Annotated in this window: 49 protein-coding genes and 1 tRNA gene (1 of these 50 only partly in view); 11 read left to right on the top strand and 39 right to left on the bottom strand. The window is 69.3% G+C overall.

Annotated elements, in window-relative coordinates:
• Positions 1 to 35: 35 nt before the first annotated feature.
• Entirely contained in the window at positions 36 to 1,226 is a 1,191-nt protein-coding gene (locus ACWEKS_RS06450) for a lipase family protein (protein ID WP_452339242.1), read from the bottom strand.
• A gap of 131 nt (positions 1,227 to 1,357) precedes the next feature.
• On the opposite strand from ACWEKS_RS06450, the gene crcB (ACWEKS_RS06455) reads away from it, so the two are divergent.
• From crcB (ACWEKS_RS06455) to ACWEKS_RS06480, 6 genes are all read left to right on the top strand, one after another.
• Positions 1,358 to 1,789, top strand: coding sequence for a fluoride efflux transporter CrcB (gene crcB, locus ACWEKS_RS06455; protein ID WP_452339127.1), 432 nt, complete (start codon positions 1,358 to 1,360; stop codon positions 1,787 to 1,789).
• Positions 1,782 to 2,126, top strand: a complete 345-nt coding sequence (locus ACWEKS_RS06460; protein ID WP_452339128.1) for a DUF190 domain-containing protein — start codon at positions 1,782 to 1,784, stop codon at positions 2,124 to 2,126. Before crcB (ACWEKS_RS06455) ends, ACWEKS_RS06460 begins: the two co-directional genes overlap by 8 nt.
• On the top strand, positions 2,123 to 2,485 hold the full coding sequence (crcB, locus tag ACWEKS_RS06465; protein ID WP_452339129.1) for a fluoride efflux transporter CrcB: 363 nt from the start codon (positions 2,123 to 2,125) through the stop codon (positions 2,483 to 2,485). The genes ACWEKS_RS06460 and crcB (ACWEKS_RS06465) overlap by 4 nt, the downstream gene beginning before the upstream one ends.
• 47 nt (positions 2,486 to 2,532) lie before the next feature.
• On the top strand, positions 2,533 to 4,173 hold the full coding sequence (gene pgm, locus ACWEKS_RS06470; RefSeq protein ID WP_452339130.1) for a phosphoglucomutase (alpha-D-glucose-1,6-bisphosphate-dependent): 1,641 nt from the start codon (positions 2,533 to 2,535) through the stop codon (positions 4,171 to 4,173).
• 77 nt (positions 4,174 to 4,250) lie between these two features.
• Positions 4,251 to 5,477, top strand: coding sequence for an MFS transporter (locus ACWEKS_RS06475; RefSeq protein WP_452339131.1), 1,227 nt, complete (start codon positions 4,251 to 4,253; stop codon positions 5,475 to 5,477).
• Positions 5,478 to 5,549: 72 nt separating this feature from the next.
• The gene (locus ACWEKS_RS06480) at positions 5,550 to 6,287 is read left to right on the top strand and encodes a DsbA family protein (RefSeq protein WP_452339132.1); all 738 of its coding nucleotides are present in this window, start codon (positions 5,550 to 5,552) and stop codon (positions 6,285 to 6,287) included.
• A 16-nt stretch (positions 6,288 to 6,303) separates the two neighbouring features.
• On the opposite strand, the gene ACWEKS_RS06485 is transcribed toward ACWEKS_RS06480, so the two are convergent.
• Together ACWEKS_RS06485 and ACWEKS_RS06490 are read right to left on the bottom strand one after the other, a co-directional pair.
• A complete protein-coding gene (locus ACWEKS_RS06485; protein ID WP_452339133.1) occupies positions 6,304 to 6,624 on the bottom strand; it encodes a hypothetical protein in 321 nt (106 codons plus the stop codon).
• A 189-nt stretch (positions 6,625 to 6,813) separates the two neighbouring features.
• Positions 6,814 to 8,406 carry a DUF222 domain-containing protein gene (locus ACWEKS_RS06490; RefSeq protein WP_452339134.1) on the bottom strand — a complete coding sequence of 531 codons (1,593 nt, stop codon included), beginning with the start codon at positions 8,404 to 8,406 and terminating at the stop codon, positions 6,814 to 6,816.
• Positions 8,407 to 8,535: 129 nt separating this feature from the next.
• Between ACWEKS_RS06490 and ACWEKS_RS06495 the strand changes: the two genes are divergently transcribed.
• Positions 8,536 to 8,611: transfer RNA gene (locus ACWEKS_RS06495), tRNA-Ala, on the top strand.
• Positions 8,612 to 9,064: 453 nt separating this feature from the next.
• Entirely contained in the window at positions 9,065 to 10,207 is a 1,143-nt protein-coding gene (locus tag ACWEKS_RS06500; protein WP_452339135.1) for a helix-turn-helix domain-containing protein, read from the top strand.
• A gap of 444 nt (positions 10,208 to 10,651) precedes the next feature.
• Here ACWEKS_RS06500 and ACWEKS_RS06505 read toward each other — a convergent pair whose 3' ends face one another.
• The 35 genes from ACWEKS_RS06505 to ACWEKS_RS06675 all read right to left on the bottom strand — a co-directional run bounded on the left by ACWEKS_RS06505 (position 10,652) and on the right by ACWEKS_RS06675 (position 54,245).
• The gene (locus ACWEKS_RS06505; RefSeq protein WP_452339136.1) at positions 10,652 to 11,464 is read right to left on the bottom strand and encodes a class I SAM-dependent methyltransferase; all 813 of its coding nucleotides are present in this window, start codon (positions 11,462 to 11,464) and stop codon (positions 10,652 to 10,654) included.
• A complete protein-coding gene (locus ACWEKS_RS06510) occupies positions 11,461 to 11,931 on the bottom strand; it encodes a nitroreductase/quinone reductase family protein (protein ID WP_452339137.1) in 471 nt (156 codons plus the stop codon). Before ACWEKS_RS06510 ends, ACWEKS_RS06505 begins: the two co-directional genes overlap by 4 nt.
• A complete protein-coding gene (locus tag ACWEKS_RS06515; RefSeq protein ID WP_452339138.1) occupies positions 11,928 to 13,136 on the bottom strand; it encodes a cytochrome P450 in 1,209 nt (402 codons plus the stop codon). The genes ACWEKS_RS06510 and ACWEKS_RS06515 overlap by 4 nt, the downstream gene beginning before the upstream one ends.
• A 139-nt stretch (positions 13,137 to 13,275) precedes the next feature.
• Positions 13,276 to 14,220: an alpha/beta hydrolase gene (locus ACWEKS_RS06520; protein ID WP_452339139.1), complete on the bottom strand. Its 945-nt coding sequence runs from the start codon at positions 14,218 to 14,220 to the stop codon at positions 13,276 to 13,278.
• 4 nt (positions 14,221 to 14,224) lie between these two features.
• A complete protein-coding gene (locus ACWEKS_RS06525) occupies positions 14,225 to 15,688 on the bottom strand; it encodes a flavin-containing monooxygenase (RefSeq protein WP_452339140.1) in 1,464 nt (487 codons plus the stop codon).
• Between the two features lie 14 nt (positions 15,689 to 15,702).
• Positions 15,703 to 16,515 (bottom strand): acyl-CoA thioesterase domain-containing protein, encoded by an 813-nt coding sequence (locus tag ACWEKS_RS06530; protein WP_452339141.1) that lies wholly within the window; start codon positions 16,513 to 16,515, stop codon positions 15,703 to 15,705.
• Between the two features lie 58 nt (positions 16,516 to 16,573).
• Positions 16,574 to 18,034: a beta-ketoacyl [acyl carrier protein] synthase domain-containing protein gene (locus ACWEKS_RS06535; RefSeq protein ID WP_452339142.1), complete on the bottom strand. Its 1,461-nt coding sequence runs from the start codon at positions 18,032 to 18,034 to the stop codon at positions 16,574 to 16,576.
• A gap of 22 nt (positions 18,035 to 18,056) precedes the next feature.
• A complete protein-coding gene (locus ACWEKS_RS06540; protein WP_452339143.1) occupies positions 18,057 to 24,260 on the bottom strand; it encodes a type I polyketide synthase in 6,204 nt (2,067 codons plus the stop codon).
• The gene (locus tag ACWEKS_RS06545; protein WP_452339144.1) at positions 24,257 to 28,234 is read right to left on the bottom strand and encodes an SDR family NAD(P)-dependent oxidoreductase; all 3,978 of its coding nucleotides are present in this window, start codon (positions 28,232 to 28,234) and stop codon (positions 24,257 to 24,259) included. The genes ACWEKS_RS06540 and ACWEKS_RS06545 overlap by 4 nt, the downstream gene beginning before the upstream one ends.
• 3 nt (positions 28,235 to 28,237) lie before the next feature.
• Positions 28,238 to 29,299 carry an acyltransferase domain-containing protein gene (locus tag ACWEKS_RS06550; protein WP_452339145.1) on the bottom strand — a complete coding sequence of 354 codons (1,062 nt, stop codon included), beginning with the start codon at positions 29,297 to 29,299 and terminating at the stop codon, positions 28,238 to 28,240.
• 296 nt (positions 29,300 to 29,595) lie between these two features.
• On the bottom strand, positions 29,596 to 29,925 hold the full coding sequence (locus tag ACWEKS_RS06555; protein ID WP_452339146.1) for a hypothetical protein: 330 nt from the start codon (positions 29,923 to 29,925) through the stop codon (positions 29,596 to 29,598).
• Positions 29,926 to 30,109: 184 nt separating this feature from the next.
• Positions 30,110 to 30,604 carry a hypothetical protein gene (locus ACWEKS_RS06560; protein WP_452339147.1) on the bottom strand — a complete coding sequence of 165 codons (495 nt, stop codon included), beginning with the start codon at positions 30,602 to 30,604 and terminating at the stop codon, positions 30,110 to 30,112.
• Positions 30,601 to 31,056: a nitroreductase family deazaflavin-dependent oxidoreductase gene (locus ACWEKS_RS06565; RefSeq protein ID WP_452339148.1), complete on the bottom strand. Its 456-nt coding sequence runs from the start codon at positions 31,054 to 31,056 to the stop codon at positions 30,601 to 30,603. The genes ACWEKS_RS06560 and ACWEKS_RS06565 overlap by 4 nt, the downstream gene beginning before the upstream one ends.
• Before the next feature lie 72 nt (positions 31,057 to 31,128).
• Positions 31,129 to 33,612, bottom strand: a complete 2,484-nt coding sequence (locus ACWEKS_RS06570) for an ATP-binding protein (RefSeq protein ID WP_452339243.1) — start codon at positions 33,610 to 33,612, stop codon at positions 31,129 to 31,131.
• 15 nt (positions 33,613 to 33,627) lie between these two features.
• A complete protein-coding gene (locus ACWEKS_RS06575) occupies positions 33,628 to 33,966 on the bottom strand; it encodes an AfsR/SARP family transcriptional regulator (protein ID WP_452339149.1) in 339 nt (112 codons plus the stop codon).
• A gap of 141 nt (positions 33,967 to 34,107) precedes the next feature.
• Positions 34,108 to 36,288 carry an MMPL family transporter gene (locus ACWEKS_RS06580; protein ID WP_452339150.1) on the bottom strand — a complete coding sequence of 727 codons (2,181 nt, stop codon included), beginning with the start codon at positions 36,286 to 36,288 and terminating at the stop codon, positions 34,108 to 34,110.
• Positions 36,289 to 36,293: 5 nt separating this feature from the next.
• Positions 36,294 to 37,226 carry an SDR family NAD(P)-dependent oxidoreductase gene (locus tag ACWEKS_RS06585; protein ID WP_452339151.1) on the bottom strand — a complete coding sequence of 311 codons (933 nt, stop codon included), beginning with the start codon at positions 37,224 to 37,226 and terminating at the stop codon, positions 36,294 to 36,296.
• Entirely contained in the window at positions 37,223 to 37,726 is a 504-nt protein-coding gene (locus tag ACWEKS_RS06590) for a DUF2505 domain-containing protein (RefSeq protein WP_452339152.1), read from the bottom strand. The genes ACWEKS_RS06585 and ACWEKS_RS06590 overlap by 4 nt, the downstream gene beginning before the upstream one ends.
• 2 nt (positions 37,727 to 37,728) lie before the next feature.
• Positions 37,729 to 39,537, bottom strand: a complete 1,809-nt coding sequence (locus ACWEKS_RS06595) for a BTAD domain-containing putative transcriptional regulator (RefSeq protein WP_452339153.1) — start codon at positions 39,535 to 39,537, stop codon at positions 37,729 to 37,731.
• 66 nt (positions 39,538 to 39,603) lie between these two features.
• Entirely contained in the window at positions 39,604 to 40,038 is a 435-nt protein-coding gene (locus ACWEKS_RS06600) for a DUF1772 domain-containing protein (RefSeq protein ID WP_452339154.1), read from the bottom strand.
• Between the two features lie 193 nt (positions 40,039 to 40,231).
• On the bottom strand, positions 40,232 to 40,639 hold the full coding sequence (locus ACWEKS_RS06605) for a hypothetical protein (RefSeq protein WP_452339155.1): 408 nt from the start codon (positions 40,637 to 40,639) through the stop codon (positions 40,232 to 40,234).
• Positions 40,629 to 41,594 carry an NADP-dependent oxidoreductase gene (locus ACWEKS_RS06610; protein ID WP_452339156.1) on the bottom strand — a complete coding sequence of 322 codons (966 nt, stop codon included), beginning with the start codon at positions 41,592 to 41,594 and terminating at the stop codon, positions 40,629 to 40,631. The genes ACWEKS_RS06605 and ACWEKS_RS06610 overlap by 11 nt, the downstream gene beginning before the upstream one ends.
• Positions 41,591 to 42,298: a bifunctional 2-polyprenyl-6-hydroxyphenol methylase/3-demethylubiquinol 3-O-methyltransferase UbiG gene (gene ubiG / locus ACWEKS_RS06615; RefSeq protein WP_452339157.1), complete on the bottom strand. Its 708-nt coding sequence runs from the start codon at positions 42,296 to 42,298 to the stop codon at positions 41,591 to 41,593. Before ubiG ends, ACWEKS_RS06610 begins: the two co-directional genes overlap by 4 nt.
• Before the next feature lies 1 nt (position 42,299).
• The gene (locus ACWEKS_RS06620) at positions 42,300 to 43,523 is read right to left on the bottom strand and encodes an FAD-dependent oxidoreductase (RefSeq protein ID WP_452339158.1); all 1,224 of its coding nucleotides are present in this window, start codon (positions 43,521 to 43,523) and stop codon (positions 42,300 to 42,302) included.
• On the bottom strand, positions 43,520 to 44,059 hold the full coding sequence (locus ACWEKS_RS06625; RefSeq protein ID WP_452339159.1) for an ester cyclase: 540 nt from the start codon (positions 44,057 to 44,059) through the stop codon (positions 43,520 to 43,522). The genes ACWEKS_RS06620 and ACWEKS_RS06625 overlap by 4 nt, the downstream gene beginning before the upstream one ends.
• Entirely contained in the window at positions 44,046 to 45,176 is a 1,131-nt protein-coding gene (locus ACWEKS_RS06630) for a 3-oxoacyl-ACP synthase III family protein (RefSeq protein WP_452339160.1), read from the bottom strand. Before ACWEKS_RS06630 ends, ACWEKS_RS06625 begins: the two co-directional genes overlap by 14 nt.
• A gap of 13 nt (positions 45,177 to 45,189) precedes the next feature.
• Positions 45,190 to 47,595, bottom strand: a complete 2,406-nt coding sequence (locus ACWEKS_RS06635) for a beta-ketoacyl synthase N-terminal-like domain-containing protein (RefSeq protein WP_452339161.1) — start codon at positions 47,593 to 47,595, stop codon at positions 45,190 to 45,192.
• Positions 47,596 to 47,613: 18 nt separating this feature from the next.
• A complete protein-coding gene (locus ACWEKS_RS06640) occupies positions 47,614 to 48,888 on the bottom strand; it encodes a beta-ketoacyl-[acyl-carrier-protein] synthase family protein (RefSeq protein WP_452339162.1) in 1,275 nt (424 codons plus the stop codon).
• Positions 48,885 to 49,397 (bottom strand): 3-hydroxyacyl-ACP dehydratase FabZ family protein, encoded by a 513-nt coding sequence (locus ACWEKS_RS06645; RefSeq protein WP_452339163.1) that lies wholly within the window; start codon positions 49,395 to 49,397, stop codon positions 48,885 to 48,887. Before ACWEKS_RS06645 ends, ACWEKS_RS06640 begins: the two co-directional genes overlap by 4 nt.
• Positions 49,394 to 50,698 carry a beta-ketoacyl-[acyl-carrier-protein] synthase family protein gene (locus tag ACWEKS_RS06650; protein WP_452339164.1) on the bottom strand — a complete coding sequence of 435 codons (1,305 nt, stop codon included), beginning with the start codon at positions 50,696 to 50,698 and terminating at the stop codon, positions 49,394 to 49,396. Before ACWEKS_RS06650 ends, ACWEKS_RS06645 begins: the two co-directional genes overlap by 4 nt.
• Positions 50,698 to 51,147: a 3-hydroxyacyl-ACP dehydratase FabZ family protein gene (locus ACWEKS_RS06655; RefSeq protein WP_452339165.1), complete on the bottom strand. Its 450-nt coding sequence runs from the start codon at positions 51,145 to 51,147 to the stop codon at positions 50,698 to 50,700. Before ACWEKS_RS06655 ends, ACWEKS_RS06650 begins: the two co-directional genes overlap by 1 nt.
• 21 nt (positions 51,148 to 51,168) lie before the next feature.
• A complete protein-coding gene (locus ACWEKS_RS06660; RefSeq protein WP_452339166.1) occupies positions 51,169 to 51,948 on the bottom strand; it encodes an SDR family NAD(P)-dependent oxidoreductase in 780 nt (259 codons plus the stop codon).
• Positions 51,948 to 52,373: an acyl carrier protein gene (locus tag ACWEKS_RS06665; RefSeq protein ID WP_354840754.1), complete on the bottom strand. Its 426-nt coding sequence runs from the start codon at positions 52,371 to 52,373 to the stop codon at positions 51,948 to 51,950. The genes ACWEKS_RS06660 and ACWEKS_RS06665 overlap by 1 nt, the downstream gene beginning before the upstream one ends.
• A 100-nt stretch (positions 52,374 to 52,473) precedes the next feature.
• Positions 52,474 to 53,406, bottom strand: a complete 933-nt coding sequence (gene fabD, locus ACWEKS_RS06670; RefSeq protein ID WP_452339167.1) for an ACP S-malonyltransferase — start codon at positions 53,404 to 53,406, stop codon at positions 52,474 to 52,476.
• A 242-nt stretch (positions 53,407 to 53,648) separates the two neighbouring features.
• Complete coding sequence (locus ACWEKS_RS06675) at positions 53,649 to 54,245, bottom strand: TetR/AcrR family transcriptional regulator (protein WP_452339168.1); 597 nt, start codon at positions 54,243 to 54,245, stop codon at positions 53,649 to 53,651.
• A 141-nt stretch (positions 54,246 to 54,386) separates the two neighbouring features.
• Between ACWEKS_RS06675 and ACWEKS_RS06680 the strand changes: the two genes are divergently transcribed.
• On the top strand, positions 54,387 to 55,370 hold the full coding sequence (locus tag ACWEKS_RS06680; protein ID WP_452339169.1) for an AfsR/SARP family transcriptional regulator: 984 nt from the start codon (positions 54,387 to 54,389) through the stop codon (positions 55,368 to 55,370).
• A gap of 7 nt (positions 55,371 to 55,377) precedes the next feature.
• Here the strand turns inward: ACWEKS_RS06680 and ACWEKS_RS06685 are convergent, their stop codons facing one another.
• Positions 55,378 to 56,178, bottom strand: a complete 801-nt coding sequence (locus ACWEKS_RS06685; protein WP_452339170.1) for an IclR family transcriptional regulator — start codon at positions 56,176 to 56,178, stop codon at positions 55,378 to 55,380.
• 142 nt (positions 56,179 to 56,320) lie between these two features.
• Here ACWEKS_RS06685 and ACWEKS_RS06690 point away from each other — a divergent pair, with 142 nt between their 5' ends.
• Entirely contained in the window at positions 56,321 to 57,142 is an 822-nt protein-coding gene (locus tag ACWEKS_RS06690) for a 2-keto-4-pentenoate hydratase (RefSeq protein ID WP_452339171.1), read from the top strand.
• A gap of 5 nt (positions 57,143 to 57,147) precedes the next feature.
• Positions 57,148 to 57,671: the 5' portion of an acetaldehyde dehydrogenase (acetylating) gene (locus ACWEKS_RS06695; RefSeq protein WP_452339172.1), read on the top strand. It continues 460 nt past the right edge of the window; the window shows 524 of its 984 coding nt (coding positions 1-524); it begins with the start codon at positions 57,148 to 57,150; its stop codon lies beyond the right edge, outside the window.

Raw genomic sequence — 57,671 nt, forward strand, 5'->3', positions numbered from 1 at the left:
GTGAGTGGGGCCGCTTCTTTTTCGGCTTACCGCGATCAGCGGCAGTTGGAGGGTGGGGCCAGGCCCGCGAACCGGTCGGACAGGTAGTCCACGGCGGTGGCGGCGCCGGCCATGGCGGTGCCGTGGTCGGCGCCGGGGATGATGTCGAACTGGACCGGGGTGCCGGCGGCACAGTAGCGGTCCGCGGTCTCGAGGGCGAGGTCCAGGGGGACCTGGTCGTTGCTGCCGTGCCATTCGTAGAGGGGTTGGCGGATGAGCTCCGGGACGACCTCGAGGGCATTGGCGTGCATGGTGTGGATCAGGTCCGGGTCGTTCTCCTTGCCGGGGTGGAAGACGTCGCCGATGCTGTGGTTCGCGCCGACCGTAATGATGTCGTCCACACAGGAATTGGCGATGCGGTCGCGCATCCAGAAGCCGAAGGGGGTGAGCGAGCTGTCCAGCTGGATCTGGGCGGGGTACTCGCGCTCCATGCCTACTGCCACCGCGAAGCCCAGGCCGAACAGCGGCTGGGGCGTATCGCCCACCTGGATGGCCAGTTTGCCCGGATTGACCGGCACGCCGCCCTCCGCGACGCCGACGATCGGCAGCTCGGGCGCGTAGTCGGGGGCGATGGCGGCCGCGAAACCGGTGGCCATCGCACCGCCGGAGTAACCGGCCAGGCCGACCGGCGAATCACCCAGTCCCGCCGGGGCGAAACGCTCGACGGCGCGAATGCCGTCGAGGGTGATCTGCCCGCCCATGCGGGCCGCGCCGTAGGCGCTGTCGGGGCCGAGGTGATCGGGCACGGCGATCGCCCAGCCGCGCGCCAGCAGCAGCGGGAAGGCGGCAGCCTCCCGCACGCCGCCGTTGAACAGGGCGTGCGACGGCGCGCATTGCATGCCCAGGGAATTCACGAACGGCTGATACGACACCAGCGGTCGCGGGCCGGGACCCGGGGTGATGAGGGTGGTCACCGCGGCGATGGGCACGCCGGTGGAGTTCGTGGAACGGAACTTCAGCTGCCACACCGTCGCTCCGGGCCAGGGATGGTTGGGCACCAGGCGGGAATCGAGGACGTCACCGTTATGGGCGGCGGCGAGATTCCCTGACGCGTAGTAGAACCCGTCCGGGTCGGAAACCGGATAAATCGCCCCGGCCTGGGCCGCGGGGGTGGCAGCCATGGCGGCCACCAGTACCGTGGCGATTCCGAACCCTTGGACCAGCAACTTTCTGATCGACTGCCGCACCGCCAACTTGACTCCTCGAGGCCGATGGGACAACTCCGGGCAAGCGGCACTATCCTCGCAGTTCCGGGCTGCTGTTCGGGTTCATCAACACGCCGAACAGCAACGATTTAGCTAATTGGAGAGGAGGGGCGGTGGCAGCGAGAGTCGCGGACGTGGACGCCGCCCTGCTCGGCGTCATCGCCCTCGGTGGCGCGATCGGCGCGGAAGCGCGCTACGCCATGAGCCTGTGGGTGCCGCACCACGGCTCGATTCCGTGGCAGACCTTGGCGGTCAACGTGATCGGTTGCTTCCTCATCGGGGTACTGATGGTGTGTATCACCGAGATCTGGGTGGCGCACCGGCTGTTGCGGCCCTTTCTCGGGGTCGGGATTCTCGGCGGATTCACCACCATGTCCACCTACGCGGTGGAAGTTCGTACACTGCTCGAATCGGGCCGGGTCGGCGCCGGACTGGCCTACCTCGGGGGAACGGTGGCGACAGGACTGATTTCGGTCGTGCTGGGCGTGAGTGCGACACGATGGGTATCGGAGACGGCACGACGATTGGGGGCAGGCGATGAGTGACATGGTTCGGCAGTGGGTACCCGCGTCTCGGCTGACGGTGCTGCTCGGCGAGGACGACACCTATCGACACCGGCCCCGCTATCACGAGATCGTGCGGCGTGCCCGGGATGCCGGACTGGCCGGGGCCAGTGTGTGGCGCGGCGTCGAGGGTTATGGGGTGTCCTCCCATATCCACACCGCCCGGCTGCTCGATCTGGCCGAGCGGTTGCCGGTGATGGTGATGATCATCGACGACACCGCACGGCTGCGGGCGTTCGTGGAAAGCAATGCGGACCTGCTGGATTCGGTGACGGTGGCGCTTTCGCCGGTCGAAGTGCTCGCCGGAGTGCGGCGGTGACAGGGCTGCTGGTGATCCTCGGCGCGCTCTTCGGGGCGCCCGTCCGGTATCTGGTGGATCGCGCGGTGGCCTATCGATTCGATAGTGTTCTCCCCCTGGGCACACTGGCGGTGAACATGGGCGGTTCGGCCGTGCTGGGCGCGTTGATCGGTGCGGGAGCAAATCATTGGCTCCTGGCTGCCGTGGGAACGGGGTTCTGCGGCGCGCTGACCACGTTCAGTACGTTCGGGTACGAAACGGTTCGATTGGCCGAGGAGGGCGCTTACAGCTATGCGGTGGCGAACGTCGTGATCGGCGTCGGCGCAAGTCTGGCCGCGGCCTACCTCGGTGCCTTACTCGGGCAGTGGGTGTGGCCGTGATGCTCATGACCAGCCGGGCGCAGGCGATACGGAAGGGGGGTGCGAGCATGGCCCACGATCGAGCCGGACGACCGGCCCGGGCCACGGACCTCGAGGACATCGCGCACTTGGTGACGGCCTACTACAGCCGGATTCCGGATCCGTCGGATCCCGCGCAGCTGGTGTCCTTCGGCACCTCCGGGCATCGCGGGTCGAGCCTGGACTGTGCCTTCAACGAGGCGCACATTCTGGCCATCACCCAGGCGATCGTGGAATACCGTGCCTCGCGCGGCATCACCGGGCCGGTGTATCTGGCACGGGATACGCACGCGCTGTCCGAGCCCGCCTGGACCACTGCGCTGGAGGTGCTCGCCGCCAATGACGTCACCGCCGTCATCGACTCGCGCGACAGGTACACGCCCACACCGGCTTTGAGTCACGCCGTGCTGCGGCACAATCGGGGCGGGACCCGGCACCAGGCCGACGGCATCGTGGTGACGCCCTCGCACAATCCGCCGCGCGACGGCGGGTTCAAATACAACCCGCCGCACGGCGGTCCCGCCGACACCATCGCCACCGATGCCATCGCCGCGCGCGCCAACGAGCTGCTGCGCACCGGGCTGGCCGACGTCAAGCGCACCTCGCTGGCGCAGGCGCTGGCCACCAAGGTGGAGCGCTACGACTACCTGGACCGCTACATCTCGGACCTACCCAATGTGCTGAACCTGGACGCCATTCGGGGCGCCGGGATTCGGCTGGGCGCGGACCCCATGGGCGGGGCCTCGGTGGACTACTGGGAGGAGATCGGGCAGCGGTACGACCTCGAACTCGAGGTGGTGAATCCGTTCGTCGATCCGACCTGGCGGTTCATGACGCTGGACTCCGACGGGCGGATCCGGATGGATCCCTCGTCGCGGTACGCCATGGCGTCGCTGGTAGCGATTCGCGACGATTACGACATTTCCACCGGCAACGACGCGGACGCGGACCGGCACGGGATCGTGACTCCCGATGCGGGACTGATGAATCCGAACCACTACCTGGCGGTGGCGATCGAGTACATGATCGCCAATCGGATGGGGTGGGACGCGCTCACCAAGATCGGCAAGACGGTGGTGACGTCTTCCATGATCGATCGGGTGGTCGGCGTGTTCGGCCGCGACGTCTACGAGGTGCCGGTCGGGTTCAAGTGGTTCGTGCCCGGATTGTTCAGCGGCAGCCTGGCTTTCGGCGGCGAGGAATCCGCGGGCGCGTCGTTCCTGCGCATGGACGGCACCGTGTGGACCACCGACAAGGACGGCATCCTGCTCGCGCTGCTGGCCGCGGAGATCACCGCCGTCACCGGGCAGAGTCCGTCCACCCGCTACACCGAACTCGAAAAACGCTACGGCTCACCCGCCTATGCCCGCGTGGACGCCACCGCCACCCCGGAACAGAAGACCCGCCTGGCGGCGTTGACGCCCGATATGATCACCGCGACCGAAATCGCCGGCGAACCCATCACCGGCATCCAGACCCGCGCCCGTGGCAATGGCGCGGCCCTCGGCGGCGTCAAGGTCACCACCGAGAACGCCTGGTTCGCCGCCCGCCCGTCGGGCACCGAGGGCAAGTACAAGATCTACGCCGAATCCTTCCAGGGGCCCGAGCACCTCGCGCAGGTCCAGGCCGCGGCCGAGGAGATCGTCGGACACGCCCTCACGGGTGAATAGCGCGGCCTTCGGTCAGGTGTGGCGAATGGATGAATTGGTGTGTGCGCCGTGCGGATCCGGGTGGGCGGTGCGTTGTGGTGAGTGAGGTCGAGGGGCCGGTGGGCGGGCGGCATCGGCTGCCGGTGGAGATCTGGGTGCTGGTGGGGTCGGCGTTCACGATCGCCATCGGGTTCGGGTTGGTGGCGCCGGCGTTGCCGCAGTTCGCGCGGAGTTTCGAGGTGGGGGTGGCCGCTGCCTCGTTCATCGTGAGCGCGTTCGCGTTGATGCGGTTGATCTTCGCGCCGATGGCGGGTCGGTTGTTGCAGAAGCTGGGGGAGCGGCCGGTCTATCTGACCGGGCTGTTGATCGTGGCGGTGTCCACCGGTGCGTGTGCGCTGGCCCAGAGTTATTGGCAGCTGCTGGTATTGCGGTCACTGGGTGGGATCGGGTCCACCATGTTCACGGTGTCCTCGCTGGGGCTGGTCATCCGGATGTCGCCGCCCGCCGAACGAGGGCGGGTCTCGGGGGTGTACTCGACGAGCTTCCTGATCGGCTCGATCAGCGGGCCGCTGGTCGGCGGTGCGCTGTCCTTCCTGGGCCTGCGGGCGCCGTTCCTCATCTACTGCGTGGCGCTGCTGATCGCCAGCCTCATCGTCTATGTGGCGCTGCGGGATTCCCCGCTGGCCCTGCCGGAGAAATCGAACGGCGTGCCCGTGATGACCTTTCGTGAAGGGCTGGCCCGGCCCGCGTACCGGGCCTCGCTGTGGGCCAACTTCGGCAATGGCGCAGCCGTTTTCGGTGTGCGCATGGCACTGGTGCCGCTCATCGTGGTGGAGGTCCTGAAGCAGGACGCCGCCCTTGCGGGCGTGGCCCTGACCGCCTTCGCCCTCGGCAATGCCTCGGTCCTTTTCCTGTCCGGGCGCTGGTCGGACACGGTGGGCCGTAAGCCCTTCCTCATCGCAGGAACCCTGGTCTGCGCCGTCGGCACCGCGGGCATCGGCCTTGCCCCGACCCTCGCCTGGCTGCTGGTCGCCTCCTGCGTGGCAGGCATCGGCTCCGGCATGTTCACCCCCGCCCTGCAAGCGGCGGTCGCGGACATCATCGGCCCCGGCACCCGAGGTGGCCCGGTCCTCGCGGGCTACCAGATGTCCGCCGACCTGGGCACCTTCCTCGGCCCCTACGCCATCGGCATGCTCGCCGACCGCGTCTCCTACGGCGTGGCCCTGGGTGTGACCGGCGCACTGCTGGCCTCGGCATCGGCGGTCTGGCTGCTGGCACCGGAAACCCTCCGCCGAAGAGAACCCGCCGCAGCCACCGCCGCCTAGCGGGTCGGCCGCAGATTTTGGTGGGGCGGGGTGGGTGTTGCTCGGGCAGGGGCGTCGGGCAGAGTGTTGCGGGTGAGCAAACCGACTTCGAATCACACACCGCGGCCGGTCTCGAGCAAGACCACCTACGCGCTGGCCGGGCTGGCCGTTGTCGTGGTCGCGGTGATCGTGGCGGCCCTCTATCTGTGGAATCGCGGCGGCGGGGACGAGGTGCGCAACGACGGGTACGGTCCGGTGCACGATCCTGCGGTGTCGGTGGCCCTGGATTCCGACGGAGCCATTGTGCTGGGCAAGCCCAATGCGAAAACCATTGACATCTATGAGGATCCGCTGTGCCCGGCGTGTGGTCAGCTGGAGAAGAGCTACGGGCAGGAGATCGCCCAGCAGGTCGACCTCGGCAAGATCGCGGTGCGGTACCGCCTGGTGAACTTCCTCGACCCGCGGTCGGCCAGCAAGGACTACTCCACCCGCGCGGTGGCCGCCAACGAGTGCGTCGCCCAGGCGGGTGACGGTCCGGTCTACTCGAAGTTCCACTCGCTGCTGTTCACCACCAAGCAGCCCGCCGAGGGCGGTTCCGACCACGACAACAAGGAACTGGCCGCCATCGCCAAGGAGGCGGGCGCCGGTGACGACGTCGCCAAGTGCATCACCTCCGGCGACCGCGCCGACACCGGCCGCGCCCACGCCGAAGCCGCGCTGAAGGCACTCAACGATGCCCTCAACAATCGCGCCGCCACCCCGTCGGCGTTCATCGACGGCAAGAAGGTCGACGTGAACAACAAGAACTGGGTCTTGGACGCCGCGAAATAGGCTGGGCGGTAAGGCTTCAGGCGTCGAGGACGGGCCTGCGCAGACGACCCGTGTAGGTGGCTGCCCGGCCCAGCGCGTCCTCGGCGGCATCGAGTTCGATGAGGGCCTCGTCGAACACCTCGGCGGCGCCGGCGACGCAGTAGGCCGGGGTGGTGAGTGCTCCGGCGCCCGGTGTATCGAGCAGCAAGCCGGAGTCGGGAAGATCGCGGTAGGCGGCGGTCAGGTCTGCCAGGTCCGCGCGGAGGGTCTGCAGCCGACCTTGCAATAGCTGTCGCCGCTGTTCCAGCAGCAGTGGGTCCCGCAGGTCGGCTTCCGCGCTCGGTTCGTGGTCGCTCATGCGACCAGCATGCCGCGGTGGGCCGGGACATGCGGTGGTGCACAGGAATTCGGATGTTCTTGTGCACCACCGCATGCCGGGCGGAATGGGTGGGGTGCGGCCCTCGGGGGAACGGAGAAGTGAGCCGCACCCCGGGGAGGGAGCCGGGCTGGGGGCTCGGCTCCGTGGTCGGGGAGGGGATCTTGCGGGTCAGCGCGATGCGGCTCGGCTGGGGGTTTCGGGGATGTCGTTGTCCGGGGTGGCGCGGGACAGCTGGGGGTGGATGAGGATGTGGGATTCCATCGGGTAGGCCAGGTCCTCGGTGAAAGGTGCTCCAGCCGTGGCGGTTTCGATGGGGTCCGGAACGACGCGCAGGGGGTGTGGCCTGGTGGGTGCGTCGATGTCGGTGTGCGGGAACAGGTAGCGGGCACCCTCGCGGACGGTTTCGTGCGACTCGCCACTGGGGTCGATCCAGCGCATGCGATCGGTATCCGAGAGATAGACGCGCCAGGGGTGTTTTCCCTTGTCGGCCAGTAACTTCAGCCGATGGTGATGGGTGCACAGGACGGCGCGGTAGGCCGGATTCGGGCCCGTGGCGCCTCGGGAGGGATGCGGCTCGAACTGGACCAGAGTGGTTTCCGCCGCGGGCATGGTGCAGCCGGGGAAGCGGCACAGGCCATCGACGGCGCGGACCTCACGGGGTGGGGCGCTCGAAAAAGCTCGTACCGCCACGGGTTTCGAATCCAGAGCGGTCATGGCGCGTTCCCAGGGAGCCTGCCGGACCGTATCGGTCCGTGCCTCCGGCCTGCGCGAGGTGCGGGGGCCCGGCGCATCGGCCGGTTCGGCGCGCTGGGGAGCCACTCCGTCCGTCGCGTTCGTCTCCTGGGCGGCCTCGTTCGGGAAGTACTCCGGAATCACCTGGAAACGTGCATGTTCGGCAAGGGTGCGAGCGAGGGCGCCGTCGATGGGGCCGTAGCCGGAGAGGAAGGCCGGATCGTCGCGCAGACCCAGCAGGGTTTCGGCGGAGACCCCGACCTGGATGAGCGGGCGGCGGGGCGTTGCAGGGGCGTCGGCCTTGGGGCAGTCGAGTCCCCGGCCGCAGCCGCAGCGCAGGCGGCCGGAGCCGTCGGCGAGCGCGATCAGCGCGTCGGTGCGGCGCTGGGACATGGTACGGGGATCGTCCTCACAGACCTGGAGGCTCATTTCGCGTAGCCGCATGGCGAGCGCCTGGGCGCCGGCGGCGGGCAGCAGGCCGTCGAATACGGCCATGCCGTCCTGTACCGCGCGAATGCGGACATCGCGGTCCTGCTCGCGCTTCTCGCGGCGGCGGGTCTCGCCCTCGGGGTCCAGCCGGGTGACCCAGCGCTGGGCGGTCTGGCGTAATCGGGCCGGATCCGAGCGCAGCGCCGCCTCGATCAGCTTGGGCTCCAGCACTTCTCGCACCTCGTGCGGCAGGCCGCGCAGACTGTCCGCGATCACCTGCACCCGCGACAGGTCGATCCGCCCGGCCGCGAAGGCGTGCTTGGTCTGCGGTAGGGAATCCAGCGCCAACCCGATATCGATGAGGGCCGCCGCCACCGCCTCCGATACGTGCACCGCCACGGCGATCTCCGCCGCGGCGAACTCCCCGGCACGCACCCCGCCCGCCCCCGGCGCGGCATTCCCGGCCCGATGCCGGCGATACACCTCCCGCACCGCTGTGATTTCCGCCGCCTGTGCGAACGCCGCCGCCCCGTGTGCCCGCCGCAGCGCGTCGATCAGCTCTTCGTCGCCCATCGCCTCCACCTCTCGGCTATCGAACATGCGTTCGAGAGTACATCGAGAAGATCGCCGCCGCCAGCCTCTGTACAGGCGATTTGGTTTGTTCGACACCAGTCGTGTAACTTCGTTCAAGCAGGCAGGGCAACGCCCCGCTGGCAGAGAAGTGAACACGGGGCTATGGCGCAGCTGGTAGCGCACCACACTGGCAGTGTGGGGGTCAGGGGTTCGAGTCCCCTTAGCTCCACCAAAGGGGTCATTGCACGAACCGATCCCATCGGGGCCGGTACCGCGTCTGCGGTACCGGTCCCGTTCTCGTTTCCGGGTTGGGGGATGCGGAAGGTGGGGATGAGCCGGTCGGGTCCGGCGATCTTGACGTGGGCGACCAGGGTTTCGATCAGCGCCTTGGATTGGGTGTGGTTGCCGCTGGTGACGATCTCGACGATGTGGTCGGCGATCCGGTCCAGGGTGGCGGGCGCGGGTGAGCTGGGAACGTTGGCGAGCGATTCGGTGAGTTGATCGCGGCGGGCGAGGAGTTGCGTTGTCTTGGAGCGTAGTTCGGTCAATCGGCCGCCGACGAGTTCGGGTTCGAGGGTGCCGTTCTCGAACGCGGCCAGGTAGCGGTCGACGGATTGCTGGGTTTTGGCGAGTTGGGCTGTGACGGTGGCCAGTTCGGCGCGGGTGTCGCTGCTGGTGTCGCCCCGTGCTCGGCGAACTCGCCGGCCGCTCGGTCAGCTGGGTCAAATCCCTCGAGACCGGCCGTCTGAAGCTGCCGCGCCTGCCCATGCTCATCCGCCTGGCCGAGATCCTCGATGTCAACGACCTGACCCAGCTGACCGGCGAGCAACCCCTGGCCCGCTCGGTCTACGCGAAAGCGACACACCCAGCCCTGCCCAAGGTCACCGAAGCACTCGCCTCCTATCCGGTCACCCCCAGCACCGAGAACGCCGATCTGTCGCCCGAGGCGCTGTCCGCGCGTGTGCAGCAGGCGTGGGTGTTGTGGCATGGTGCGGCCCACCAGCGCTCGGCGGTGGCGACCTTGTTGCCGAATCTGTTGTGCGATACGCGTGTTGCGGTGCGACAGCTCGACGGCAAGGACCGTCGCAGGGTTCAGGCGCTGCTCGCGCAGGTCTACCACCTCACCCAGCTGTATCTGTCGTTCCAACCGCCCGCGGCGCTGGTGCTGATGTCGGGCGACCGTGCCATGACAGCTGCGCAGGATGCCGACGACCCGCACGCGATGGCCGCCGCGGCTTGGTATGTCAACCACGTGTACCGCGACGCGGGCGAGGAACACGAGGCGCGCGTCGCGTTGGCCCACCAGATGTGCGCGCTACTGAGCCCTGACAAGGCAGGCCCGGACCTTGCGCTGTGGGGATTGCTGCACCTAGCGATGGCGCTGTCGTACACCAAGATCGGTCGCGAGGGTGACGCCCTACGTCATTGGGATGAGGCAGACCGTGCCGCGCGGGCGCTCGGTGACGATTACGTGCACCCGTGGCTGATCTTCGCTCGCGCCATGGTTGACGCCTACATGATCACTATCCAGGCCGACTTGATGCACAGCGGCTACGCCATCCAACAGGCCGCTCGCGTCGAGCTGGACAAGATGCCCTCGGCCACTCGCCGCAGCTTCCACACCGCCGAAACCGCACGCGCACATCACATGCGCGATGAACCCCTCGCCACCGTGACGCTGTTGTCGAAGGCGAATCGGGAATCGCCGGACACCTTCGGGTTCTCACTGTTCGCCCGCTCCGCAGTGCCCGATCTGGTCGAGGGCGGCGGCGCGACAGTCCGAGCGGACGCCGAACGACTCGCATCGGTGCTCGGACTCGAAGTCTGACACCGCCGACACTCACCGAACCTACGGGTTGAGCGTGCCCGCGTTGTTGATCAGCAGGTCGATGTGCTCGAAGTCGTCGTGCAGCCGCTGCGCGGCCTTGCGCACCGACGCCTGCGAGGACAGCTCGATCTCCAGGATCGGCAGGTCCGCCCCCGCACCGTCTGGCGAATCAGTTCCGCTGCCGCACCGGCCTTTTCCACATTCCGGCAGGCCAGTACGACGCGCGCCCCCGCTCGGCGAGCCGCAGCGCCGTCTCCAGCCCCACTCCGGCGCTCGCTCCGGTCACCACGGCGGTTCGTCCCGCCGGATTCGGGATATCCGCGGCGGTCTACCACGTCATTGAGCTACCCACGGTCGACCCTGACTCCTCAGCTCCATCATTTCCGCCAGAGAGCCTAGATCGACTCGGGCAGGGGTACCGGTCGACTGGGCTCGCGCCAGCGGCTACCGGAAGGTCAACTGCGCGATCAGGTGCCGATGGTCGCGAATGAGCGGCAGCCGACGTTGGGCCCCGAGAGCCAGCGGACCGGACCAGCCGCGCCCCGGAATCATCCGAAGCTCTCGGTAGGACGCGACTCCCGGAATTCGTTGCGGCAGTGCGCGAGTTTGCGGCACGGTGAGGCCGAACGGCATGTGCGGAACCATGTAGTCCGATTTGCGCGATAGCCGCACGCCCTTCGCCGTGCGCTTGGTGAACCCGGGCGGCAGCACGTCGAAGATCAGGCTCGCACCCGGAAACCGTTGGGCCATATCGCCGATGAGAGAGAAGACCTCATCCGGCGACAGGTACATGAACAGCCCCTCGGCGGTGATCAGCACATCCGTGCCGTCGACCAGGTCGAACCAGGCGCGGTCCAGGGCCGACATGGCCACCGACCGCATCCGTGCTTCGGTCGGTAACAACTGCCGCCGCAGGTCGATCATCTCCGGCAGATCCACCGAGATCCAGTCCAGGTCCGGTGCGCCGAGTCGCCAGTAGGTCGTCTGGAGGCCCTCACCGAGCGCCACGACGGTGCCGCCGGGCGAATCCCGGTGAAAGCGCTGTATTTCCGCGTCGATGGTGCGTGCCCGCAGCACCTGGGTTCGGGCGGGGTGCCCGAAGGTCCGGAAGTCGAAATTGATTGCTTCGCACAGCTTTTCGGCGAGAGGGTCACGAAAATCCGTATAGGACGCCGCGGATTCGACCGCCCGGGTCCACAGCGTCCACAGGGCCGTGACCGGAACCCCCTGCAACGCCGCCACGGAAATCTCGCTCACAGTTCGCGCAATCGCACGAGGGGAATCCGGCGCTCGGTGCGGGATTGATACTCCTGGTAGAACGGCCGGTCTGTGGTCAAGGCCGCCCAAAGCCGTTCGTACTCGGGTTCTTCGATGATCTCCGGCTGCGCCTGGAAGGAGGCGGACCGCACCTTGACCCGCACCTCGGCATTGGCGCCGGTGTCGGTGAGGTTCCAGTACCAGGCCGGATGCTGGGGCGCTCCGATGAAGGACGCCACCACGATGCGGTGCCCCGCCCCGTCCACCCAGAAGGGCAGCGCCACCTTGTGGGTCTTCCCGCTTCTGCGGCCGACCGTCTGCAACAGCAGATGCTCCATCCCCGAGCTGATCCAGACCTCCTCCATATCGGTGAATTCCATGCCCATGACATGTTTGCGCCCGAGCTCGATGAGTTTGGCTCGCTCGGGTTCGGTGAACGGGTTGTTGCGCTGATTGGTCAGGCTCACATCACACCTCCATTGACTTCGAGAATCGCCCCATCGGCGTAGGAAGGCGCGCCCAGCGCGACCGGCAGTTCGGCCAGCTGCCATACCGCCGATCCGTCGTGCCAGCGCACCTGTTCGGGCTCGAGGGCCAACCGCGCGTCGGGATAATCGCGCAGTAGCATGCCGATCGCGACCTCGAGTTCCATACGCGCGATCTGGCTGCCCAGGCAGTAGCGCGCGCCGTAGCCGAAGGCCATGTGGGGCTTCGCGTTTCGGGTGGGGTCCACCCGCTCCGGATCGGCGTAGACGGTCGGATCCAAATTGGCCGCGCCGATGGACGGGACAACGAAGTCGCCGGGCATCATGTCCACGCCGCCCAGCGAGATGGGCTCACGAACCCGCCACGGCAGTCCCTCACCGCCGGCCAGGGCGATGGTGCGCAACAGCTCGTCGACCGCACCTGGGATCCGATCCGGATGTGCCCGCAGTTCGGCGCGGAGGTCGGGGCTGAGCAGCAGCCGCAGCACGATCTTGCTCAGCATGTGCGCGGACGATTCGTAGCCGCCGACGATGAGGGCGAAGACGACGGTGACCAGTTCCCACTTCTCCAGGTCGTCGCCGTGCAGCACGAGGTCGGAGACGAAATCGCCGGTGGGCGTGGTCCTCCGGGCCTTGATGAGCCCCAGTACGTACTTGCCGAGATCCTGCAGTGCGGTCTCGGCGCTGCGCGCGCCGGCGTCCGCCACCGAGGCATCGGCCAGCAGCGCGCTCACCCACTCCCCTACGTCCTGTTGATCGCCCTCGGCGATGCCGACCAGCTCCCCCAGCACATTCAGCGAGTAGGGTTTGGCGACAACGGATACGTAGTCGCCCTGTTCCGCCGCGGCCAGTTCCGCGAGCCGCCGGGTCATGATCACCGCGGCGGCGGCGCGCAACGCGGCCATCCGTGCCGGGGTCAGTTCCCGGCCGATGACCCGCCGCAGTTTGGTGTGGATGCTGTCGTCGAGGCTGCCGATACCGCCCTGGAGCAGCAGGCCGGCGGTGAGCCGCGGTGCGGACTCCTGCGACATGCCGGTGCGGCTGAATGCCTTCTGGGAGTAGACGGTTCGTACGTCTTCGTATCCGGTGACCAGCCATGCCGCGTCACCGTAGGGGTATTGCACCCGCGCGATGCCGCCCGATCCCCGGACCTCGTCCATGACCGGATCCAGGTGCAACGATCTCATCGTCTCCGAGGGATACCGATGTACGGGACATTGCGTTATGTCCATTGGGCCCTTCCCATCGACGCGTGCGTTCGAATACGCCACTGCGCCAACATTTCTCAATATTCACTGTGCTGAATTGCGCGAATTTAACGATGGCTCAATATTTTTCGAAGATCGCGGGTGCCCCCCTGGCCCGATCGAGCGCACCGGCGCGGCCGTAGATACATTCCGACAGGGCAGCGGCGAAATCCTCGACGGCTGCCTCGGCGACGCCGATGGGCATGCTGTGAAAGACGTGCCACAGCCCGCGGAATTCGCGATGCCGCAGGGGCACACCGAATTCCGCCGCGTGCGCGGCGAAGCGGCGGGCGTCCCCGCTCAGCAGGTCGTCACCGGCCGAATGCATGACGATCGGGGCAACCCCGGCGATATCGCGGTAGAGCGGCGAGCGGTCTCGCCGTTCGGACTCCGGGACACCCGGCAGATAAGCGTCGATCAGCCCGGCCAGCAACGACGGAGTCAATACCGCGTCTCTGTTCGTAATACCCTGAAAAGCAGAGGAATTCGAAGTCAGGTCCAGCATCGGGCAGATGAGTCCCAGAATGGCGGGCTGCGGCAAGGGATCGCCGCGCAGCTGCAGGGCGAGGTCCACCGCCAGTCCTCCTCCGGCCGAATCACCCACGACCGCAATGCGTTCAGCGGGTATTCCAGCATCGACGAGCGCCCGATACGCGGCCACGGTGTCCTCGATCGCCGCCGGATAGGGGTGTTCGGGAGCCAGGCGGTAATCCAGGACGTGCACTGTGGTGTCCATTGCGGCGGCCAGCGCACCGGCGAGGGTGCGGGCCATGCGCGGTGTGCCGAGAGCGTACCCGCCACCGTGCAGATAGAGTACGGCAGCGTCCGGAGGAGCCGCGCGGGGCTTCAGGACTTCGACCGGTAGGCCGCCGAGCCGACCGGTTCGCACGGCGACACCGCGCGGGGCACGAGCGTAGGTCGTGCCCGCGTCGATCCGGGCACGGACCGTGGGCCAGTCCGGGGCCGGGCCGAACCACCAGCGGCTCACCACGCAGGTGAGGAAGCGCCAGAGCAGCGTGTCCACAGTGTCATTTCCGTTCCGCCGGGCACGGCGTCAGGTGGTAGTCGAGCGGGTTCGGGGCGCTGCGGATCAGCTTCTCGTAGCGGTGCGGGCTCCATGGCCACACTTCCGGCACGCCGTCCGCGCCCAGATACCAGCTGCGGCAGCCGGTAGCGAATGCCGTATTCGGCGCGGCCTCGCGCATGCGGGCGTTATAGCGGTCGGTGGCCTCCCGGGTCGGCGCGACGGTCTCGAATTCGCCCGCGCGCCAGCGTCGCAACCAGCCGACAATGCGGACCGACTGCGCCTCGGCGATCGCGGTCAGCGGATGGTTGGCGACCGGGCTGTGCGGGCCAATGAGCATGAACAGGTTGGGGAACTCCGGGATCATGACGCTTTCGTGGGCGCGCGGGCCGCTCGCCCACGCCTGATCCAGGGTGTGGCCGCCGAGGCCGGTGATCGCCATCGGGCGCATGTACGCGTGCGAGTCGAACCCGGTGGCCAGCACGAGGACATCGAGTTCACGCAGCCGCCCGTCGACCGTGACCACGCCGCGCTTCTCGACGCGGTCGATGCCGTCGGTCACCACGGTGACGTCGGGACGCTGAACGGCCCGGTAGAAGCTGTCCGACACCACCATGCGCTTGCACATGGCCTGGTAGTCCGGTGTCAGCTTGCGGCGTAGCTCGGGATCCCGGACCGACCGCAGATGTTGTTCCACCACCCACTGGATGAACCGGCGCATCCGACCCGGATGCACGAGACCCTGCGAGGCGGCGGCGAAGGCGGCGCGAAAGAACCAGTAGGACGCCACGCCGAGCACCGGCGCCCGCCGATACAGCGCCTTCGACAGCGGCGTGTATTTCCGATTGACGGTCGGCAGAATCCACTGCGGAGTTCGCTGGAACACAACGACTTCGGCTGCGTTGCCCGCCAGCGCACCGACCAGCTGCGTGCCGGTGGATCCGGTGCCGATCACGCCGACCCGCGCGCCGGTCAGCTCGATATCGTGCCGCCAGCGCGCCGAATGCATGACGTCGCCGCCGAATTCGTCCAGGCCGGCGATATCGGGCCAACTCGGGTGATGCAGAAAGCCCGTCGCGCACAGCACGAAGTCGAAATCCTCGGCCGTCTCGTCCGAGGCGCTGACCTGCCAGCGCGCGCCGTCGAACGTCGCGCCGGTCACCTCCACACCGAAACGCGTCCATTGGTGCAGCCCCTGCGCGCGGGCCACCCCGAGGAGATACCGCTGGATGTCCGGGCCCGACGAATACATGTGCCGCCATTGCGCATTCGGGGCGAAGGTTAACTGGTAATACCGCGACGGCACATCGCAGACCAGCCCGGGATATGTGTTGTCCCGCCAGGTGCCGCCGAAATCATCAGCCTTCTCATAAATGACGAAGTCGGTGAATCCGGCCCGCTGCAGCGCAACTCCCATGCAGATGCCGGAGATTCCGGCGCCGATGATGGCGATCCGTGGAGTTCTCATCCGATGGCCATCGCTCACTGGGCCTGCGCTGTCGCGGAGACCTCGGCGGCGAAGGCGGCCGGGTCCACGGCCCGGCGCGTGTTCGAGATGCCGGACGCGACGGAGACGCCCAGCGGGCCGCTCCGGTCGTACAGGGTGGCCGCGGCGATCGCGATGCCACCCGCGGTGATCCGTTCCTGGGCCTGCAAGCCCACCTCGGAGCTCTCGGGCAGGCGTGAAAGCGTAAGTGTCACATCACAATTGATGTACCCGATGCCCGCGCTTCCCCAATTGCAGAGCATGCTGGTGGTATCGGCGGCATAGGCGGCCATCTGGAGTGGCGAGTTGGACTCACCCTCGACCATCGGGGCTACGTCGTGCCATACGGACTTGCGATCGCCGTTCAGACCCGCCGCGAAATCACCGGTCCAGTCCTGCTCGCCGAATTTGAACTGGATCGGATTCCATTCGGCGCTCGGCGGCGGCGCCGCGAACTGCCGGTCCGGCTGCCAGACCTGTCCCGGCGATTGCTCCCCTGCGGCCAGGTACATCAGGGTCGCACGCACCCGGACCTCACCGGCCTGCTCGAGCGCGACATCGACGACACGCACCCGCCTGCCGTCGCGAACCACCTCGCTGCGAAACCGGATCGGTTCGTAGACCACCGGTCGGAACAGATCGACCGTGAACCGCGCCGGCACGAACAGCGTTCCGGGATTGTGTGTTTCGGCTTCCCGCGCCAGGAGCCCGCAGACCGCCGTCCCGGCCACCTGCGACGGCGCCCATGGGCTGACCGCCCATTCGGTCGCGACATACTGTCCGCCGACACTTTCGAAGAAGGCAGCCACTACGCCATACCCCTGTCGATCTCGAATTGCACTGAGTTGGACATGTTTCAGCCGGTCGCTACCGCGGAACTCTCGGCGCCGTACCGAGAAATGCGGGGGCGCAAGGGATCCGATTCCATCCGGGTCGCTGGATGTCGCCGCCCGGCGGCAGCGCCGGGGTGCCCTCCGGCGCGGGGCCGACGATGACATGCGCATTGGTGCCGATGGCGCCGAACGAACTCACCCCGGCGAGCGGGCCCGCCTCTTCGAGCGACCACGGGACTTCGTGCCCGGAGAACCGAATATCGCTGCCCTCCAGATCGATTCGCGGGTTCAGCGTCTGGAAGTGCGCCAGCGGCGGCACCGTCCGTTCGCGAACACACAGCAGCGCCTTGATCAGCCCGGCCACTCCGGCGGCGGCCTCGAGATGGCCGAGGTTGGCCTTCACCGCGCCCACATGCAATGGCTTGCCGCCGTTTCGGGTACCCAGCGCGGCGACAATGGCGCTCGCCTCGATGGGGTCGCCGAGGGAAGTGCCGGTGCCGTGCGCTTCCAGCAGTCCGATCTCCTCGGGCTTGCATCCGGCGTCGGCCAGCGCCGCCTCGATCACCCGGCGCTGAGCCTCGGCGTTCGGCGCGGTGAAACCCGAGGAGCGCGCGTCCTGGTTGACCGCGGTGCCGTGAATGACACCCAGCACCCGATCGTTGTCGCGGACGGCGTCGGCCAGCCGCTTCAGCACGAGCAAGGCGCCGCCCTCGCCCCGGACATAGCCGTTGGCCCGCGCGTCGAAGGCCTTGCACAAGCCGTCGGGGGCCATGGCGCCGGTCTGCTGGATGACCGCGGTGGAGCGCGGCGACAGCATCAGGCTCACACCGCCCGCGAGCGCGAGGTCGGATTCACCGCGCCGCAGCGCGGCCACCGCGTGGTGGACGGCCACCAGCGAGGAGGAGCACGCGGTGTCGAATCCGGCCGCGCCGCCGCTGAATCCGAAGTGATAGGCGATGCGGCCCGCGGCGAAACCACCGCCGATGGCCAGCGCCCAGTGCGGATCGACCTGTTCGGGTTCCCAGGCCGCGTAGTCCTGACGTCCGGCAATGCCCACGTAGGTGCCGACCGATTCCGGAAGCTCCCCGTTCGGGTCCATCCCGGCGTGCGCCAGCGCCTCCCAGGCCACCTCCAGCATCAGTCGATGCTGGGGGTCCATGGCCTGGGCCGCCTTGGGGGCGAAGCCGAAGAAACCGGGGTCGAAGGAGAGCGGGTCGGTGACGAAACTGCCCCGCGTCGGCAGGTAGTCCCATTCGTCCTCGAAGGGCCAGCGCCGGTGCCTGGGCATATCGGTGATCAGGCTGCGCCCTGCGCGCAGTGCCGCCCAGTAGGCATCCAGATCCTCGATGCCATCGGCGAAGCGCAGGCCCGCCCCGATGACCGCGATGGGCCCGCCGACCGGGGTCGACGGCGACTGCTCGCGTAGCTCCTTGATCGTCGCGGTGGCGCGGCGCAGCGCCGCGCGCAGGGCCGCCGTCGAATCCGGATCGTCCATGGAAGTGTCTCCTGATGTCATGTCAGCCGACGGTCACAGGGACCGTGGGCAGTGTGTCGGTGAGTCGTTCGCCGATCGCGCCCGCCAGCGTCTCGGCGGTGCCGTAGGTCCACAGCAGGGTGGGCGAAAGCCGCAGTCCGAACGCGGATTCCAGGCGGTTGCGCAATTCCAGACTCATGAGGGAATCGAGCCCGAGCGCTTTGAACGGCGTGCGGGAATCGAGCTCGGCCGCGTGCATGCGCAGTACGCGCGCGGCCACTTCGGTGATCTTGTCCCGGACCAGGACGTGCCGACCGGCGGCGGTGGAATCCGCCAGCGCCGCGTGGAATTCGACCGCCCCCGCCACCGCCGACACGAGCGCGCTCCGCTGCCGCAGCAGCTGCCAGCTCGGTTGGGCGGCGGCGTCGGGATACGCATCGAACCACAGTCGTGGGTCGAAGGCCATATACCCGGCCACGGCTCGGTCCTGGGCGAGGAAGCCGGCCATGGCGTGCCACGCCTCGCCGGTGGTGTAGCTGGTGATTCCGCGTTCGATGAGCCGAGCACGCCGATCATCCTGTGCCGCGGCCAGACCCACGTCAGCGAAGTATCCCCATTGGATGCTCAACCCGGGCCGCCCCGCGTGCCGACGCGCCAACGCGAGCGCGTCGAGATAGGCGTTGGCCGCTACGTACGCGGCCTGTCCGGAGCTGCCGATCAATGCGGCGGCCGAGGAGAACAGGACGAACAGGTCCAGGGGATCGTCGGCGGTGAGCGTGTCCAGGTGCCGGGCGCCATCGATCTTGGGCCGAAGCACGCGCTCCAACCGGTCCGCCTCGAGCCCCAGGATGGTGGCGTCGTCGAGGATGCCAGCGGCGTGGAAAACCCCGCGCAGCGGCGGAAGTTGCGCGCGGATCGCGTCCAGTGCCGAGGCGAGCTCGGCCGCGTCCGCCACATCGGCCCGATAGCTGTGCAGCCCGGCCGCTTCCACCGAGTCCGGTGCGTTCATGCCGATCAACGCCACCGCGCCCGCACCATTGGCGAGCAGGTGGTCGGCCAGACTGCGGCCCAGCGCGCCGTGACCGCCGGTGATGACATAGGTGCCGTGTGCGCGGAAACGCCCCTCCGGCAGGGGATCCGGAGCGATGTCGGTGACCCGGCTCGGTCCAGTGAGCACGAGCGCGCCCCGGCTCTCCTGCTCGATCCCGGCGAAAGCCGCCAGCAGGGCCGCTGCCCCAGTGAATTCACCGACGGTGATGGCTCCCGGGGCTGCGGCCCGCACACCGACCCGCTGCCACGCCTCCCGCAGTGCGGCGGCGAACCTTTCGGGACGACGAACCATCAATCCGGGGACATCGACTGCCGCGAGGGTGATCCCGTTCGCGAACTGCCGCAACCCGATCCGACGATCGATCCGGATATCCGATGCGCCGACCGCGAGAAAGCGCCCGTCCTCGGCCAGCACCCGCAGGCCGAGCTCGTCGGTCGACCCGGTCAGCGGATCGAGCACCACGTCGACCCCACGGCCGCCGGTCACCGCCCGCACCGCGTCCGCCCAATCCGGCGTCCGGGAATCGAAGACATCCTCGAGGCCGTGGTCGCGACGCAGCTCGTCCCGCTCCGCCGCGGTGGCGGTGGTGGCGATGATCCGCGCCCCGAGTTCGCGGGCGACGCGGAGTGCGGCTCGTCCCGATACCGTTGCGGCGGAGTGGATCAGCACCGTCTCTCCCGGCTCCAATCGAGCGAGGGCGGTGAACGCGTACCAGGCGGTGGTGATCGCCATGGGCAAGGCCGCGGCGAGCTCGGCCGACATGGCGTCCGGAATCGGTTGCGTGTGATCGGCCCGCACGGTCAGATGCGTTGCCAGGGAACCGAACCCACAGGCCACCACCCGGTCGCCGACGGCGCGATCGGTGACCCCGGGACCGACCGCGCGGATGACACCCGCGCACGCGAGGCCCAGTGGATTCCGGTCCTCTGCGTCGCCGGGAGACGTCCCCACCGCCCGTAGCGCGTCGAGGTAATCCACCGCCGCCGCTTCGATGTCGATCACCACCTCGCCCGACTCGGGTGAACGCACCTCGAACGGCCGCAGGTGCGGCTGGGCTCCGATCCGTCCGGCAGCGCCGACGAGCTGGAACGTACGCGTCGTGCCATGCCAAGGACGCACAGCCGCAGTGTTTTCCGGCTGCTCTCCCTGTTCCAGACGGCCCACGTACCGCCCGGCTCCGGTGCGCAGCACGATCTGGTCCTCGCCGGTTCGCGCCAGGAGTTCGGCGGCGCACTCATCGAACCGCCGGTGCGGTGCGCCGAGATCGGGTGCGGCGAGATCGATGATCTCGGTGGACAATTCGGGGTGCTCGCGGCGCGCGACCCGAGCGAATCCCCAGTACAACGCGCCACCTGGGTCGGGGCACTCGGCGGGGTCGATCGCCTGGGCCGCCGTGGTCACCACCACCAGCCGTGGTGTCGCAGCGCATGATCGGACGCATGCGGTGACAAGGTCCCGGAGTTCGAGCAGCCCTCGGCGCTGGAGGTCCAAGCCCGCGTCGGCCGGGGGCGCGAGGTGCACTATCGTGTCGGCCTGCTCGGCGCCGACGGTGGCCCCACCGCGGCGCAGCGCCGCGGTCAGCTCGGCGACGGCGTCTCCGAACCCGGTGACGGCGAAAGTTCCTGCAGGCCCGCCCGTTTCCACGCGGGTGGCCGCCTGCCAGAGGAAGGACAGTTCACGGTCGTGCGTCCCGGTCTCGGCGCGCACGTCCTCGATCGCGAGCAGTTCGAGGCCCAGGATGCGGGCCAGCGGCGCACGCTCGTCGTCGAAGACGTGAATATCGGCCGTGGCATCGGAGCGTCGGACGGCATAGGCCCAGGCGGTGTCGAGGTGTCCGGCCGGTCGGCCGTCCAGCAGCAGTTCATCGATGCCGCCGGGCAGAATGGTGTGCTCACCCTCGAACAGCGCCAGCGCCGTCTGCATGGCGCAGTCCACGAGCGTGGCGTGCAACTCGCCCGGATGCGACGTGGCGCGAGCGCTCTCGCTGAGCACGATCCTGCTCAGCGCGAACTCACCCGCTTCGTCGCGCCCGCGCCGGAGCTCGCACAGCCCTTGGAAATTCGGCCCCAGGTCCACCCCGCGCCGGGCGCAGGTGGCGTAGAACTCGGCCACCGGCAGCTCGTCGCCGGGCAAGGGTTCGCCGGGTAGGGACGGGAACGGTCGCGGCGGGGCGCCACTGTCGGGGGTCCGCAGCGCACGTCCGCGCGCATGCACCGTCCACGTCTCGGCGTCCGTGTCCAGCGCCGCGATCTCGAAGCTCGCCCCGGCCGCGAAGTCCTGCCGCAGCGTGATTTCGACCCGGGACGGCATCGCGCCCAGGGTGAGCATTTCCACGAACCGCAACCCTGACAACGACACCGTGTCCGCACCGAATCGGGTGCGCGCCACCGCGAGCGCCAGCACCGCCCAGAACGCGCCGGGAACCACCACCGCGTCGCCGACCACATGATCGGCCAGCCAGGGGATCCCCGCCGGGTCGACCGGCAGCGTCGCGTGCCAGGTCCCGGCTTCGATAGTGCTGGGGTACAAGGGGATTCGATGCGTTCCTACCGCCGGTTCGAGCCGCGCCGGACCGGCGTCGGGGAGCCAATGCGATTGCGGGAGCAGCGGATACCGCGGCAGCGCCTGCGTCGTCGAGCCGACCGCCGCGAAGGGTCGCAGCCCGGCGACGAAGGCGCGCGCCAGACTGCGCGGCCACTCGATGCCGGGATCACAGTCCCGATAGAAGGACGGCAGCACTCGCGGCGCGTCGGCGCGCTCGGCGGCCAGCTGTTCCACCGCTGGCAACAGCACCGGATGCGGGCCGATCTCGACCACATGGGTGACGCCGGTATCGAACAGCGCGTTCATCGCGTCGGCGAAAAGTACTGGTTTGCAAAGATTTTCCACCCAATAGTCGCCGATGAGGTCTTCCGGTCCGACGGTGCCCACCCGGACCGTCGAGAACATCTCCCGCTCGCCCGGCAGGGGCGCGACACCGGCCAGCTCGGCCTGCAAGGGAATCCGTACGGCCGCCATCCCGGGGCTGTGGGAGGCGTAGTCCACATTGACCATTCGGCAGAAGACGCCGTCGGCCCCGAGTATCTCGCTCAGCGCCTCGATGGCGTCGGCGTCACCGGAGAGCACGCACGAGGTCGGGCCGTTGTGCACGGCCAGCGCCACCAGATCCTCGAATCCCGCGATGGCGGCGGGAATCTCGGTGACCGGCAGCTCGACGGCCAGCATGCGTCCGGTCCCCGCGACCGACCGCAGCAGGGCACTGCGCCGAGCCACGATGAGCGCGGCGTCGTCCACGCTGAGCAGACCGGCCACCGTGGCCGCGGCGATTTCGCCCTGGCTGTGTCCGACGACGACGTCGGGCACGATGCCCGCCCGCCGCCAGCAGGCCGCGATGCCCAGGGACAACGCCCACAACACCGGCTGTACCTGATCCACCCGCTCGAGCCAGCCCGGGCCCGCGGCGCCCGACAGCACCGCGACCGGATCCCAGTCGACGTGGGGTCGCAGCGCGCCGGCACACGTGTCCACGGCCGCGGTGAACTCCGCGTCCCGGCCGTAGAGCGCGGCGCTCAGGCCGTGCCATTGCCCGCCCTGGCCGGGGAAAACGAAAGCGGTACGGCCGATTTCGCGGGCTCGTCCGGACAGCGTGGACGGCGATTCGGCGGCGGGGTCGTCGGCGTGCGCGCGCAGTGCCGCCGCCAGTTCGTCCGGGGCGGTGCTCAGCACCGCCGCCCGCAGCGGTTGCGCGGGCGCGCGCAGGCTCAGCGCGGCGACGATCGGGGCCACGCGGTCGGGTTCGGCGTCGAGCAGATCCGCGAGATCGCGGCACCGCTGCCGCAGTGCGGTCGCGGTATGCGCCGACACCGGAAGGAACCCCGCGACCTCGGTGCTCGGTGCCGTCTCCGGTGCGACGCGGGGCGCGCGACGCAACACCACGTGCGCGTTGGTGCCGCCCCAGCCGAACGAGTTCACGCCGATGCGGACGTCATCACCGTCCGGGAGCACGCTGTGCTCCCGCACGACTCGCACATTCAGCTCGTCGAAGTCGATATCGGGACTGAGCTCTCCGGAGTGCAGGCTCGGCGGCACCACGCCGTGCTCGAGGCACAGCACGGCCTTCACCAGTCCGGCGATGCCCGCCGCGGCTTCCAGGTGACCGATATTGGTCTTCACCGAACCGATCAGCAGCGGTCCACTCGCGGCGGCGCGCCCGGCTCCGAGGATCTCACCGAGCGCCCGCGCCTCGATGGGATCGCCTCGGCGCGTTCCGGTTCCGTGGGCCTCGACATAGGCGAGCGTGTCGATGTCCAGCGCTCGCGTCGGGTAGGCCCGCCGCAGCAGATCCCGCTGGCCCTCGGAGGAGGGTGTCACCAGGCTCTCGCCGCCGCCGTCATTGTTCACGACGGTTTCCGCGATGACCGCCCGCACCCGGTCGCCGTCGCGCAGGGCCGCCCGCAACGGCTTGAGATAGATCGCGATCACGCCCTCGCCACGGACGAATCCGTTCGCGCCGACCCCGAAGGCCGCGCAGCGCCCGTCCTCCGACAGCCCGCCGAAATACGTGAGCCCGACCGAAACATCCGGTGCCAGAATCAGATTCACGCCACCGACCAGGGCCGCGTCGATGTCCCCGGACCGGATGGCCCGGACCGCCAGGTCCAATCCGACCAGGGCCGAGGAACAACCCGTCTCGACGGTCATGCTCGGTCCGGTCAACCCGAGGGTGTAGGAGACCCGCGAGGCGATGACATCGAGCGCATTGCCGACCGAACTGTGCTGGCTGGCGCCGAGGCCGCGCTGCTTGCGCAGAATCTCGTAGTCGTGCCACGAGGCGCCGATATAGACGCCGGTGCGGGAGCCACGGAGGTCATCCGGGCGCGCACGGCCGTCCTCCAACGCGCGCCAGGCCATTTCGAGCATCAGGCGCTGCTGCGGATCGATATCGGCGGCCTCGCGCGGCGACACGGCGAAGAACGCCGCGTCGAATTCCGCGACGCCGTCGATGAACCCGCCGACGGCCTGAATCCTGCGCTCTCGGTCCAGCGGGGCGTCGGTGTCCCAGCGTTGTTCGGGCACCGGGCGAATGGCGTCGCCGCCGGTGTTCAGCAGCTCCCACAGCGCCTCGATATCCGCCGCACCCGGAAATCGGCCCGCCATGCCGACGATCGCGACGGGCTCCATCCCCGCGATGGTCATCTGACGCTCCCGACCGACTCCGCCGTAACGACCGCGGTGTCGCGCAGTCGGTCCGTCGCCTCGGTGAGGCGGGCAATGAGGTCGGTGGGCAAGGGCTCTCCGTCATAGATGGCCGATAGGCGATCGAGGAGCTGTTCGACCTCGACGACGATCGGGGCGGCCAGGTCGGCGGGCCTCGGGATGATCTGTTCGAGCACGTGGCCGGCCAGCAGCCGGACCGTCGGATGCTTGTAGATCACGGCATTGCCCACCCGCACGCCGGTCATCGCCCGCAACCGCGCACCGAGTTCGATCGAACCCAGAGAGTCGAGACCCATCTCGGCGAACTGCCGATCCGATTGCACCACATCGGGTGTGGCGTGCCCGAGCACCATCGAGACCGGCGCTTTGAGCAGTTCGGTCATGGCGGAGAGCCGCTCCGCCGGACCGAGCGCCGCCATCCGAGCCGTCAGCGCGGCCGGGTCGTCGGCTTTCGCCGCGGCTCGGCCCCCGGCGTGCGGCAGCGCCCGGAACAATGGCGCGGGTTCGCCGGTCGACCCGTCGGCCACCATCGAGATGTCCAATCCGACCGGAAGCGCGTAGGGCACCCCGGTGCGCAGTGCGGCATCGAAGAATTCGACGGCCTCCGCGGATGTGATCGGGGTCAGCCCCAAGCGGCCGAACCGGGCGCGGTCCGCGTCGTCGAGTTCGTCGAGACTGGACGTGTCTCCCCACCAGCCCCAGGCCAGTGCGGTCGCGGGCAGTCCGCGCCGCTGCCGGTACCCGGCCAGACCGTCGAGGAAGACATTGGCGGCGCTGTAGTTGGCTTGACCGGGCCAGCCGAATACCCCTGCCGCGGAGGAGAACAGCACGAACATCGACAGGTCCAGGTGCGCGGTGAGTTCGTGCAGGTGCCACGCGCCGACGGCCTTCGCGGCCAGCGCGGTATCGAGCTGGTCGGCGGTGAGCGCGGTGAAGGTCGCGTCGGCGAGCGCCGCAGCGAGATGGACGACCGCGCCGACCGGATGCGCGTCCGGTACCCGGGCCAGCACGGCGGCCAGCGCGTCGCGATCGCTCACATCGCAGGCGGCAACGGTCGTCTGCGCGCCCATCGCGGCCAATTCCGCTGTCAGTTCCGCGATTCCGGCCGCTCCCGCACCGCTGCGGCTGGTGATCAGCAGATGCTTCGCGCCGTAGCCGCGGACCAGGTGCCTGGCGATGATCGCACCGATCGCACCGGTGCCACCGGTGATCAGCACGGTGCGGTTCGGATCGAAGGCGGGCGGCGCGGCGGCCGCCTCGGGCGGGGGCGCGACATCGGCCCCTGAGCGGAGGCGGCGGCCGAGGAATTCGCCACGGCGCATCGCCAATTCGGGCTCCTCGAGGCGCAGGGCGGTCGCGATCTCGTCGAGGCTGATGTCGTCCGCGTCGAGATCGATTTGCACGATGCGGTCCGGATGTTCGGACTGCGCGGTGCGCACCAGCGCCCACGTGCTGGCGTCCACCAGCGCGGAGACACCCGCGTCGGCCTCGGCCGAATGCACACCGCGGGTGAGGATGACGAGTTTGCTCTCGGCGAATCGTGGCTCGGCCAGCCATGTTTGGATCGTCTTCAGCATCCCGGCGAGTTCGGCGCGCAGCGCCTGCGGCGGCTGCGCATCGGATCCCGTGTCCCCGGAGACCAGCCGCGACCACACCACCACGGGCGGCACGGCGTCTTCGTGATGCACCGCGGCATAGAGGGATTCGAGGTCACGGTGCGTGCCGAACGCCCCTCGCACACCGAGCGGCCCAGCGCCGACAATCGCCCATTCACCCCGGCTGTCGGAGTAGCGTCCGCGCCACGCCTGGAGGGGCAGCCATTCGACGCCGAAGAACGCGGGGCGCGAGCCGTCGACCGCAGCCTCGTTCCCCATGTCTGGGCCAGCGTCGGATACGACCGTATGTCGATACCGGCGACGTTGGAAAGCATAGGTGGGCAGTTCGATCGGCCGCTCGGAGCCGACCGGGTAGATCGTCGGCCACGCCGGGCACACACCGCCGACATGCCCCTCGCCGATGGCGGTCAACACCCGGCGGATACCGGCGTCGTCGCGCCGGAGCGAGCCGAGAATCAGGCAGGAATCCGCCGCGTCGCCCAGCGATTCGTGCATGGCGGCGGCCAGGACCGGGTGCACGCTCAACTCGAGGAGAGCGTCGCAGCCCGCCGCGTGGACGCTGCGGCAGCCATCGTCGAAATTCACCGGCTCGCGCATGTTCCGGAACCAATAGTCCGGACCCAGTTCCTCGCCCGCCAGCACGCCGCCGACAACCGTGGAGACGAAGGTGACGTCGGTGGCGCGCGCCGTGACCGGGGCGACCGCGGCGGAAAAGCGTTCGCGCAGCACATCCACGTATTCGGTGTGCCCGGCGGCCTCGGCCGCGAGCCGACGCGTCCGCACGCCTTCCCGCTCGCACGCGGCGAGCATTCGGTCCACCGCCGCCACCCCGCCCGCGACGGTAGTGGCCGACGGCGAGTTGACGGCCGCGATGTGCAGATCCGCGATGCCGGACATCAGTTCACGCACCCGTGCGGCGGAGGCGTTGACCGCCGCCATCCCGCCGGTCCCCTTCAGCTCGACCAGGAGCTTGCTGCGCGAGACCACGATCCTGGCGGCGTCGGACAGGGTCAGCGCACCCGCGACATACGCGGCCGCTATCTCGCCCTGTGAGTGCCCGATCACCGTGGCGGGCACGATTCCGAACGACTTCCACAGTGCTGCAAGGGAAACCATTGCCGCGAACAGGGCGGGCTGCACGACGTCGGGACGTTCGACCGGGGGTGCGCCCGGCGCTTCGTTCAGCACGTCGATCAACGACCAGTCGACGAATTCGGACAGAGCCGCATCGCATTCGGCGATGGATGCCGCGAAAACCGTGGATTCGGACAGCAATTGCGCGGCCATACCCGTGAATTGCGGGCCGTGGCCGGGGAAGACGAACGCCACCCGGCGGGGCACGGCGCGGCCCCGAGGCGGCCCCGCCGGATTGCCCGCGGCCACGGCCGCCAGCCCGGCCAGCAATTCGACCCGATTGCGCCCCAGCACCACCGCACGGTGGTCGAAGGTCGACCGGGCCGTGGTCAGCGCGTGGCCTACCTCGCGCGCGGTGATCTCGGGGTGCGCCCGGACGTGGTCGGCGAGGTGCGCGGCCTGCGCGACCAGCGCCTCGGGCGACTTGCCGGACAGCGGCCAGATGACCAACGGCACCCGGTGACCGCGGTCCGACAGCATGGCTGGCGCGGACTCTGGTGCCCGCTCCAGCAGCACGTGGGCACCGGTGCCACCGGTGCCGAACACCGATACCGTGCCCCGGCGCGGCATCGGGTCCTCGCCCAGCGCGCGAATCAGGTCGAGCACGGCCGAGATGCCCGTCATTGGGGAATCACCCCGCAACTCTTCCTGGACATCGAGGTCGGCGGCCGTGATGCCGGCCGCGTGCAACAGGGCGTCGGTGGAATCGCCCTGATCGATCACGGAGACCCGGACCAGGGCGAGCACCCGGTGGCCGCGCTCGTGGGCGTCGGACAATCGCTCCAGCACGAAGACCGCCGCGCCCTCGGCCAGGCCGCCGACGCCGCCCGCGAGCGCGAGCGAACAGTCACCGGCGGTCAACGAACGCGTCGCGAGCGCAAGGGCGGCCAGCGTGGCGGACGCGCCGGTGTCGATGCTCAGCACCGGACCGCGCAGGCCCAGCACGGTGGCGGCGCGGCCGAAATCGCCGCCAGCGGCGCCGATATGGACGCTCGTGTCGCTCCCGTGCAGCGTCGTCGGGTCGATACCCGCGTATTCCACTGCCTGCCAGCAGGTTTCGAGCAGCATCAGGAGCCGGCCATCGGTGGCCTCGGCCGCCGCCTGATCGAATCCGAAGAACTCCGCGTCGAACGCGCCCGGTTCCGCACTGGCGGCCAGGCCGACGATCGCGATGACGTCACCGGTAGGGACATATTCCGACATGTGTCACCTCAGCGCTTGCGTCGACGTGGCCGCATCCAGCTCATCGGGCGTGAGAATCAACATCATGGTCAGCGGCTCCACCACCAGACGCTGCGGTAGACCCGGCCCGAGTCCGATCACCGTGGTGGTTCCGATCCGCTCGACCTGCGTCATCAGCGGCTTGACGCCGACGGAACGAATGTGGTTGTCCCGGAAGAACTGTCGCACTTCCTCGGCCGTGGACACGGTATCCGGGGTGTGCGAAGAGAACAGCGTGATCTTCGGATCCCGGAAGGTCATCCCGGCGACATAGGGTTCCATGAAGTCCGTCGCGTACTGCGCGAGGGGACTGTGGAACGCGCCGGGATACTCCTCCAGCATCTGCATGCGACGCGGATGCTCGGCGACCAACTCCTCCAGCGCGTCGGCATATCCCGACAGCACGATGACGTGCACATCGCCGCCGTGGGCGGCGTCGTAGTCGGCCGCGAGATAGATTCCGGGGCGACGCTCGCCGTAGTAGTCGTGCGGGTCGTCACCGAATCGCAAGGCGGCCACCGCCATTCCCTGCGGTCGCGAGTCGGGCGACTGCGGTGGAATGAGCCGGTGGTGGTGCAGCATCTGGAACAGTTCACTGCGCTCGACCGCACCGGCCAGACTGGCGGCGATCACGCCGCCGAGGCTGATACCGCCGACGGCGTCGGGATGAATGCCGCGGTCGGCGAGCACGTCGTACATACCCACGACCAGCGTCGCCTGCCGCAATCCGTCGAAAGCGTGCAACGCTTCCTTGCCTTGACCGCTGCCGCCGCCGACGAGCAGATCCTGGACGGAAAGTTCCGTCCATTCGGCGACCTCGTCGAATGCGCGGCGAATTGTCGCATAGCGGTCATAGAATTCTTGGACGGACGAATCTGTCAGTGGGATATGACCACCGAGCAAATAGGATGTAGTCACACTCGGACCCTTCCGGTCGACAAAGGGTCGCGAAGTCCCCCCCGATGTCAACCGCTCAGAAAATTCGGTTGCGTAACAGTTCCGCCACGCGTAGCGCGTATAGACGGAAGAAGAAGCCCCCAAATGCATTGCGCATCTGTGAAGTAGCACTGCCCGCTGCGCGGGGCGCAGCACCAAATCTAGAACTGGTTACAGAAACTGTCAAGGCGTAATGGATCTCGTAGCCCTCGTCTGCTGCCATATCGAGCAGGGCATCGGATCCTTCCGTGTGCCCGGAGACAGCCCGCCAGCGACCGAGCAGTCCCTGGATGGGTAGTGTGGTAGGTCGCCACCGGATTCCCTTGCCACGGCGCCCCATACAGGCTGGACGGCTGGCAGGCCATTCTGCTGATAGCCGAGTACGTGGATGCCGAATGGCCGCCACGTCAGATCGTGACCCTCCTCAGTGATCCGCAGCGTGACGAGGCCCATCGGATATCCCGCAGAGGGATGCGCACCACGGATCGAAGTCCGAAGGTCGGATTCTTCCAGAAGACGATCAGGTCGGTTCCACGCAGCGCCGCGGCGAGTACACCGAGATTCGCGATCGCCGATGCCGCGTCGTCACCCTGCTCATAGAACCGCGATACGACATACCCCAGCACGGGCTGGGTACGTGTCCTGTCGAGGACGTACACCTGTGGACGCGGCGCGAACCCGCTCGACAGCATCGCCTCCGTCGCAGATTCGACCATTGTCTCTTCGAGCACTGTCATCGTTTCCGAAAGGCTGCGCCGACGCGTTCCACCCCCATATTCGACCTTGCGGCAATCTCGGTTAGCTTACCCGACTCGGTTAGGTGAACGCACTCAGAAGCATTACACCAGCACGCATTTCACCAGCAGTGCGGTTCGCGTGCTGTACTCGCGGTGTGAGGTCAGGGTTCAAATCCCCTTCGCTCTACCGACAGTGCGAGAAGGCGACGGTCGCGATCGAGCAGGCGAAACCACGAGCCCGCATCAGGATGCCCGCCGCAATGGACGGCGCGACTGCCGCGCCGCCCCCTACACGATGAACCATCAGTATTGATACTGAGTCGGGATCTCGCCCCCACTCCAGGATCGTGGTGTTGAGCGGCGCGGATGCTGACACCATGTTCGGCGTTTGGGGGTGGCTTCTATAGAACGCCGAGTAGACGCCGATCCACCCGCACCGCCATCCGCCGACCCAAACGCGGTGATGCGATCGCCGTGGCCGCTCATCGGGCATCACCGGCTGCCGGGTGCCTACCGCCCGGATCACGATGTCCGGCCTGTGCACCAGCACCGCCCGGTTCGTATGCTGGTTCGCCAGGTCCACAGAACGGCAGAGCCGCAGGTCATCGACCTGCGGCTCTGTCGTTTTCTTGCGATGCACCAATCCGTAAGGCCGGGCTCCTGCGGCGACGTCGTTCACTCGCGTGGGCAGAGCAGGACCAAGGGGATCTGCCGGGTGGTTCGCTGCTGGTAGGTCTGGTATCCCGGGTACGCCGCGACGACCTGTGGCCACCGCCGGTCGCGTTCCGGCGGGGTGAGCACGCGGGCGGTCATCGGTTGCTTCGCGCCGTGCTGGAACGACACCTCGACCGCGGGATCGGCACACAGGTTGTGGAACCAGTCCGGGGAGATGTCGTCTCCGCCCCGCGAAGCGACGATCAGATAACTGTCGTCCTCCACGACGGGGACGGTGAGAATCACGGTGCGCGGCAACCTTGTTCGCCGTCCGGTGGTGGTGAGAGCCAGGGTGGGCATCTTCTTGAATCGGGTGCCGACGCGGCCGCCGCTGAGGTCGAGCAGTTTGCGATGCGCGGTGGTCACGGTCTTCAGGTACAGATCGGTGGCCGCGCGAAAGCGGCGGGGATGCGGCACGGGTACTCCTCGGTCGGTCGGGATCGTCGGAAGTGATGGTCCGGGTCCGGCTTGTGAGCGACCTGTGAAGCGTCAGCGCTCGAGACGTTCGGCCGCCGCGTTGAGAATGCCTGCGCGGGTAGGCAGTTCGTTGGCTCGCAGATAGTGCTGCTCGGCCGTGTCGGGGTCACCGGTCGCGAGGGCCACCAGCCCGCGGGCCATCGTGTTCGCCACCTGAGCCTGCCGCCACTGATAACGGTCGGCCAGCACGGTGGCCGCCTCGAGATGCTCGCGGACGGTGGCGATATCGGCCGTGGATGCGGCGGCCTGGAGCGCGACGGTGTGCCCGAGGAGCAGGTAGTCACTGCGGTCGGTGCGGCGCCCGACCTCGATCAGCTCGGCCCCGAGCGGGCTGCGGTCGGGCGAGTCGTAGAGCGAGGCCATGGCTTGCAGCGCGGGAGCGAGCAGAGCGTCGTCACCGAGTTCGCGGGCCAGGGCCTGCGCCTGAGCGGCGGCCGTCGCGGCGGGTTCGCCTGCCTCGCCGCCGATCTCGTCGACCAGGGTCACCGGCAGCCGGCACCGGTCGGCGGGAGTGAGGCCTGGGGAACGCAGCGCGTCCGCTATCCAACCGACGACCCGGTGCTCGACCACGCCCCACGGCCGATTCATCCACGGGGTGGGTGTCTCCCAGGCGGTGAACGCCCGTACCAGCAGATCGGCCCGGCCGGCCTCCTCGGCCAGCGCTGCGGCCCGATGCCGAGCGCTTCGAGCGGCGAGCCCGGCTCCACCGGCGAGATGGCTGCGACCCGCCCGGCACAGCATGGCGACCCGTTCCTCGACCGTATCGGCGCCCGTGTGGCGCTCGAGCGCCGCGGCCGCGCGTTCGTACCCGGCCGCGGCGACGTCGTGGGCGTAGCGCCGCTCGGCCTGTTCGGCTGCCGCCACGGCGTAGCCGGCGGCCCGTCGTGCCGTCTCCGGGCTCGCCGACTCGCCGTAGTGGTGGGCCAGGGCCGCGAGATCGCCCGGATCGATCTCCTCGATCGCGGCGGCGACCCGCCGATGCCATCGGTCGCGGCGGATCCGGGACAGATCGCCGAGCAGCGTCTGACGCACCAGCACGTGTGTGAAACGCGCTCGGCCGCTGGCGGGTTCGTCCAGCAGCCCGGCCAGCACCCCGGCTTCCACCGCGTCCAGCACCTCGTCCTCGGATACCTCGGCCGCGTGCATCAGCACCGCGACATCGAACTCCCGGCCGATCACCGCGGCCAGGCGCAGCAGCGCCACCCCGGTCTCGGGAAGCCGGGAAAACCTGCGGCGCAACACATCTCGCACGCCCGCCGGAACCTCCGCCGCGGCTACCAGCTCGCCCTCGCTCTGCAGCAGACGTGCGACCTCGACGAGATAGAACGGATTTCCGCCGGTGCGCTCGTGCAGGGTCGCGACCACGGCGGACGCCGGTGTACTGCCGGTCAGGGCGGTGATCAGGCGACCGCTGTCTTCGACGCCGAGGCCGCGCAGCTGAACCCGGGCGCGGACGGAGGTGGCCAGGGCGGCGAGCGTGTCGGCCAATGTCGGCGGCACCTCGTCCGGACGGTAGCCGACCACGACGAGCCCGGGCACCTTGGTCGCCACCGCGGTGAGCAGGGCCGCTGTCTTGGTGTCACCTCGGTGTACGTCATCGAGCAGGATCGCCAGCGGAGTGTCGGCGGCGACGGCGGTGAGGTAACCGCACACCGCCCGATGCAGCAGGAAGCGGCCGTGGGCGTGGCCGGAGTCCGGTGTGCCGGCGCCGTCGGTGAGCAGCGGCGCCAGGGCGGGCGCGAAGCCGCCGGGATCGTGCTCACGGGCCAGGGCGCGCAGGATCTCGACCCATGGCCAAGCCGACGGAGCGGCGTCGTCCTCCGGGCAGCGGCCGATCACCACGCGGTGCCCCGACGCGCGCAAGGCAGCGTCGAGGTGCTGCAGCAGAGTCGATTTCCCGCTGCCGGCTTCGCCCGCCACCGTCGCCGACCGCGGGCCGATGCCGGCGGCCGCTTCGCGCAGCGCGGCGAGTTCCGCTGTGCGGCAGAACAATTCGTGACCCGGTCCGGTCGGTGCGGCGCTTCCGGTCGCGATGGCCGAAGAAGGTGTCTCCTGGAGTGGAATCACCGGCTCGCACAGCGGGATTCGTTGCGCGAGAATGTCCGACTCCAGCCGCGTCAAAGCCGGACCAGGATCGATGCCGAGTTCGGTCGCGAGAACGCCGCGGGCCTGCCGCAGGGCGCTCAGCGCGTCGGCCTGGCGGCCCGCCCGATAGCGAGCCAGCGCTGTCAGCCGCCAGGCCTCCTCACGGAGCGGGTGTTCCCTGCTCAGCACCTCGGCCTCGGCCGCGGCGAGCGCCGGCTCGCCCAGCTCGAGCAGGGTGGCCGCGAGTCTCTCGCGTGCGCCCAGCCGCAATTCCTCCAGCCGCGCCGCTTCCGCGGTCGCCCACGGCTCGGCCGCGAAGGCGGCGTACGCGGGACCCTGCCAGCGGGCGAGCGCGCGTTCCAGCGTTTGTCGTCTCTCACGCGGATTATATTGCCGCCCAGCAGCTTCCAGTTCGGCGACGAAGCGTCACGCGTCCACGTCCTCGGCGGCGAAACGCACCGCGTAGCCCGGGGTCCGGCTGATCAGAACGGTGGCGGGTGTGCGCGGCGCCCGCTGCGGCTCCAGCAACCGCCGCAGGTTGGAGACGTAGGCCTGCAATGCGCCGAGCGCCCGCGGCGGCGGTTCGCCTCGCCACAGGTCATCGATCAGGCGATCGATCGGCACCACCTCACCCCGCGCGACCAGCAGACGCGCCAGCACGCCGCGTTGCCGCGGGCCGCCGAGATCGAGTTCGCCACGCCCGTCGGCCGCGGTCAGCGCGCCGAGTACTCGAATCCGAACCTGGCGTCTGCTCGGCCGCCGCATCTTCGCCAAGGAATACCGCGAGATCTACCGCGCTGATCCCGAGTGGTGACCGCTGACGACAATCGAAGTCCGTGCTGCCCGGGTAGTCTCCCCGCCGGGTGGGACCGGCGATAACGCCGGGCCCCACGCGGTTTGCGGGTATTACCCTCCGACGGTGGCCGGTTCCGGATGCCGGCGGCGGGGAGCCCACCAGTTGAGGCGGCCCATGGTCTGCATGAGGGCCGGGACCAGGATGGTGCGGATGATCGTTGCGTCGACCAGTACGGCCAGGGCGAGTCCCAGGCCGAAGAGTTGGACGAAGGACACTCCGGAGAACGCCATGCCGACGAAGGCGATGGCCAGCAGGGCCGCGGCGGCCGTGAATATCCGTGCGGTGCGGGCGATTCCGGCGGCGACGGCGCGACCGGTTGCGCCGGAGGCGAGATACTCCTCGCGAATGCGTGACAGCAGGAACACCTCGTAGTCCATGGATACGCCGAATGCCAGGCAGAACATCAGGATCGGCATGGTCGGGACCAGATAGCCGGTCGAGGTGAATCCCAGTAGGCCCGAGAGGTGTCCGTCCTGGAAGATCCACACCATCGCGCCGAAGGTGGCCGCCAGCGACAGCACCGTCAGCGCCAGCGCCTTGATCGGCAGCACCACACTGCGGGTGAACATCAGCAGCACCAGGAACATCGATACCGCGATAATGCTCAGCGCCAGGGGAACTCGCCGGGCCAGCGTGGATACCGAGTCGGCATTGCGGGCCGCCGGGCCGCCGAAGAGCACCCGGCTCGGGGCGGGGACCGAGCGCAGGCGGTCGAGTTGAGTGGTCGCCGCCGTGGAATAGGGGTCGAGGCGAGTGCCGATCCGCAGATACGTGCCCGCGTCCCCGGCGAGTGCGGATTGTGGTCCGGCTACCTGGAATCCGCCGGCGTAGGCCCCGGCGCTGGACAGTACCGACGTGACATCGGGAATCTGGGACAGCGTCTTCGCGTAGTCGCCGACCGCCGCGGTGTCGCCGTGATCATCGGGCAGGATCGCCAGGATGCCCGCGGTCAGGTTCTCGGAGAAGCCGGACCGGGAGGCGTCGCCGACATCGCGGCTGGAGCCGGCGGCGAGCACCCGATCGTCGGCCCAGCCGAAACGCACGGTGAGGAACGGTGATCCGAGCAGCAGCAGGACCGCCACCACGGCGGTGATCCACAGCACGGGACGGCGCATCACAGCCGTGGCGAAGCGGTACCAGCGGTCGTCCTCAACGGGAACGGGTACGGGGTCGGGGCGTCCGAGACGGCGGCGCAGGAACCGCCGCACATCCCAGGCGTCGACCCGGGAACCCATGAGCGCCAGGGCCGCCGGGAGCACCAGCAGCGTGGTGAACACCGCCGCCGCCAGCACGGCCAGTCCGGCGTAGGCGAACGAGCGCAGGAAGTACAGCGGGAACACCAGCAGCGCGGACAGCGACAGGGCCACGGTCAGACCGGAATACAACACGGTGCGCCCGGCCGTGCGCACCGTGCGAACCACGGCCTCGACGGTGTCCGCGCCCGCCGCGATCTCCTCCCGGAACCGGCTCACCATGAACAGGCTGGAGTCGAGCGCCACCGCGAACCCGAGCGCGGTGGTCATGTTCAACGCGAAGATCGAGACATGCCCGACGGCGGCCAGGCCGCGCAGGACCGCCAGGGCCGCGCCGATGGTCACCACACCGACCAGCAGCGGCAGCATGGAGGCGATCAGGCTGCCGAACACCAGCACCAGGGCGATACCGGCCAGCGGGACGGCAATCGATTCGATGAGCACCAGGTCGAGGGTCACCTGGCGGCTCATCTGGGCGAGCGCGACCGCTTCACCGCCCGCCCGGATCTCGACTCCGTCGCGGGTGCCGTTGTACTTCTCGGCGATGGCTTCGGCCACCTTGGGCGCGGCGGTGTCATCGCCGCGCGCGAAGGCCACGATGACGGCGCTGTGCTGATCCTTGCTGCGCAAGGCCGGCCGCATCTCGGTCGCGACGCTCCAATACGACTGCACGCCTTGCAGATCCGAATCGGCGCGCAGTTCATCGGTGAGCTGCCGTCCGACCGTGGTGGCGGCCGGGCCGTCGATGCCGTCGGGCGCGGTGAGCAGCAGCACGACGTTCGGTGCGGCACCCGGGAAGTGCTGGTCGAGATACTGGTCCACCCAGGTGGATTCGGAGTCGGGCGCTTGAAAGCCACCGGACTGCAGGTGCATCGGCGCGGACCAGCCGACGGCGTAGCAGAGCACAGCGGCCAGCCCCGCCACCGCCAGCACGGCCCGCGCGCGGCGCTGGGCGAAGAGCGCGATTCGGGTCAGCATGGGGCTCACCGCCGTTCGGCGGGCGGCACGTGTCGCGCGGCCCCGACCAGATCTTCGGAGACCCGCCAGAGTTCGGCGGCTCGCTCCTCGTCGTAGGACTCCGGTGCGCTGGGCACCTCCGCCGCCCCCGTGAAGTATTTACCGGTGGTGTCGGCGAGTTCGGGTGCGGTGACCAGCCAGGCGAGGTCCGCCGCCGATCGAGTGACGGTGCGGGCAATGGGCATCACCTTGATGAGAACCGGTGCGAGGAACCGGAATCCGATGCGCGCCACAGCCGGGTAGCCGCGCGACAGCCCGGTCTGCGGCATCAGCCCGGGATCGAAGGCATTGGCCGTGATACCCCGGTCGTGCCAACGCCGCGCCAGCTCGTGGGTGAAGTAGACATTGGCGAGTTTGCTGGTGGCATAACGGATTCGGCCGTCCACCCCGGAGTCCCGCTGGTCGTCGGGGTCGGCCAGTTCCCGGGGGTGACGCCATTGCGGCGCGGGGAAGCCCATGGACTTGCGCGGCCCCTGATGCACATCGCTGGACACCACGACGACTCGCGCGCCCGGCGCGAGTAGATCGGCGCACGCGGTGACGAGCGCGAAATGCCCGAGGTGATTGACCGCGAAGGTGAGTTCATAGCCGTCCTGGGAGGTCCGCACACGGTCCACGATCTGGAGGCCGGCATTGCACACCACCGCGCCCAGTCGCGGATTCTTCCGGCCGCGCAGTTCCGCCACGGCCGCGTCGACCGAATCGAGCGAGGCCAGCTCCAGTTCGACCAGCTCGATCCGGGCATCGGGCGCGTGCGCGCGGATCCGCTGAACCGCTGCCTCGGCCCGCTGCGGGTCGCGGCATCCGAGGATCAGCGGAATACCCTCGGCGGCCAGGCATTTCGCGGTCTCCAGGCCGAGACCCGAGGTCGCCCCGGTGATCAGCACGGGGTCGTTCATTCCGCGTTCTCCAGCCACTTCATCGTGAATTCGTCGATGGCGGCGGCGGTGCTCGCGAAGGTCTTGCTCATATCGGTCTCGATCAGCCTGCCGATCAGGGGAACTCGCGCCTCGATCGAGCCCGACATGGTGAACTCGCAGCCGATTTCCGTGCGGCGCACCACCAGATCGGCGGTGAGCGAGATGGTCATGCCTTCCACCTGCCCCTGCATCCGTCCCCGGGCCACGCCGTCCTCGGGTTCGCTCCACGATTCGCTGTAGCGGTAGCGCACCCCGTGGGGCCGGAAGGTCGCGGCCGGACCGGGCAGCGCCGAGGCCGGGATGACGGTGTTCACGGTGACCATTGCCAGGCCGCCCGCGGCATCGAAGGCGGCCAATTCCGCGTCGGGGCCGTCGATTTCGCGAATGCGCTGCTCCCAATAGTCGCGGGAGCCGAGGACGCGATGGAACAGCGTGTCGGGGTACGGGTAGGGGGTGGTGTGTTGCACGGAACGCGACATGATCAGTCTCCGAGGTTCTTGGCGTAGATGCGGTGGATGTCGAGCATTCGGTAGCGGGTGCGGTCGGCCTCGTCGCGACCGACCTCGGACAGCAGGTAGGCATCGACGAGGCGGTCCAGCGCGTCCTCCACCTGATCGACGCGCAGATCGGCCAATGCCGGTGCGGTGAACTCGGCCCCGGCCGGTATCCGGCGACCGAGCTCCCGGAACAATCCGGCGGCGGTGGGGTCGAGCCGGTCGAAGGTGAGATCGAGGCTCGCGCGCATGTCCAGCGCCTGATACGACACCACTTCCAGGCGACGCTGTTCATCGCTGATCCGGGCGAGCATGTGGGCGAAGGTCCAATGGGGCCGCGTCGTCATGCGGCAGGCGACGGCGCGCAAGGCCAGCGGAATGCCGGAGCAGTGGTCGGCGACCGTCCCGGCGTCCTCCCATTCGGGCAGCACGCGGGCGCGCCCGACGGTGGCGACCAGCATCTGCAGTCCCTGGGTGCGCGACAGCTCGTGCAGGACGAAGGTGCGAACGGTGGTGAGCCCCAGGGCGAATCGGCTGGTGATCAGGGCGGTGCCGACCCCGCCCGGGGGCAGCAGCGGGATGACCTGGGATTCGGTGGCGGCATTGTCCAGAATGACGAGCACGCGCCGATGTGCCAGCCGCGCCCGGTACAGATTGACCCGCTCGGCCAGGGACTTCGGCATGGCGTCGGCCGGTATGCCCAGCGCGGTGAGCAGCCGTCCGAGCACCGTCTCCGGGGTGGTGCTCGGCCCCTCGGCCAGGTCGGCGTAGAGCAGTCCTTCGGGAAAGCGGTCGCGCAGGCAGTCCGCCGCCTGCAGGACCAGCGCCGTTTTGCCGACCCCCGCGCCGCCGGTCACCAGCACCGGCCGCGGTGCGGGATCGTCGGTCAGCATGCCGGTGAGCGTCGCCAATTCGGTGTCCCGGCCACTGAATCCGAGCGGAGCCAGCGGCAGCGTATCGGGCGCGACGGCGAGGCCGTGCGGCCGGAGCCCACCGGATTCGGCGCGCACGGTCAGCGGCGGGTAGGCCGGTACGTCCAGCTCGGGCAGGTCGCCGCGCAGGATGCGGCTGTGCAGATCCCGCATCCCCGGACTCGGGTCCGCGCCCAGTTCGTCGGCGATGAGCCGGCGCGCCAGCTCGTACTGCCGCAGCGCCTGGGCGGTCTCGCCATTGAGGAAGTAGGCGCGAATCAGCCGCTCCTGCAGCCCCTCCACCAGCGGATCCTCGAGCAGCGTGGTGTGCAGCCGGTTGATGACCAGCGAATGATTGCCGCGCCGGATCTCCGCGTCGGCCCAGTCCGCGGTCACCTCGTGCTTGAGCCGGTGCAGGGATTCGCTGAGCCGCCGGGCCCATTCGCTGTCCAGACCCGTCATGGCGCTGCCGTTCCACAGGTTCAACCCCGCCGACAGCCGCTCGACCCGATCGGGATCGTCGATGTCGGTAGCGCGGGCCCGGTCGACCAGATCCATGAAGTGCCACAGGTCGACCGATTCCGGTGGGGTGGAGAGCATGTAGCCGCCGGGACCGCGGTGCACCTGGACCGGGTCCGCGCCGGTGCCGGAGGTGGCCTCGGTGAGCAGACCGCGCAGCCGGGCGACGTAGGTGTAGACGGCGTCGCGCGCGGCGGCCGGCGGCGAGTCGCCCCAGACCCGGTCGATCAGGGTGTCGATCGACAGCGGCCGGCCCGAGTCCACCAGCAGCGCGGCCATCAGGCTGCACTGCCGGGGCGGACCCAGGTCCACGATCTTGCCGTGCACGTGTAGCTGCACGGGTCCCAGGAGTTTGAACTGAATCATTGCCACGCCTTCGTTTCCCGCCGTCACGCACGAACGCGCACGCGGGTTGTGGTGCGGCGCACTCGATTACACCGAGAGCGCCGCGAGAAATAGTGCGACCAGGGCGATTCCCTGCAGGATCACGCGGACCACGATGACGCTGTCCCAGGTGCGCTGCATGTCCCGGACATCGACCGGCACCCGGTCGGCCAGCACCGCGGCGGTGAGTTCCTTGTTGACCGGCGCGCTGACCCGCGCGTAGATGCCGAGCCAGATGGCCAGGGCCACCACGGCCGCCGCCGCGAGAATGCCCGCGGCGGCCTTCCCGTCCAGGAAGGCGGCCCCGGCGGCGACGACCGCCGCGACCACGCCGAGGGCGCCGGGAATCGGCATCCGCTTGTCGGCGACCTCGTGAATGCGTCCGGTGGCGGCCGTCAGCGCGCGGTCGTCGATGCGAGCCAGCGCCGAGCGCAGCACCAGGGCGCAGAAAAAATCCGTCCCGTAGACCACAGCCGTCGTCATGATTGAAATTCCGATGGCGGACAGTAAGAAATAATTCATGGGAAGAATCCTCGGCGTAGTTATCGTCGCAAGGTGTCGTGAATAGTATGTTGCACCTTGCGGCACAACAGGTTTCACCGAACTGTGATTGTCACGATGTCCAGTTCCCGCCCGGTGTGGACTGTGATCCGATATAAGCGGAGTTGGTCAGGTATTACTCGCGCAAGGCCGCGGCCACCATAATTCCGCCCGCCAATCCGGCCGCGGTGAGCAACTCCCAGGTATCCGGCGGCCCGGTGAGGCCCAGGCGGGCGCGCTTGTTGAGCGTCACTGTCGCATCCACCAGTTCGAGCGCGACGCCCAGGACGAACCAGTGCCGCACCGGATGTCCGCGCCGCAGCGACCAGAGGGTGCCGAGCCCGATCACCACGTCCCGGGTGCCGAACGCGCGGGTCGGCAGCGAGGAGGCGTCCTCGTCGTACTCGCCGGACCAGGACTTCGCGACGGCCGCGGGCGCGGTGAGCATGCCGGTGCCGATGGCGATGCGGGCCAGTGCCTGGGACCACGCCGCCTGCCGCACCATCGCCTGGGTGCCGCGGGCGAGCATCGAATTACCGTTCATCGTAAGGTCCTTCCTCCGCACAGGCGGCCACGTCCACCGCGACCACCACCTTTCCGCGGGCATGCCCGCCCTGACTGAGCAAGTGCGCCTGCGCGGCATCGGGCAGCGGGTAGACCGCGCCGACCGGCACCCGGAACACGCCCTTGCCCGCGAGCGCGGCCACCACCGGCAGGTCCCCGGTGTCGGGTCGCGTGAACACGTACGCGCCGCCGAGTTCCCGGGCCTTGGGATCGACCACCGAGGCGAACCGGCCGTGCGGCGCGAGCAGCGGCAGCACCGTGCGCTGAATGCGCTTGCCGACCGCGTCGAGCAGTACATCGACCCCGGCCGGCGCGAGTGCTCGTACCGAATCAGCCAGTCCCACAGCGTAATTCACCGGTTCCGCGCCCAATTCGCGCAGGAAGGCGTGATTGCGGTCGCTGGCCGTGCCGATCACCCGCGCGCCCAGGTGCACCGCCAGCTGCACCGCGACACTGCCCACGCCGCCCGCCGCGCCGTGCACCAGCACCGTCTCGCCGCGTCGCACATCCAGCACCCGCACCAGTGCCTGGTAGGAGGTGAGCGCGGCCAGCGGCATGGCGGCAGCCTCGGCCCAGCCCAGATTCGGCGGCTTGAGCGCGAGTGCTCGCACCGGGGCGGGCATGACCTCGGCGAAGGCGCCCCGGCTCAGATAGTCCTCGCGGACACAGCCGACGACCTCGTCGCCCACGGCGAATTCGGTGACGCCGATGCCGATTTCGCGTACCACCCCGGATACGTCGGCACCGGGGACGATGGGGAACACGGTGTCGGCGAAGGGATCCAGATAGCCCTCGCGCGCCTTCCAGTCGATCGGGTTGACCGAGGCCGCCTTGACGTCGAGCAGCACCCCGTCGAGCGCCATCTTGGGCACCGGCAGTTCACCGTATTCGAGGACCGACGCGTCGCCGTAGCGCCGGTAGAAGACCGCCTTCACGACCGCACCGCCGCGCCGATGTAGGTGGAGGACAGGTCCGGGGTGGTGAACATGAGCAGGTTGCCGTCGCGCCGCTTGCCGAGAATGGTCAGCCCGCGCTGCTTCGCCAGCGGTGTCAGGCCCGCCGCGTCGAGGTGGCGGCGCAGCTCCGCGGGCTTGATGAACTGGTGGTGATGGTGGGTGCCGCGAGCCACCATGCCGGTGAGGTACTCGGGGATCCAGATCATGACGATCCGGGCCATGAGCGTGCGATTGATGGTGTCGTAGCAGAAGATTCCGCCGGGGCGCAGCACGCGGGCGATCTCACGGACCGCCAGCGCCGGATCGTCGACGTGCTCGAGCACGTCCACGCAGGTGACGACGTCGAAGGCGGCGTCGGGGTACGGCAGCTTCTCGGCCCGCCCGACCGCGTACTCGATGGCCTTGCCGGTCGCCTCGGCGTGCGCGCGGGCCGCGGCGACCAGGCGCGCGGACGGGTCCATCCCGCTGACCACGGCCCCGCGCCCGGCGAGGAACTCGGTGGTGAAACCACCGCCGCAGCCGACGTCGAGAACCTTCTTGCCCGACCAGTCCTTCACGAATCGGTCGAAGTACTCGAAGCGCGGGCGCTGGAAGGAGGTGAGGCCTCTCATGGCGGAATCGTCGTCCCACCAGGATTCGGCGAAGTCGCCGAAGAAGTCGCTCTCCGTTTGGGATTGCTTCATGTCATGCTCCGTCTGTCTGAAAACTCTTGTCCGGCAGGGGTGTCGCTGGTGTTCGCCAGCGGGTGGCGTAGGCGATCTGGTCGCGCTCGGCGATCCGGAACACCAGCCGCGGCCACACCGCGTGCATGCCGAGTTCCCGCAGCCGAATGAGCAGGGGGTGCTCCAGCGCGCCCAGCCGGCCGATGCGGTGGGCGACCTGCTGCAGACCGGCCGTGCGGGCGCGGCGCTGTTTCTCATAGCGGCGCAACGCGTTCACGGGATCGGTGGTGTCCAGTTCCTCGGCGAGCACCAGCGCGTCCTCCAGCGCCTGGCACGCGCCCTGGCCGATATTGAAGGTGATCGGGTGGGCGGCGTCGCCGAGCAGGCTGACCCGGCCGGACCCCCAGCGCCGGTCCGGCGGGCGGTCGAGGACATCGCTGCGGATGATGGCCTCCGGCGGCGTGGCTTCCAGGATGTCCGCGATCGGCGGCATCCAGCCGCGATGGCGCTCGAGCAGCATCGCCCGGACGTCGCCCGTATCGCGGCCGCCGGGTGCGCCGTTGGCGACGCTCATCCAGTGCACGACGCCGGGTGCGACGTCGTAGAAGGTGAAGCGGGTACCGGGACCGAACAGGGCGTAGAAGGTGCCCGGCGGGATCTTCTGGTGTCGCAGTTCGGCTTTGCCGCGCCAGGCGATGTAGCCGGTGTATCGCGGCGGGCGCTCGCCGAGCAGTCCGGGGCGCACCGCGCCGTTGATGCCGTCCGCGCCGATGAGGACGTCGCCGCGCACCCGCTCACCGTCGGACAGTGCCACGGTGACGCCGGCGTCGTCCTGCTCGAAGCCGGTAACTCCGGCGCCCGTGCGGATCTCGGTGCCGGCCGGATACGCCGACACCGCCGCGCTGAGCACCCGATGCAGCACCGAGCGTTCGACCGCGATGGTCGGAGCGCCGTACCGGCCGACGAAGTCGCCGACCGGCCACGCGCCGAAAAGCTCACCGCGCCAGGTGCCGAAGTGGGTGATGTGCTGGATCGGCGCGGTTTCCAGCACCTCGTCGAGTACGCCCAGCCGTTGCAGCGCGATGGTGCCGTTGGTCCAGATGTGCAGTCCGGCACCGCCATCGCGCAGTTCGGTGGCCCGCTCGAACACCCGCACGCGAATGCCGCGCTCCCGCAGGGCGAGTGCGGCGGCCAGGCCGCCGATGCCGCCGCCGGAGATGAGGACGGTGAGCGGTTGGGCCGTCACGGCTGTTCCGTCGCGGTCAGCGCGGTGGCGGCCGCCGCCAGATCCGCGAGATCCATCCCGCCGCCGCGGCGGCGGCCCTTGCGGGCCAACGCGCCGGACATCAGCCAGCCCAGGCCCAGCGCCTCCAGCATGGAGGACTCGACGCCGATGCCCCAGCGCTCGGCGATCAGGCCGTTCGCCAGCCGCCACACCACGACACCGTGGAATTCGATCCGTTCCCCCGTGGGGTCCATCCCCAGGAATTCACCGGTGAAGGTGCCGCGCCAGGTGTTGTGGATGACCACATAGTCGGCGTACGCGCTGAGCGCTTCGATGGTGACGTGCAGGTCCGGAAAGCCCTGGCGCAGACCGGCGATGGTGTACTTGACGCCCTCGGTGCCCTCCGGTGCGCCGGGCAGGGGCTGGTGATCGACCATGTCCGGCGCGTAGATCTCGTCGACCACGGAGAAGTCGCCCGCATTGACGAACTCGTCGAACACCCGCCGGATGATGCGGGCATTGTCCTCGGCGGTGAAAACCGGCTCAGGCGTGGACATTCGCGGTCTCCTCACCGGGCGCGGGCGCTTCCCAGCGCAGCGACAGGCCGGCATACAGGTAACGGCTGGCCTCCACGGCCAGCAGCAGGACCCGGTCGCCCGGCCGGACGCGGCCCTGTACCCAGCCCTCGTCGAGGGCCAGCGGCACGGCGGCGGAACCGGTCGCGCCGACGGTGGCGAGGTTCTCCACGATGTTCTTCGCCAGCACCGCCTGGTCCTCGGGAGAGACTCCGGCGGCATCGAATTCGGCGGTGAAGTAGTCGGCATTGCCCTCGGGCAGCACGCAGGCGTCGATCTCGGCCACCGTGAGCCCGGTGCGGGTCAGCATGTCGCGCATGCCCGCCACGAAGACCTTCGGCCCGAAGGTGGCGGTCCCGGAGACATCGAGTTTCATCTCCACCAGGCGCTTGCGTTTGGCCTGATCGGCCACGGGCTCGTGGGTGCCGCCGCCCACGATCTGCATGCCGGGCTTGCGGTCGCCGCCCAAACAGGCGGTGGCGAACTGGAATTCGCCGTTCGGGTCGGCGCTGCCCGGTTCCCCGGCGCGCAGCACGACCGCCCCGGCCCCGTCGCCGAAGGAGTTGATCACCAGCCGGTCACGCATGCGCACCGACTCCGGGTCCATGCCCAGGTACATCGGGGCCAGCAGCGGGGAGATCGCCTCCGCGCCGATCACCACGGCGGTGCGGTAGGTGCCGTCCGCGAGCATGCGCCGCGCGTAGTCCAGGCCCTGCACGAAACCCGTACAGGCGGCCCGGAATTCGATGGACGCGCAGTGCGCCAGGCCCAATTGCTCCTGGACATAGGTTACCGCCGCCGGCAGCTGGTATTCGGGGCTGGCCGAGGACACCACCAGCAGGTCCACCTCCGCCGGATCGATATCCGCGCGGGCGAGGGCGCGTCGTGCGGCGGTGGCGGCCATGGTGTTGGTGCCGGTGCCGTGCTTGCCGGTGGTGGGATCGATCATCCAATGCCGTTGGCGTACTTGGATATTGTCGAGTACCTCGGCGGGCAGGGTGCCGCACAGGCGCTCCAGGGTGGCATTGTCGATCGGGTCGCCGGGCAGGAACGAGCCCGTGGCCAGGATCGAGACGTGACGTGGTTCGGGATTCGGCATGTGGTGTCTCCGTTCACGAGTGGATGACCGCGGCGGGATGCCGCAGCACGAAACTGGTGTGGGTGCCGCCCAGCGAGGAGCCGTTGACCAGCACCGGGCCGTGGTCGCCGCCGCGCTGCCAGGCGGTGATGGCCAGCGCGGCGGCCAGTTGCGCGCCCGCGCCGATGGGATCGCCCAGGACCCGCTTCGGTTCGGGCCGGGCGCAATTCGCGCTGAGACCGAGCCGGTCGATGGCACGCCGCTCCGGGCCGTCCACCACGGGCAGGCCCGCCGCGGCGGTCCAGACGGCGGAGAGATCGGCGGGGGATACCCCGGCCGCGGCCAGGGCGTCGCGCATGGCCCGTTCCATCCCGCGCCCGCGCGGATCCCACCGGGCGATGCCCAGGGCATCGGAGGTGGTCGCGTACCCGGCGAGCACCGCGATCGGGGTGGCGCCCCGCTGCCGCGCCGCCGAGGCCCGCTCCAGCAGCAGGGTGACGCTGCCCTCGGCGAGCCGGAAGCCCCGGCCGTGCCGGCCGGTGAAAAGCCCCGCGCCCCGGTACGCGTCGAGGGCGTAGGGGGACAGCTCGTCCGCGCCCGTGCACAGCACGGCGTCCGCGCGTCCGGCGCGCAGCAGGTCGAACGCGGTCCCGAGGGCGGCGGCCCCGGCGGCGTGGCCCGAGGTCAGGGTGGAGGTCGGGCCCTTGGCCCCCAGGGCCATGGCCACCTGCCCGGCGGCGGCATTGAAGACGGTATTGGGGAAGATGGCGGGGCTGCCCTGGGCGGGTCCGCCGAGCACGGTCGGTTCGAAGAATCGGGAAATGCTGCTCATCGGCCCGATGCCGGTGCCGACGACCACACCCACGCCCTCGTGGGCGGTGAGTCCGGCCGCGGCGAGCGCCTGCTGACTGGTCGCGACCGCCAGCTGCCCGAGGCGGTCCATGCGCCGGCGGGCCTTGGCCGGTATGTCGGCACCCGGGTCGGTGCCGACGCGGACGAGCCGTAATCCCTGGTGCGCCTCCGTAGGCACGGTGTCACCGGTCCAGGCGTCCCAGAGTTGATCGACATCGGATGCCCCGCCGATCAGCACGCCGATCCCGGTGACGACGACCTCGTCGGCGGCGACGGGGTCGAGATCGGTGCGGGCGGTACCGGGCCGGCCGTACACCACACAGGCATTGGCTCCGGCGAACGCGAAGTTGTTCGACGCCGCGACCCGCATGGGCAGCGCCCGCGCCTCGGGTGCCGGGTCCAGGCCGCAGGCCGGGTCCGTCTCGGCGAAACCGGCTGTCGGCGGGACCATTTCATCGCGCAGCCCGAGGATGGTCACGATGGCCTCGACCGCCCCGGCCGCACCCAGCAGATGGCCGATCATGGACTTGGTGCTGCTGAGCACCACCGTCGACGCGGCCTCGCCCAGTGCGGCCCGCACCGCATTGCTCTCCGCCGCATCATTTTTCGGCGTGCCGGTGCCGTGGCCGTTGATGTAGGGCACGTCCTCGGGCGCGAGACCGGCGGTGTCGATGGCCGCGCGAATCGCCCGGGCCGCGCCCGCGCCCTGCGGATGCGGGGCCGTGGCGTGGTAGCCGTCGGCCGACATGCCGTAGCCGAGCACCTCGGCGATGATCGGCGCACCGGCCGCCAGCGCCACCTCGGCGGCCGCCAGCACCATCATGCCCGCGCCCGCGCCGAGCGAAAGCCCGTCGCGATCACGGGAATACGGCCGGGCCGGGCGCGTGGACAGCGATTCGACGCTGGTGAATCCGTAGTAGGCCATCTCGGTGAGCGCGTCGCTGCCGCCCACCAGCATGGCGTCGGCCCGGCCCGCGCGGATCTGTTCGACCGCGTGCGCCAGCGCGTGAGCGCTGGACGCGCACGCGGTATTCACCGACAGCACAGGACCTTTCAGCCCGAACGCCGCGCTGAGCGCCTCCGCGCAGAACTGTGGCGGCACCAGCAGCAGATGCCGGTCGTCACCGAGACCGAGCCCGTCCGCGTCGACGGACCGGCCGGCGGCGACCGCGCGGCGCACCGCCTTCTCGGCACTGCGGATTCCGCTGTTGCAGCTGCCGAACGCCACCCCCCACCGGTGCGCGGGCAGGGCGTCCGGTCGTGGTGGCGCGCCGTCCTCGAGCACGCCCAGACCCGCGCCCGCCATGGCCTCCTCCGCCGCGATGAGCGCGTAGTCGACGGCGGGTTCCGGGTCGGTGAGACCCAGCGGCGTGAGGTAGTCGTATTTGGGGCGCGGCGGGTCGAGGATCTCGCCGCCGATGGCCCCGGCGAGTCCGGGCACCGCGAGCTCGCGCAGCGGCCGGATGGCCACCTCGCCGCCGCGCACCCGCTGCCACAGTTCCTCCGCGCCGACGCCGTGCGCGGTGATCGCGCCGAGCGAGGTGATCACGATGCGCCGGTGCGGCGCGGGATGAGGGGTTTCGTGCATGGCCGAAGTTCCTGTCGGTCAGTTCGATGCGGTGAGGGTGAGCGCCACGGCCTGGCCCTCCAAGCCACGGGCCAGGGCCAGCGCGACCCGCGGATTCGCCTGGCGCGCGGCGCCGGACACGATGTCGAGATCGCAGCCGGGCGCGGGTGTTTCGTGGTTGCCGGTGGCGGGCACGACGCCGGAGTCCAGGGCCAGTCCCGCGAGTGCGGCATTGAGCGCACCGGCTCCGCCCACCAGGTGACCGGTCTGTGGTTTGACGCTGGTCACCGCGGCGCCGTGGGCTTCGGGACCGAGGGCGGTGCGCAGGGCGCGCACCTCACTGGTATCGCCGAGCGCGGTGGCGCAGCCGTGGGAGAACACGGCGTCCACCGCCGGCGCTCCGGCGTCGGACAGGGCCGCCGAGATGGCGCGGGCCAGTCCCCGTCCGTCCCGGTCGGAGGCGGGTACGCGCACACAGTCGTTGCCGATGCCGTAGCCCGCGAGCTCGGCATAACAGCGCGCGCCGCGTCGCAGTGCCCGATCACGCTCTTCGAGGATCAGGATCGCCGCGCCGTCACCGATGACCGAACCGCTGTGCTCCCTATCGAAGGGGCGAAAAGCCGTGTCGCCCAGGTCGTTGCGCGGCGAGAGCACCCCGAGCCCGTCCAGTTTGGCCATGGCCCACCAGTTGGTGGCGTCGTCGTACCCGCCCGCCACCGCGATATCGGCCTCGCCCCGGCGGATCGCCCGCATGGCCCGCCCGATCGCGGTCGCCCCGGAATCCGCCGCGCCCGCATAGAAGGCATTGGGTCCGCGCAGGCCGAACAGCGACGAGATGTGGTAGGTCCCGCCGTTCTGCAAACCCTCCACGTACGCCAGGGGCGGCACGATCGAGCGGGCCAGCTCCCCGAGCCGCCGCATGTCCGGTCCGCCGTCCGCGCCGCGGATGGCCTCCATATCGGCGATCGAGTCGTCGCGCTGGCAGATGTCCTTGTTCCCACCGAGATACAGGCCGGTGCGGTGGCCGAGGTCGCGATCCTCGAGTCCCGCGTCCCGCAGCGCGAGGGTGGCCGCCGCGACGCCGTACTGGTCGCCGCGGGTGGAGGTGCGCATGGAGCGCAGCGACAGGAACCGGCTGGGGTCGAAGTCGGGGATCTCCGCGCCGAGCCGGGTGCGCAGCGGCGACGGATCGTAGGCGCACAGGGGGCCGATGGCGGTGCGCCCGGCCACGATCGCCGACCAGGTGTCGTCCGCTCCTTCGCCGAGCGCCGTGACCAGACCGATCCCGGTGATCACGACGCGCCGCGCGTTCACGACTTCGCCTCGGCGGTACGCCCGTTCGCGGTGCTCCCATTCGCTTCCGCGGTGCTCCCATTCGCTTCCGCGACGGGCCCGCGGACCAGGCGCAGGGTGCGGACGGCCGCGACGGTGGCCTCGCCCACGCGAGCGGTGGCCTTCCACCGCGATTCGGCGGGATCCGGGCCGGCACCGGCCGTTTCGACGGTGATGCGCACCTGGTCACCGGGCGTCACGAAGCGCCGGAAGCGCAGCCCCTCCGCGGCCCGCAGCCGCAGCAGCGGATCGCCGGCCGCGAGCACGGCCAGCGCGATCATGCTCTCGGTCAGCAGCACGCCGGGCAGGATGGGCCGGCGCGGGAAATGGGTGTCGAAGAACGGCAGGGTGCCGGTCACGTTCAGCAGGGCCTCGGCGCGAATTCCGGGACTCACCTCCAGGATTCGATCGAATCCCGGGGTGCCGATACCCGCGGCCGGGACTTCGGCGGGCGTCGGGAGTGCGGTGGGCACGGTGTAGGACGCGGTCATGGCAGCTCCTGGGGTGTGCCCACCACGAGGCAGGTATTGGAACCGCCGAACGCGAGGGCATTGATCATGGCCGCGCGCACCGGCATGGAGCGCGCGCGATGGGGGACGTAGTCGAGATCCAGTGCCCGGTCCGGGGTATCCAGATTCAGGGTGGGCGGCACCACCGAATCCCGGAGCGCGCCCAGCGCCGCCAGCAGATTGAGCGCCGCGGCGGCGGCGGTGAGATGCCCGGTCATGGATTTGGGGGAGGACACCACCAGCCGGTGCGCGTCGTCGCCGAAGACCTTCTTGATCGCCCGGGTCTCGGAGACGTCATTGCCCGGCGTGCTGGTGCCGTGCGCGGCGATGTAGTCGATATCGGCTGTGCCCAAGCCGGATTCGCCGAGCGCGGACTCCATGGCCTCGATCGCGCCCGAGCCGTCCGGTGGCGAGTCGGTGATGCGCCAGGCGTTCATGGTGGACCCGTACCCGAGCAACTCGCCCAGGATCGGGGCACCGCGATCCAGCGCGGACTCGAGATCCTCCAGGACGAAGGCCACGGCGCCCTCGCCGATGACGAACCCGCTGCGGTCGGCGTCGAAGGGCCGGGACGCCTTGGCGGGATTGTCGTTGTAGCGGTCGGTCATCGCGCCCAGCAGACCGAATCCGAGAATGTCGGCCCAGGTGGTGAGCGAGTCGTAACCGCCCGCCACCATCATGCGGGCATCGCCCTCCTGGATCAGCCGGAATGCCTCGCCGAGGGCGTGCCCGGAGCCGGCGCAGGCGGTGTGGATGCCCACCATGGGCCCGGTCGCGCCGATCAGCCGCACCATGGCATTGAGCGCCAGGTTCTGATTCCCGGTCAGGGTCGCCGACGGCGAGGGCCGCACGAAGGCGTCGGATTGCCCGGTGCGAGAACGCAATTCGGATACCTTCAGCACCAGGTTCAGATCCGGGCGGCCCACGCTCGCGCCCATGGCGACACCGCGATCCGACGGCGCGTAGCGGGTCTCGGTGAGCGGGTCCAGACCCGCCGACCGCAGGGCCTCGCCGGTCGCGGCGAGCCCGAACAACCCCGGTCGTGACACCCAGCGCCGGTCGGCGGCTGCCGGGACAGCGGTGGCCGGATCGAAGGAGTCGGGCACCAGCCCGGCGATCCGGACCGGGAAGGTGGTGCAGTCGAAGGTGGTCAATGTCCCGATGGCATTGCGGCCCGCCACCATTCCGGCCCAGGTGGTCGGCGCGTCGACGCCCAGGGGGGTGACCGCTCCCACGCCCGTCACGGCCACCCGCCGCAGTCCCGCCGCGTTCGTGGCACTCATCAGACCAGCTCCTCGCCGAGCAGCTGGCGCGCCATCCGTTCGGTGTCGACCGGATCGTCGAGCCGATCGGCCTCGATGAGGGCGCACATGATGTTGCGGGCGAACATGATTCGCTCGCCGTCCACCTCGATCCAGCCGTCCACCACCGCCGCCTCCGGCGTCGCGTGCACCACCTGTGCGGTCATGCGCAGCACGTCACCGGGCACCGCGTCGCGGTACACGGTCACCTCGCCCACGGTGAGCAGCGCGGCCCGGCGGGTGTGCGCCGAACTCAGCAGTACCAGCCAGGCGCCGGCCTGGCACAGCGCCTCCAGCGCCAGGCCGAAGGGCAGCACCGGGCCGGCGGCGGAGGGCTGCCAGACGTTCTCGTAGACCGAGGTGAGTTTGCGAGCGGTGATGTGCTGCAACGGTTCCCAGGACTCGATGCGGTCGATGAGATGAAATCGCATGGCAGTCACTCCTTTTCCGATTCAGCGGGAGACCAGGCGGCCATTGCTGAGCTGCACCGCCAGTCCGCCGTCCACGCGCAGCAATTCGCCGGTGACGTAGTCGGCGGCCGGACTCGCAAGAAAGGCCACCGCCTCGGCGACCTGCTCGACGGTCCCGTACCGGCGCATGGGGACATGGGTGCGCCCGCGTCCGCCGTCGCGCTGCAGCAGATCGCCGATCAGATCGGTCGGGATCACCCCGCCCAGAACGGCATTCACCCGGACCCCGAACCGGGCCATCTCCACCGCGCAGGCCAGCGTGAAGGCGTTCATCGCGCCCTTGGAGGTGGAGTAGTTGGACTGCCCGGTGAGCCCCTTCTCGCCCATGATCGACGACACGTTCACGATCGAGCCCTCGCCCTGGGCCATAAGGTGCCCGGCCGCGGCATGGGTGCAGTTGAACGCGCCACCCAGGTTCACCCGGATGACCTCCCACCACACCTCGGGATCCATGTCGTGCAGCAGGCCGTCGCGGGTGATGCCCGCGTTGTTGACCAGAATGTGCAAGCCGCCCAACTGTTCTCGCGTCTGCTCCACCAGATCGCGGGCCGCGCCGCCGTCCGCGACATCGGCCCCGATGGCGACCGCCCGCCCGCCGGAGCCCTCGATCTCGGCGACCACCTCGAGGGCCTCGTCCTTGTGGGAGCGGTAGTTGACGGCCACGGCCGCGCCGCGACCGGCCAGGGTCAGGGCCACGGCCCGCCCGATGCCCCGGGACGCGCCGGTGACCAGCGCGACCCGGCCGGCGAAGTCGCCGGACATCAGGCGACAGCCTCGGCGTCGGCCGGACCGGCGGCGGCGCGCTGGGCGACCAGGTCCACCAGATTGCGCACGGTGACCAGGCCGAGCACCTGCTCACCGCGCAGCGGGCCGTTCAGCTTGGTCCGATCGAACTGCGGCAGCACCTTTTCCAGGTGTGCGAGGCCGATGTCGGAGACGATCTCGTTCTCGTCACCGAACTCGTCGTCGGGGATGCCGCCCTGCAGCAGCTCCTGGACATCGGCGACGGCGATCTTCACGCCGGTGTCGCGGTGGATGCGGAACAGGATGTCGAGCAGGTCGATGGATTCCGCGCCCAGCTCGTCGATGAGGGTGGCGTCGAGGGTCACCTCGGACTGGTCGATGCCCAGGGCGTCGGCGATCGCGTCGATGACGGCGGGAGCGAAATCGGTGCTGGTTTCGGGCATGGTTATCTCTTCCTTCGTGGTGGGGACACCGTTGGGTCCCCTGGGGCGCGGGACGCCACAGGGGTGGGGATCGGCCGGGAAATCGGTCGGATTCGGCGGATCAGGCGTAGGCGGCGATGGCCGCGGCGATGCGGCGGGCGTCCTGGGTGCTGCGCACGGTGGCCGCGTTCAGCATGCGGTTGGCGAGCCCGGACAGCACGCGTCCGGGACCGATCTCGAGGTAGTCGGTGCAGCCGAGATCGGCGGCGGTGCCGATCACCTCGATCCAGCGGACGGGAGCGGTGAGCTGCCGGCGTAGTAGGTCGCGGGCGTCATTGCCACTCGAAATCGGCTGCGCGGTAACGGAACTGATGACATCGATGGCGGGGTCGCGGAATTCGGTGCGATGCAGGTCGGCCGCGAACCGCTCCTCCAGCGCGGCCATGAGCGAGCAATGGAACGGCGCTGCGACCCGCAGCGCGACCAAGGAGCCCGCGCCTTCCTCGCGCAGTAACTCCACGGCGGCGTCCACCGCCTCCGCCGTGCCGGAGATGACCGACTGATCGGGGGCGTTGTAGTTGGCGAGTTCGACCACGCCGGCCACTCCCGCGCAGATCTCCTCGATCCGCGCCGCGGGCACCCCGGACACGGCCGTCATGGCGCCCGGTATCGCCGCGGCGATTTCCGCCATCAGCTCGCCCCGGCGCCGCACCAGGGTCAGCGCGTCGGCGAGGTCCAGCACCCCGGCCGCGACCAGCGCGGTGAACTCGCCGAGGCTGTGCCCGGTCACCATGTCGGGGGAGAAGCCCGCGGCGCGCAGCACCTCGAAGATTGCGAAGGAGGTGGCCAGGATCGCGGGTTGCGCGATCTCGGTGGCCCGCAACTGTTCCGCGTCACCCTCGGTGCACAGCTTGCCCAGGGGCAGGCCCAGCACCTCGTCGGCGCGCTCGAATACCACCCCCGCCGTGCCGGGGTGTTCCCGGATCAGGTGGGCGGCCATGCCCTCGCGCTGGGAACCCTGGCCGGGAAACATGGCGATCACACTGGCGTTCATGTTGTCTTCCGAATCCTGCTGGTAGCCACGGCTACTGCGAGACAAATCCCGAACGTCGCTGTTCTCGCCCCGAGTATGTGAATCCCGGCTCGAGCAGTCCTCGAGGAAAACCAAACACGCAGTAACTATCTGAGCGACGCCCGCTTTTCGGCCGGCCGCTGCTCGTGCGGTAACTGGACATGGCGCGACGCTAACCAGGGGCGGTTAGGACCGGGTTAGGAGTCAGCGGGCGTGATCGGGGCTCAGCCGCAGTGGCTTTCGAGATAGAGCCGCAGTACCAGCCGGCCCTGGCTGACCACCCACTCGTTGCGGGGAGCGTCCCGGTAGGCGTGTTCGATGGTGCCCTCGGCGATCGCGATCGCGACCCCGAACACCCGGGGGTCGGTGTGTGCGGGCATCACCCCGGATTTCAGCAGCAGGTGGCCGAACGAGTGCGCGCAACGGCGCTGATGGACGTGGACCACGTCGCTGTCGCCGTAGGCGAAATAGAGCGCGACGAATGCGAGATGCCGCAGGAAGTGGGTGCGATGCACGGCGGCGAACAGGTCGATCGCGTGCGGGATGCTGTCCGCGCGAAGCGTTTCGATCTCCGCCGCGACCCGCCGGTCGATCCGGTCCAGGTCGCGGTCGAGTAGCTGGCGGAACACCGCCTCCCGATTGGCGAAGAACTGGTAGAGCGTCGCGATCGGCACGCCGGCGCGCTCGGCGATCACGCGGGTCGTCACGGCGTCCACGCCGTGCTCGTCCACGAGTTCCCGCGCCGCGTCCAGGATGCGCTCGACACGTTCCCTGCTGCGCGACTGCACAGGTGCGCGTCGTAGGCGCCCCAGCTCGGACACGCGACCATGATCGCAGACGACTCGGCGCGGCCGCAAAACATGAGCGGAACATGACTTTTCGTCCGATCAGCCAGGTAGCGGCGTGAAGGAAACATTACTGTTTCGTGGGTCGCGCGAAGAAGTCTCGCGGATGGGGCCAATTTGCGAAACATCCACTTGCGCAGGCAAGTTGGCCGTGCGAACATTGCCGCCAGCGGAAATGGGATGCGAGATGGATTGTGGCGAAATAGATTTGAATATTTCTGCGGTTCGCCCATGACGCAAGGAGTTTCATTGAGAGCATCTGGTGAACGGGTGATCCATGTCAAACTGATGGGCGAGTTCGCTATTTCGGTCTCCGGTGCGGATTGTGTCCGGTGGCGTGCGAGCAAGGCTCGATCACTGTTCGGAGTGCTGCTCGTGAACCGCAACAGCGTCGTGGGCAAGGATCGGCTACGAGAGTTGTTGTGGCCGGACATCGATGGGCCCAGTACGTCGTTGAAGGTTACGGTGCACGCCCTGCGCAGAACGTTGGATACCCACTTCGGAACCGAACGGCGCGACCTGCAGATCGAGTTCCGGGATTTCGGCTACATCATGGACGTGAGTGACGATGTGATCGTCGATTGCCAGGAATTCGAGCGGTATACGGCGGCCGCGCGTGAGGCCGCCGCGCGGGGCCTGCGGGAGGAAGCGCTGGACCTGTATCGACGGGCCGCCGCACTCTACTCGGGCGAGTTTCTCGACGGCGAATCCGACAGTTGGGTGATCGAACACCGGCACTGGCTGCGTTCGATGATCCTGAGCGCGTTGCACACGCTGGCCGAATACGCGCTCGAGGCAGGAGAACTCGCCGACGCCGCCGACGCGTGCCGCCGCACGCTGGCCATCGATACGGCGAACGAGGCGGCTTTTCGCCGGCTGATGACGATCCACGCCCGGCGCGGGGAGCTGCAGCAGGCGGAACAGTGGTACGCGCTGTGTGCGCAACGTCTGCGGGAGCAGTTCGAAATCGATCCCAATCAGGACACGCGATCGCTGCGGCATCGCCTGCTCGGCAGCGAATTCCTGGAGGGTTCCCGCCCGGTCGGTGCGGGCCGCCGGGCTCGCGACGGCGTCTCGAATCGCCTGGGCTCGATCGCCTGACCGCGGATCAGCTGCCGGGGAGCGCGGTGGGCGTGCGCAACAGCCGGGCCCGCCGGGTGAGGGTGAGGCCGATTCCCTCGGCGGCCGCGCGGACCGATGCCGCGTGGGCATCCGGATGGAACCGGTGGGACGGGCCCGCCACACTGATCGCCGCCACCACTTGGTCCGCGTCGCGGATCGGCGCGGACACGCACACCAGGCCGGGGGCCGACTCCTCGAATTCGAAGGCCACGCCGTCGGCCGCGATCCGATCGAGCTGTTTGCGCAGTGTGCCCGGCTGGACCAGCGTCCGCGGAGTGTAGCGACGCAGCGGCCCTGCCAGTACCTGATCCCGGAGCGCCGCATCGGCATTGGCCAGCAACACCTTGCCGATGGCGGTGCAGTGCACCGGCATGCGGCCTCCGATCCGGGACGGAGCGCTGGCCTGCCGGCGTCCGCCGATCTTCGTCAGGTACACGACATCCGTGCCGTCGAGGACGCCCAGATGCACGGTCTCGTGAATGCGCGCGTTCAGCTCCTCGAGGAAGGGAATCGCCACCTCGAGCAAACTCCGCTCGACCGACGCGCGCATTCCCAGCTCGAACAGATGCCCGCCGAGCCGATATCCGGCCTCGGTCCGGTCCAGGAGCCGCACCGTCACCATGTCCGACAGCACGCGGTGCAGGGTGCCTTTCGGAATGCGGGTCCGCCGCGCGAGTTCGGCGAGGCTCAACGGGGAGTCGTCGATCGCGAACGCCTCGAGGACCGCCATGGTCTTGCCCAGAACGGTCGAACCGTCCACCACTCGACCGGCAACTGCAGATGACATCGTCGACCTCCAACCCTGCGGGCCCAGCCCACTCTATCCGGCGCGCGTTCGGCTCAGTGGAACGGAATGCTGGCGGGTGCGTCCTGCCTGCGGCGACAGTGAGATCGCTGCTCCAGCCTTCGTCACGAATCCGGGGTTTCCGATGCCACTACCTCCAAGCCTTGACCGACGCTCCGCGGACGCGGACACCGCCGTGATCGCCGCCGACATGCTCGGCGCGGCTGCCCGCTCCGGCACCCCGTGCGCGCCGGTTCGCGATCTGATCGGTGCCGACGACGTGGCCGCGGCATATGCGGTGCAGGAACTGCTGACCGCCGAGCGCATCGCGGCAGGCGCCCAGGTCGTCGGCCGCAAGATCGGCCTGACCTCCCCGGCCGTGCAGCGGCAGCTCGGCGTCGATCAACCGGATTTCGGAGTGTTGTTCGACGACATGCGCTACCGGCAGGACACGCCCGTGCCGCTGAGCCGGCTGCTGCAACCGAAGGTCGAAGCCGAAGTCGCGTTTGTGCTCGCACAGGATCTGGTGGACGGCTCGCTCGACGACGAGCAGGTTCGCGGCGCGGTCGGCTACGCGGTGGCCGCGCTCGAGATCGTCGACAGCCGCATCGCGGGCTGGGACATCACCTTCGGCGACACCGTCGCCGACAACGCCTCCAGCGGCCTGTTCGTCCTCGGCTCCGAACGCCGCACCCTCGATGCCTTCGACCCCGTTTCGGTGCAGATGCGGATGGCGATCGACGGTGTCCCCGTGTCGACCGGAACCGGCGCCGCCTGCCTCGGCGACCCGCTGCACGCCCTGGCCTGGCTGGCACGGACCACCCGCGAGTTCGGCCGGCCATTGCGCGCCGGGCAGATCGTGCTCTCCGGAGCGCTCGGACCCATGGCCCCGATTCAGGGCCCCGCCACCGTCACCGCGGACATCACCGGACTCGGCTCGGTGACCGCGAACTTCGTCCAGGAGTGAGAACCATGAACGACAAACCCGCCGGGCTGCAGGTCGCGGTGATCGGGTCGGGCAACATCGGCACCGATCTCATGATCAAGGTGATCCGGCACTCGGACGTGCTGACGATGGGTGCGATGGTCGGCATCGACCCGGAATCCGACGGACTCGCCCGCGCCCGCCGGTTCGGCATCCCGACCACGGCCGACGGCGTCGAGGGTCTGCTGAAACTGCCGAACTTCGACGAGATCGACGTGGTCTTCGACGCGACCTCCGCCAAAGCCCACGCCGCCCACGCCGCGGTACTCGAACCGCTCGGCAAACGCCTGATCGATCTGACGCCGGCCGCGCTCGGCCCGTTCGTCGTACCGGCGGTGAACCTCGACGAACATCGCCACGCGCCCAACGTCAACATGGTCACCTGCGGCGGGCAGGCCACCATCCCGATCGTCGCCGCCGTCTCCCGCGTCGCACCCGTCGCCTACGCCGAGATCGTCGCGTCCATCGCCTCGAAGTCCGCGGGGCCGGGTACCCGCGCCAATATCGACGA

The organism is Nocardia sp. NPDC004711 (assembly GCF_053601595.1).

What these genes read in the sequence shown, in the direction of transcription:
- ACWEKS_RS06460 (WP_452339128.1), top strand. Translation starts at nt 1,782, where the DNA reads ATGAGTGACATGGTTCGGCAGTGGGTACCCGCGTCTCGGCTGACGGTG.
- pgm (WP_452339130.1), top strand. Translation starts at nt 2,533, where the DNA reads ATGGCCCACGATCGAGCCGGACGACCGGCCCGGGCCACGGACCTCGAG.
- ACWEKS_RS06485 (WP_452339133.1), bottom strand. Translation starts at nt 6,624, where the DNA reads ATGAGCGACCACGAACCGAGCGCGGAAGCCGACCTGCGGGACCCACTG.
- ACWEKS_RS06490 (WP_452339134.1), bottom strand. Translation starts at nt 8,406, where the DNA reads ATGTTCGATAGCCGAGAGGTGGAGGCGATGGGCGACGAAGAGCTGATC.
- ACWEKS_RS06515 (WP_452339138.1), bottom strand. Translation starts at nt 13,136, where the DNA reads ATGAGATCGTTGCACCTGGATCCGGTCATGGACGAGGTCCGGGGATCG.
- ACWEKS_RS06525 (WP_452339140.1), bottom strand. Translation starts at nt 15,688, where the DNA reads ATGAGAACTCCACGGATCGCCATCATCGGCGCCGGAATCTCCGGCATC.
- ACWEKS_RS06535 (WP_452339142.1), bottom strand. Translation starts at nt 18,034, where the DNA reads ATGGACGATCCGGATTCGACGGCGGCCCTGCGCGCGGCGCTGCGCCGC.
- ACWEKS_RS06540 (WP_452339143.1), bottom strand. Translation starts at nt 24,260, where the DNA reads ATGACCATCGCGGGGATGGAGCCCGTCGCGATCGTCGGCATGGCGGGC.
- ACWEKS_RS06545 (WP_452339144.1), bottom strand. Translation starts at nt 28,234, where the DNA reads ATGTCGGAATATGTCCCTACCGGTGACGTCATCGCGATCGTCGGCCTG.
- ACWEKS_RS06550 (WP_452339145.1), bottom strand. Translation starts at nt 29,299, where the DNA reads ATGCATTTGGGGGCTTCTTCTTCCGTCTATACGCGCTACGCGTGGCGG.
- ACWEKS_RS06555 (WP_452339146.1), bottom strand. Translation starts at nt 29,925, where the DNA reads ATGACAGTGCTCGAAGAGACAATGGTCGAATCTGCGACGGAGGCGATG.
- ACWEKS_RS06575 (WP_452339149.1), bottom strand. Translation starts at nt 33,966, where the DNA reads ATGCGGCGGCCGAGCAGACGCCAGGTTCGGATTCGAGTACTCGGCGCG.
- ACWEKS_RS06580 (WP_452339150.1), bottom strand. Translation starts at nt 36,288, where the DNA reads ATGCTGACCCGAATCGCGCTCTTCGCCCAGCGCCGCGCGCGGGCCGTG.
- ACWEKS_RS06585 (WP_452339151.1), bottom strand. Translation starts at nt 37,226, where the DNA reads ATGAACGACCCCGTGCTGATCACCGGGGCGACCTCGGGTCTCGGCCTG.
- ACWEKS_RS06590 (WP_452339152.1), bottom strand. Translation starts at nt 37,726, where the DNA reads ATGTCGCGTTCCGTGCAACACACCACCCCCTACCCGTACCCCGACACG.
- ACWEKS_RS06595 (WP_452339153.1), bottom strand. Translation starts at nt 39,537, where the DNA reads ATGATTCAGTTCAAACTCCTGGGACCCGTGCAGCTACACGTGCACGGC.
- ACWEKS_RS06600 (WP_452339154.1), bottom strand. Translation starts at nt 40,038, where the DNA reads ATGACGACGGCTGTGGTCTACGGGACGGATTTTTTCTGCGCCCTGGTG.
- ACWEKS_RS06605 (WP_452339155.1), bottom strand. Translation starts at nt 40,639, where the DNA reads ATGAACGGTAATTCGATGCTCGCCCGCGGCACCCAGGCGATGGTGCGG.
- ubiG (WP_452339157.1), bottom strand. Translation starts at nt 42,298, where the DNA reads ATGAAGCAATCCCAAACGGAGAGCGACTTCTTCGGCGACTTCGCCGAA.
- ACWEKS_RS06625 (WP_452339159.1), bottom strand. Translation starts at nt 44,059, where the DNA reads ATGTCCACGCCTGAGCCGGTTTTCACCGCCGAGGACAATGCCCGCATC.
- ACWEKS_RS06630 (WP_452339160.1), bottom strand. Translation starts at nt 45,176, where the DNA reads ATGCCGAATCCCGAACCACGTCACGTCTCGATCCTGGCCACGGGCTCG.
- ACWEKS_RS06635 (WP_452339161.1), bottom strand. Translation starts at nt 47,595, where the DNA reads ATGCACGAAACCCCTCATCCCGCGCCGCACCGGCGCATCGTGATCACC.
- ACWEKS_RS06645 (WP_452339163.1), bottom strand. Translation starts at nt 49,397, where the DNA reads ATGACCGCGTCCTACACCGTGCCCACCGCACTCCCGACGCCCGCCGAA.
- ACWEKS_RS06650 (WP_452339164.1), bottom strand. Translation starts at nt 50,698, where the DNA reads ATGAGTGCCACGAACGCGGCGGGACTGCGGCGGGTGGCCGTGACGGGC.
- ACWEKS_RS06655 (WP_452339165.1), bottom strand. Translation starts at nt 51,147, where the DNA reads ATGCGATTTCATCTCATCGACCGCATCGAGTCCTGGGAACCGTTGCAG.
- ACWEKS_RS06660 (WP_452339166.1), bottom strand. Translation starts at nt 51,948, where the DNA reads ATGTCCGGCGACTTCGCCGGCCGGGTCGCGCTGGTCACCGGCGCGTCC.
- ACWEKS_RS06665 (WP_354840754.1), bottom strand. Translation starts at nt 52,373, where the DNA reads ATGCCCGAAACCAGCACCGATTTCGCTCCCGCCGTCATCGACGCGATC.
- fabD (WP_452339167.1), bottom strand. Translation starts at nt 53,406, where the DNA reads ATGAACGCCAGTGTGATCGCCATGTTTCCCGGCCAGGGTTCCCAGCGC.
- ACWEKS_RS06685 (WP_452339170.1), bottom strand. Translation starts at nt 56,178, where the DNA reads ATGTCATCTGCAGTTGCCGGTCGAGTGGTGGACGGTTCGACCGTTCTG.
- ACWEKS_RS06690 (WP_452339171.1), top strand. Translation starts at nt 56,321, where the DNA reads ATGCCACTACCTCCAAGCCTTGACCGACGCTCCGCGGACGCGGACACC.